Source organism: Luteimonas soli, assembly GCF_042648865.1.
Lineage (GTDB): Bacteria > Pseudomonadota > Gammaproteobacteria > Xanthomonadales > Xanthomonadaceae > Luteimonas > Luteimonas soli.
This window is the reverse complement of sequence record NZ_JBHRYA010000001.1, coordinates 63,140-118,605: the sequence shown is the minus strand read 5'-3', so window position 1 is coordinate 118,605 and position 55,466 is coordinate 63,140. Positions and strand designations below refer to the sequence as shown.

The 55,466-nt window shown below is 69.7% G+C and carries 53 protein-coding genes and 1 pseudogene (2 of these 54 running past the window's edge); 18 read left to right on the top strand and 36 right to left on the bottom strand.

Translation table 11 applies throughout. The annotated features are described in order from the left end of the window. From atpD to ACFONC_RS00480, 13 genes are all read right to left on the bottom strand, one after another. Positions 1-90, bottom strand: partial view of a F0F1 ATP synthase subunit beta gene (gene atpD / locus ACFONC_RS00540; RefSeq protein WP_386741574.1) — the start only. 1,335 nt of this gene lie to the left of the window's left edge; 90 of the gene's 1,425 nt are visible here — the first part of the coding sequence; the start codon lies at positions 88-90; its stop codon lies beyond the left edge, outside the window. A 144-nt stretch (positions 91-234) separates the two neighbouring features. Continuing rightward, complete coding sequence (gene atpG / locus ACFONC_RS00535; protein ID WP_386741572.1) at positions 235-1,098, bottom strand: F0F1 ATP synthase subunit gamma; 864 nt, start codon at positions 1,096-1,098, stop codon at positions 235-237. An 82-nt stretch (positions 1,099-1,180) separates the two neighbouring features. Next, positions 1,181-2,731, bottom strand: coding sequence for a F0F1 ATP synthase subunit alpha (gene atpA / locus ACFONC_RS00530; protein ID WP_386741570.1), 1,551 nt, complete (start codon positions 2,729-2,731; stop codon positions 1,181-1,183). A gap of 145 nt (positions 2,732-2,876) precedes the next feature. Then, positions 2,877-3,404, bottom strand: a complete 528-nt coding sequence (locus ACFONC_RS00525) for a F0F1 ATP synthase subunit delta (protein ID WP_386741568.1) — start codon at positions 3,402-3,404, stop codon at positions 2,877-2,879. 3 nt (positions 3,405-3,407) lie between these two features. Beyond that, positions 3,408-3,893, bottom strand: a complete 486-nt coding sequence (locus ACFONC_RS00520; protein ID WP_386741567.1) for a F0F1 ATP synthase subunit B — start codon at positions 3,891-3,893, stop codon at positions 3,408-3,410. A gap of 71 nt (positions 3,894-3,964) precedes the next feature. Next, positions 3,965-4,240, bottom strand: a complete 276-nt coding sequence (atpE, locus tag ACFONC_RS00515; RefSeq protein ID WP_386741565.1) for a F0F1 ATP synthase subunit C — start codon at positions 4,238-4,240, stop codon at positions 3,965-3,967. Between the two features lie 67 nt (positions 4,241-4,307). After that, positions 4,308-5,189 carry a F0F1 ATP synthase subunit A gene (gene atpB / locus ACFONC_RS00510; RefSeq protein ID WP_386741564.1) on the bottom strand — a complete coding sequence of 294 codons (882 nt, stop codon included), beginning with the start codon at positions 5,187-5,189 and terminating at the stop codon, positions 4,308-4,310. Positions 5,190-5,193: 4 nt separating this feature from the next. Next, on the bottom strand, positions 5,194-5,580 hold the full coding sequence (locus ACFONC_RS00505) for a hypothetical protein (RefSeq protein WP_386741563.1): 387 nt from the start codon (positions 5,578-5,580) through the stop codon (positions 5,194-5,196). 377 nt (positions 5,581-5,957) lie between these two features. Beyond that, positions 5,958-7,865, bottom strand: coding sequence for an N-acetylmuramoyl-L-alanine amidase (locus ACFONC_RS00500; RefSeq protein ID WP_386741562.1), 1,908 nt, complete (start codon positions 7,863-7,865; stop codon positions 5,958-5,960). Positions 7,866-8,502: 637 nt separating this feature from the next. Next, a complete protein-coding gene (gene lpdA, locus ACFONC_RS00495; protein ID WP_386741561.1) occupies positions 8,503-10,335 on the bottom strand; it encodes a dihydrolipoyl dehydrogenase in 1,833 nt (610 codons plus the stop codon). Positions 10,336-10,339: 4 nt separating this feature from the next. After that, on the bottom strand, positions 10,340-11,506 hold the full coding sequence (locus tag ACFONC_RS00490) for a mechanosensitive ion channel family protein (protein ID WP_386741560.1): 1,167 nt from the start codon (positions 11,504-11,506) through the stop codon (positions 10,340-10,342). A gap of 8 nt (positions 11,507-11,514) precedes the next feature. After that, positions 11,515-12,951: a dihydrolipoyllysine-residue acetyltransferase gene (locus ACFONC_RS00485; protein ID WP_386741559.1), complete on the bottom strand. Its 1,437-nt coding sequence runs from the start codon at positions 12,949-12,951 to the stop codon at positions 11,515-11,517. A 166-nt stretch (positions 12,952-13,117) separates the two neighbouring features. Beyond that, a complete protein-coding gene (locus ACFONC_RS00480; RefSeq protein WP_386741557.1) occupies positions 13,118-13,876 on the bottom strand; it encodes a DUF2884 family protein in 759 nt (252 codons plus the stop codon). A 256-nt stretch (positions 13,877-14,132) separates the two neighbouring features. Here ACFONC_RS00480 and ACFONC_RS00475 point away from each other — a divergent pair, with 256 nt between their 5' ends. Then, positions 14,133-14,774 carry an OmpW/AlkL family protein gene (locus ACFONC_RS00475; protein WP_386742183.1) on the top strand — a complete coding sequence of 214 codons (642 nt, stop codon included), beginning with the start codon at positions 14,133-14,135 and terminating at the stop codon, positions 14,772-14,774. Positions 14,775-14,882: 108 nt separating this feature from the next. On the opposite strand, the gene ACFONC_RS00470 is transcribed toward ACFONC_RS00475, so the two are convergent. Both ACFONC_RS00470 and ACFONC_RS00465 read right to left on the bottom strand, forming a co-directional pair. Next, positions 14,883-15,731, bottom strand: coding sequence for a hypothetical protein (locus tag ACFONC_RS00470; protein WP_386741556.1), 849 nt, complete (start codon positions 15,729-15,731; stop codon positions 14,883-14,885). Between the two features lie 68 nt (positions 15,732-15,799). Further along, positions 15,800-16,645 (bottom strand): DMT family transporter, encoded by an 846-nt coding sequence (locus ACFONC_RS00465; RefSeq protein ID WP_386742181.1) that lies wholly within the window; start codon positions 16,643-16,645, stop codon positions 15,800-15,802. A gap of 282 nt (positions 16,646-16,927) precedes the next feature. Between ACFONC_RS00465 and ACFONC_RS00460 the strand changes: the two genes are divergently transcribed. Further along, positions 16,928-17,410: a YajQ family cyclic di-GMP-binding protein gene (locus tag ACFONC_RS00460; protein ID WP_386741555.1), complete on the top strand. Its 483-nt coding sequence runs from the start codon at positions 16,928-16,930 to the stop codon at positions 17,408-17,410. Positions 17,411-17,499: 89 nt separating this feature from the next. Next, a complete protein-coding gene (locus ACFONC_RS00455) occupies positions 17,500-18,066 on the top strand; it encodes a DUF1415 domain-containing protein (protein WP_386741554.1) in 567 nt (188 codons plus the stop codon). 59 nt (positions 18,067-18,125) lie between these two features. On the opposite strand, the gene ACFONC_RS00450 is transcribed toward ACFONC_RS00455, so the two are convergent. Continuing rightward, positions 18,126-18,830, bottom strand: coding sequence for a pseudouridine synthase (locus tag ACFONC_RS00450; protein WP_386741553.1), 705 nt, complete (start codon positions 18,828-18,830; stop codon positions 18,126-18,128). Continuing rightward, the gene (locus ACFONC_RS00445; protein WP_386741552.1) at positions 18,827-19,891 is read right to left on the bottom strand and encodes a class I SAM-dependent methyltransferase; all 1,065 of its coding nucleotides are present in this window, start codon (positions 19,889-19,891) and stop codon (positions 18,827-18,829) included. Before ACFONC_RS00445 ends, ACFONC_RS00450 begins: the two co-directional genes overlap by 4 nt. A gap of 150 nt (positions 19,892-20,041) precedes the next feature. Between ACFONC_RS00445 and ACFONC_RS00440 the strand changes: the two genes are divergently transcribed. Beyond that, the gene (locus tag ACFONC_RS00440; protein ID WP_386741551.1) at positions 20,042-20,302 is read left to right on the top strand and encodes a hypothetical protein; all 261 of its coding nucleotides are present in this window, start codon (positions 20,042-20,044) and stop codon (positions 20,300-20,302) included. Between the two features lie 9 nt (positions 20,303-20,311). Here the strand turns inward: ACFONC_RS00440 and ACFONC_RS00435 are convergent, their stop codons facing one another. Together ACFONC_RS00435 and ACFONC_RS00430 are read right to left on the bottom strand one after the other, a co-directional pair. Then, positions 20,312-20,854: a hypothetical protein gene (locus ACFONC_RS00435; RefSeq protein ID WP_386741550.1), complete on the bottom strand. Its 543-nt coding sequence runs from the start codon at positions 20,852-20,854 to the stop codon at positions 20,312-20,314. After that, a complete protein-coding gene (locus tag ACFONC_RS00430) occupies positions 20,851-21,453 on the bottom strand; it encodes an RNA polymerase sigma factor (RefSeq protein WP_386741549.1) in 603 nt (200 codons plus the stop codon). The genes ACFONC_RS00435 and ACFONC_RS00430 overlap by 4 nt, the downstream gene beginning before the upstream one ends. Before the next feature lie 157 nt (positions 21,454-21,610). Between ACFONC_RS00430 and ACFONC_RS00425 the strand changes: the two genes are divergently transcribed. Then, entirely contained in the window at positions 21,611-21,937 is a 327-nt protein-coding gene (locus ACFONC_RS00425) for a DUF6249 domain-containing protein (protein ID WP_386741548.1), read from the top strand. Between the two features lie 139 nt (positions 21,938-22,076). Here ACFONC_RS00425 and ACFONC_RS00420 read toward each other — a convergent pair whose 3' ends face one another. Next, positions 22,077-24,605, bottom strand: a complete 2,529-nt coding sequence (locus tag ACFONC_RS00420; RefSeq protein ID WP_386741547.1) for an ABC transporter permease — start codon at positions 24,603-24,605, stop codon at positions 22,077-22,079. Then, entirely contained in the window at positions 24,602-25,303 is a 702-nt protein-coding gene (locus ACFONC_RS00415; RefSeq protein WP_386741546.1) for an ABC transporter ATP-binding protein, read from the bottom strand. Before ACFONC_RS00415 ends, ACFONC_RS00420 begins: the two co-directional genes overlap by 4 nt. A 285-nt stretch (positions 25,304-25,588) precedes the next feature. On the opposite strand from ACFONC_RS00415, the gene ACFONC_RS00410 reads away from it, so the two are divergent. After that, complete coding sequence (locus ACFONC_RS00410; protein WP_386741545.1) at positions 25,589-26,254, top strand: arylesterase; 666 nt, start codon at positions 25,589-25,591, stop codon at positions 26,252-26,254. 46 nt (positions 26,255-26,300) lie between these two features. Here ACFONC_RS00410 and ACFONC_RS00405 read toward each other — a convergent pair whose 3' ends face one another. After that, positions 26,301-26,966: a DsbA family oxidoreductase gene (locus tag ACFONC_RS00405; RefSeq protein ID WP_386741544.1), complete on the bottom strand. Its 666-nt coding sequence runs from the start codon at positions 26,964-26,966 to the stop codon at positions 26,301-26,303. Between the two features lie 187 nt (positions 26,967-27,153). On the opposite strand from ACFONC_RS00405, the gene ACFONC_RS00400 reads away from it, so the two are divergent. The 4 genes from ACFONC_RS00400 (at position 27,154) to ACFONC_RS00385 (ending at position 30,997) form a co-directional block, all read left to right on the top strand. After that, complete coding sequence (locus ACFONC_RS00400) at positions 27,154-29,046, top strand: sulfotransferase (RefSeq protein ID WP_386741543.1); 1,893 nt, start codon at positions 27,154-27,156, stop codon at positions 29,044-29,046. Positions 29,047-29,113: 67 nt separating this feature from the next. Beyond that, positions 29,114-29,704, top strand: a complete 591-nt coding sequence (locus tag ACFONC_RS00395) for a DUF3016 domain-containing protein (RefSeq protein ID WP_386741542.1) — start codon at positions 29,114-29,116, stop codon at positions 29,702-29,704. Positions 29,705-29,775: 71 nt separating this feature from the next. Continuing rightward, positions 29,776-30,672, top strand: coding sequence for a cation diffusion facilitator family transporter (locus ACFONC_RS00390; RefSeq protein ID WP_386741541.1), 897 nt, complete (start codon positions 29,776-29,778; stop codon positions 30,670-30,672). 40 nt (positions 30,673-30,712) lie between these two features. Further along, complete coding sequence (locus tag ACFONC_RS00385) at positions 30,713-30,997, top strand: DUF4031 domain-containing protein (RefSeq protein WP_386741540.1); 285 nt, start codon at positions 30,713-30,715, stop codon at positions 30,995-30,997. 99 nt (positions 30,998-31,096) lie between these two features. Here ACFONC_RS00385 and ACFONC_RS00380 read toward each other — a convergent pair whose 3' ends face one another. Further along, positions 31,097-31,231 carry a hypothetical protein gene (locus ACFONC_RS00380; RefSeq protein WP_386741539.1) on the bottom strand — a complete coding sequence of 45 codons (135 nt, stop codon included), beginning with the start codon at positions 31,229-31,231 and terminating at the stop codon, positions 31,097-31,099. A gap of 344 nt (positions 31,232-31,575) precedes the next feature. On the opposite strand from ACFONC_RS00380, the gene ACFONC_RS00375 reads away from it, so the two are divergent. Then, positions 31,576-31,836 carry a DUF3297 family protein gene (locus ACFONC_RS00375; protein ID WP_386741538.1) on the top strand — a complete coding sequence of 87 codons (261 nt, stop codon included), beginning with the start codon at positions 31,576-31,578 and terminating at the stop codon, positions 31,834-31,836. Here the strand turns inward: ACFONC_RS00375 and ACFONC_RS00370 are convergent. Further along, positions 31,826-32,587: an ABC transporter permease gene (locus tag ACFONC_RS00370; RefSeq protein ID WP_386741537.1), complete on the bottom strand. Its 762-nt coding sequence runs from the start codon at positions 32,585-32,587 to the stop codon at positions 31,826-31,828. The genes ACFONC_RS00375 and ACFONC_RS00370 overlap by 11 nt on opposite strands. A 149-nt stretch (positions 32,588-32,736) precedes the next feature. Then, positions 32,737-33,660: pseudogene (locus tag ACFONC_RS00365) on the bottom strand (ABC transporter ATP-binding protein); the annotation flags it as partial. Between the two features lie 284 nt (positions 33,661-33,944). Here ACFONC_RS00365 and ACFONC_RS00360 point away from each other — a divergent pair. Together ACFONC_RS00360 and ACFONC_RS00355 are read left to right on the top strand one after the other, a co-directional pair. Continuing rightward, positions 33,945-34,319, top strand: coding sequence for a YciI family protein (locus ACFONC_RS00360; RefSeq protein ID WP_386742179.1), 375 nt, complete (start codon positions 33,945-33,947; stop codon positions 34,317-34,319). Between the two features lie 194 nt (positions 34,320-34,513). Further along, complete coding sequence (locus ACFONC_RS00355) at positions 34,514-35,014, top strand: hypothetical protein (RefSeq protein ID WP_386741536.1); 501 nt, start codon at positions 34,514-34,516, stop codon at positions 35,012-35,014. Between the two features lie 120 nt (positions 35,015-35,134). Here the strand turns inward: ACFONC_RS00355 and ACFONC_RS00350 are convergent, their stop codons facing one another. Beyond that, complete coding sequence (locus tag ACFONC_RS00350; RefSeq protein ID WP_386741535.1) at positions 35,135-35,554, bottom strand: PepSY domain-containing protein; 420 nt, start codon at positions 35,552-35,554, stop codon at positions 35,135-35,137. Positions 35,555-35,806: 252 nt separating this feature from the next. Between ACFONC_RS00350 and ACFONC_RS00345 the strand changes: the two genes are divergently transcribed. From ACFONC_RS00345 to ACFONC_RS00325, 5 genes are all read left to right on the top strand, one after another. Further along, on the top strand, positions 35,807-36,748 hold the full coding sequence (locus ACFONC_RS00345; protein WP_386741534.1) for a DNA ligase: 942 nt from the start codon (positions 35,807-35,809) through the stop codon (positions 36,746-36,748). A gap of 151 nt (positions 36,749-36,899) precedes the next feature. Next, the gene (locus ACFONC_RS00340; protein WP_386741533.1) at positions 36,900-39,281 is read left to right on the top strand and encodes a winged helix-turn-helix domain-containing protein; all 2,382 of its coding nucleotides are present in this window, start codon (positions 36,900-36,902) and stop codon (positions 39,279-39,281) included. Positions 39,282-39,539: 258 nt separating this feature from the next. Next, complete coding sequence (locus ACFONC_RS00335) at positions 39,540-41,798, top strand: pre-peptidase C-terminal domain-containing protein (protein WP_386741532.1); 2,259 nt, start codon at positions 39,540-39,542, stop codon at positions 41,796-41,798. 451 nt (positions 41,799-42,249) lie between these two features. Next, complete coding sequence (locus tag ACFONC_RS00330; protein ID WP_386741531.1) at positions 42,250-43,926, top strand: M28 family metallopeptidase; 1,677 nt, start codon at positions 42,250-42,252, stop codon at positions 43,924-43,926. A 173-nt stretch (positions 43,927-44,099) separates the two neighbouring features. Further along, positions 44,100-45,734, top strand: coding sequence for an MFS transporter (locus ACFONC_RS00325; protein WP_386741530.1), 1,635 nt, complete (start codon positions 44,100-44,102; stop codon positions 45,732-45,734). Between the two features lie 108 nt (positions 45,735-45,842). Here the strand turns inward: ACFONC_RS00325 and ACFONC_RS00320 are convergent, their stop codons facing one another. From ACFONC_RS00320 to ACFONC_RS00275, 10 genes are all read right to left on the bottom strand, one after another. Beyond that, entirely contained in the window at positions 45,843-47,075 is a 1,233-nt protein-coding gene (locus tag ACFONC_RS00320; RefSeq protein ID WP_386741529.1) for an MFS transporter, read from the bottom strand. 210 nt (positions 47,076-47,285) lie between these two features. Continuing rightward, a complete protein-coding gene (locus ACFONC_RS00315; RefSeq protein ID WP_386741528.1) occupies positions 47,286-48,401 on the bottom strand; it encodes an alpha/beta fold hydrolase in 1,116 nt (371 codons plus the stop codon). A gap of 97 nt (positions 48,402-48,498) precedes the next feature. Continuing rightward, entirely contained in the window at positions 48,499-49,656 is a 1,158-nt protein-coding gene (locus ACFONC_RS00310) for an OmpA family protein (RefSeq protein ID WP_386741527.1), read from the bottom strand. Between the two features lie 300 nt (positions 49,657-49,956). Beyond that, complete coding sequence (hslU, locus tag ACFONC_RS00305) at positions 49,957-51,324, bottom strand: ATP-dependent protease ATPase subunit HslU (RefSeq protein ID WP_386742177.1); 1,368 nt, start codon at positions 51,322-51,324, stop codon at positions 49,957-49,959. A 140-nt stretch (positions 51,325-51,464) separates the two neighbouring features. Next, the gene (gene hslV / locus ACFONC_RS00300; protein WP_344759848.1) at positions 51,465-52,016 is read right to left on the bottom strand and encodes an ATP-dependent protease subunit HslV; all 552 of its coding nucleotides are present in this window, start codon (positions 52,014-52,016) and stop codon (positions 51,465-51,467) included. Positions 52,017-52,234: 218 nt separating this feature from the next. Next, positions 52,235-53,125 (bottom strand): tyrosine recombinase XerC, encoded by an 891-nt coding sequence (gene xerC / locus ACFONC_RS00295; protein WP_386741525.1) that lies wholly within the window; start codon positions 53,123-53,125, stop codon positions 52,235-52,237. Between the two features lie 304 nt (positions 53,126-53,429). Next, positions 53,430-54,104: a DUF484 family protein gene (locus tag ACFONC_RS00290; protein WP_386741523.1), complete on the bottom strand. Its 675-nt coding sequence runs from the start codon at positions 54,102-54,104 to the stop codon at positions 53,430-53,432. After that, complete coding sequence (gene dapF / locus ACFONC_RS00285) at positions 54,101-54,952, bottom strand: diaminopimelate epimerase (RefSeq protein ID WP_386741522.1); 852 nt, start codon at positions 54,950-54,952, stop codon at positions 54,101-54,103. Before dapF ends, ACFONC_RS00290 begins: the two co-directional genes overlap by 4 nt. A gap of 15 nt (positions 54,953-54,967) precedes the next feature. Beyond that, complete coding sequence (gene lptM, locus ACFONC_RS00280) at positions 54,968-55,237, bottom strand: LPS translocon maturation chaperone LptM (RefSeq protein ID WP_386741521.1); 270 nt, start codon at positions 55,235-55,237, stop codon at positions 54,968-54,970. 216 nt (positions 55,238-55,453) lie between these two features. After that, positions 55,454-55,466, bottom strand: the 3' end of a protein-coding gene (locus tag ACFONC_RS00275) for a YbaN family protein (RefSeq protein WP_386741520.1). Its footprint extends 386 nt past the window's final position; the window shows 13 of its 399 coding nt (coding positions 387-399); the start codon falls outside the window, past its right edge; its stop codon occupies positions 55,454-55,456.

The following is a 55,466-nucleotide window of genomic DNA, read 5'->3' as shown; positions in this document are numbered from 1 at the left end:
CGCGTCGTACACCTTCGGCACGTTGTCACGCGGGAACTCGACGTCGACGACGGCGCCGATGATCTGGACGATCTTGCCCTGGTTGCTCATTTTGTGTCGCTCCGATTACTTGTTTCGTTGCCGGATTTGTCACCGGCGTATCTGATTTCTTGTGATTGGTGATTCGTGATTCGAAAAGCGCGCTTCGCTGCCCCTGCCAATCACCAATCACGAATGACCAATCACGGCTTCCCGTTACACCGCGGCCGCGCCGCCCACGATCTCGGAAATTTCCTGGGTGATCGCCGCCTGCCGGGCCTTGTTGTAGACCAGGTTCAGCGTGTCGATCAGCTTGTTCGCGTTGTCGCTTGCCGCCTTCATCGCCACCATGCGCGCGGCGTGTTCGGAGGCGACGTTCTCCATCACTGCCTGGTACACCAGCGACTCGACATAACGGGTCAGGATGTGTTCGAGCACGGCCTGGGCGTCGGGTTCGTAGAGGTAGTCCCAGTCGTGGCGCGCGACCATGTCATCCGACGGCGGCAGCGGTAGCAGCTGGTCGAACGCCGCGCGCTGGGTCATCGTGTTGACGAAGTCGTTGTAGGCCAGGAACACTTTGTCGACCTTGCCGCCGTTGTAGGCGTCAAGCATCACCTTGACCACGCCGATCAGCTGGTCGACGCGCGGCTGGTCGCCCAGGTGGGTGACGGTGGCCAGCATCTCGACCTTGATCCGGCGGAAGAACACCGAGGCCTTCTGGCCGATGGTGACCACGTCGACCTCGACGCCCTTTTCCTGCCACTGGCGCATCTCGCCGAGCAGCTTGCGGAACAGGTTGTTGTTCAGGCCGCCGGCCAGGCCGCGGTCGGACGAGACGATGACGTAGCCGACGCGCTTGATCTGCTCGCGCTCGACCAGGTACGGGTGCTGGAACTCGGAATTCGCCTGCGCGATGTGCCCGATCACCTGCTTCATCGCGCGCGCATACGGGCGCGAGGCCTTCATCCGGTCCTGCGCCTTGCGGATCTTGGAAGCCGAGACCATCTCCAGCGCACGCGTCACCTTGCGGGTGTTCTGCACGCTCTTGATCTTGGTTTTGATTTCTCTGCCGCCGGCCATCTCTGCTTCCCGGTAGGGCGGGCCTTGACCCGCCGATTCGCTTCGTTTCTCGTGGTGGCGGGTCGAGACCCGCCCTACGGGATTACCAGCTTCCCGTTGTCTTGAAATCCTCGATGCCCTTGCGGAACGCGCCTTCGATGGCGTCGTTCCAGTCGCCGCTGTCGTTGACCTGCTTGATCAGGTCACCGGCGGTGTTGGCGAAGTGGGCGTGCAGGGCTTCTTCGAACGCGCCGATCTTCGCGACCGGGACGTCGTCCATGTAACCCTTGTCGACCGCGTAGATCGACAGCGCCTGCCCGGCCACCGACATCGGGGCGTACTGCTTCTGCTTCATCAGCTCGGTCACGCGCTGGCCGCGCTCGAGCTGCTTGCGGGTGGCTTCGTCCAGGTCCGAGGCGAACTGCGCGAACGCAGCCAGCTCGCGGTACTGGGCGAGCGCGATGCGGATGCCGCCCGAGAGCTTCTTCATGATCTTGGTCTGCGCCGAACCACCCACGCGCGAGACCGAGATGCCGGCGTTCACGGCCGGGCGGATGCCGGCGTTGAACAGGTCGGTCTCGAGGAAGATCTGGCCGTCGGTGATCGAGATCACGTTGGTCGGCACGAACGCGGACACGTCGCCGGCCTGGGTCTCGATGATCGGCAACGCGGTCAGCGAGCCGGTCTTGCCCTTCACTGCGCCGTTGGTGAACTTCTCGACGTAGTCCTCGTTGACGCGCGCGGCGCGCTCGAGCAGGCGGCTGTGCAGGTAGAACACGTCGCCCGGGAAGGCTTCGCGGCCCGGCGGGCGGCGCAGCAGCAGCGAGATCTGGCGGTAGGCCACGGCCTGCTTGGACAGGTCGTCGTAGATGATCAGCGCGTCTTCGCCGCGGTCGCGGTAGAACTCGCCCATGGTGCAGCCCGAGTACGGCGCGATGTACTGCATCGCGGCCGACTCGGAGGCGCTGGCGGCCACCACGATCGTGTGGTCCATGGCGCCGTGCTCCTCGAGCTTGCGCACGACGTTGGCGATCGAGCTGTTCTTCTGGCCGATCGCGACGTAGATGCACTTAACGCCGGTGCCCTTCTGGTTGATGATCGCGTCGATCGCCACCGCGGTCTTGCCGGTCTGGCGGTCGCCGATGATCAGCTCGCGCTGGCCGCGGCCGATCGGGATCATCGAGTCGATCGCCTTGTAGCCGGTCTGCACCGGCTGCGACACGCTCTTGCGCGCGATCACGCCCGGGGCGATGGTCTCCACCGGCGCGGTCTGCGCGGCATTGATCGGGCCCTTGCCGTCGATCGGCTCGCCCAGCGCGTTGACCACGCGGCCCAGCATCTCCGGGCCGGTCGGCACTTCGAGGATGCGGCCGGTGGTCTTGGCCACGTCGCCTTCGCGCAGGTGCTCGTAGTCGCCCAGCACCACGGCGCCGACCGAGTCGCGCTCCAGGTTCAGCGCCAGGGCGTAGGTCTCGTTGGGCAGTTCGATCATTTCGCCCTGCATCACGTCGGCCAGGCCGTAGATGCGCACGATGCCATCGGACACGCTGGTCACGGTGCCTTCGTTGCGCGACTCGGCGCCGAGCTTGACCTTCTCGATGCGGGTCTTGATCAGTTCGCTGATTTCGGACGGGTTGAGCGTGGTGGTTGCCATGTTCTCGTTTCCTGATTCGTGCGCCGCGGCTTGCGGCGTACGTTCTCGATTTCTATTTCGTGATTGGTGATTCGTGATTGGTGATTCGCGGAATCAAGCGCAACTGCTCTTTCGAATCACAAATCACGAATCACCAATCACGGCTTCACTGCGCCAGCGCGGCCTGCAGCCGCTCCAGCTTGCCCTTGAGCGAGCCGTCGATGACCACGTCGCCGGCGTCGATCACGGCGCCGCCGATCAGCGAGGCGTCGACCGCCGATTCCACGTCGACCTCGCGGCCGAAGCGTTTCTTCAGCGCGGCGCGGATGCCTTCGAGCTCGCTGGCAGGCAGCTCCGCGGCCGAGGTCACCCGCGCCTTGACCACGCGTTCGGCGTCGGCGCGCAGCTCTTCGTACAGGCCGGCGATCTCCGGCAGCAGCACGAGGCGGCGGTTGCCGGCCAGCAGCGCGAGGAAGTCGCGGAACAGCTGGTCCGCGTCTTCCGGCGCAAGCAGCACGACCGCGTCGGTGTCGGTCAGCGCCGGGTTGCCGAGCAGGCCGGCGACCTGCGGGTCAGCCGCCAGGCGCGCGGCGAGGCCGAGCGCGGCGGACCAGTCGGCGAACCTGCCGCCATCGCGCGCGATGGAGAACGCGGCGCGGGCGTAGGGACGGGCGAGGGTCAGGGCCTGGCTCATCGGTCAGGCCGCTTCCGACGACAGCTGGGCGGCGAGTTCGTCGAGCAGCGCCTTGTGGGCGTTGGCGTCGATCTCGCGGTGCAGCAGCTTCTCGGCGCCGGTCACCGCCAGCACGGACACCTGCTTGCGCAGGTCCTCGCGCGCACGGTTGGAGGCCGCTTCGATCTCGCTCCGGGCGAGCGCCTTCTGGCGCTGGCCTTCGGCGACCGCCTCGGCCTTGGCCGCGTCGATGATCTGGTTGGCGCGCTGGTGGGCCTGCTCGATGATCTCGTTGGCCTTGGCACGGGCCAGCTTCAACTCTTCGTTGACCTGGTCCTGCGCCTGGGCCAGCGCCTTCTGGCTGTTGTCGGCCGCGGCAAGGCCCTCGGCGATCTTCTGCTGGCGCTCCTCGATGGCCGCCATGATGTGCGGCCAGCCGAATTTCATCACCAGCCAGACGACCGCGAAGAAAGCGATGCCCTGAACGACCAGAGTGAGGTTGGGTAGCATGGTGCTGTGCTCCTGGTGCCGGCGGCGGGCCGCCGGCGATGCCTGAATCGCGTGCTTGTCGAGCGGGTCGATCAGCCGCCGAGGACGGCGAGCAGCGGGTTGGCGAACAGCAGCAGCAGGGCGATGGCGACGCCGATCATCGGCACGGCGTCGAGCAGGCCGGCGACGATGAACATCTTGGTCTGCAGCATCGGGGTCAGCTCCGGCTGGCGCGCCGCGCCTTCGATGAACTTGCCGCCGAGGATGGCGAAGCCGATGGCGGTGCCGAGGGCGCCGAGGCCGATCAGCAGGCCCGCCGCGATGACGGTGAACTTCAGGACTTCGGCGATGAGGACTGCGTTTTCCATGGTGTGCTCCGGTTGAATCGTTTGCTGTTGCGTAGGTGGATGGGAGGAACGAAAGGGGGTGCGCGGCCTAGTGGCTCTCGGCCGCCATGCTGAGGTAGACGATCGTCAGCATCATGAAGATGAAGGCCTGCAGGGTGATGATCAGGATGTGGAACGCGGTCCATGCGAAGCCCGCGATGAACTGCATCGTGCCCATCAGGTAGGTGCTGAAGTGGGCCAGCGACGCGTCGAGCGTCATCAGCGCGATCAGGACGAAGATCAGCTCGCCTGCGTACAGGTTGCCGAACAGTCGCAGGCTCAGGCTGAGCGGGCGTACGCCTTCCTCGATCAGGCGCAGCAGCACGTTGGCCGGCGCCAGCACGATCTTCATCGGCGTGCTTTCGGCGTGGAACGGCGCGGTGAAGATTTCCTTGGTGAACCCGCCCACGCCCTTGTGGCCGATGCCGAACACCTGGATCAGCAGGAACACGGCGATCGACAGGCCGAACGTGGTGTTGAGGTCGGCGGTGGGCACGGCGCGCAGGTAGGCGTGCGCAGGGTCGTGGCCGGCAGCGACGTAGCCGTTGGCCCAGGCCCACGGCAGGAAGTCGACCGGGATCAGGTCGATGAAGTTCATCAGGAACACGACGACGAAGATCGTCAGCGACAGCGGCGCGATCATCTTGCTGCGGCCGTGGAAGGTCTCGCGCACCAGGCCGTCGACGAAGCCGACGATGATCTCGACCAGGGTCTGGAACTTGCCCGGCACGCCGGCGGTGGCCTTGCGCGCGGACCGGATGAAGAAGAACAGGAACAGCAGCGACAGCACCGCGGTGAAGAACAGGGTGTCCACGTTCAGGGTCATGAACTGGCTGTCGCCCACGCTCACCTGCAGGTGGTGCAGGTGGTGGTTGATGTACTCGGTGGATCCGCCGGTTTCGGCGGCCGGGCCGTTGTTTTCAGCGATCACGCGTTCAACCCTTGCTGTGTGCGTCTTGCTTCAGGAAATTGAGTGCCAACAGGTAGGCCAGCAATCCCGCCACCAGCCCCGCCAGCATCGGCAACGGCGGCAGGCGCCAGACCGCCAACCCGGCCGCGAGTACCACGATCGCGACCAACCACTTGCCCATCGCAGCCAGCAGCAACCTGCCGAATGCGACCGGTGCCGGGACGATGCCGCCCAGCGCCACGACGGCGGAAAGCGCATTGCCCAGCACCAGTGCGAGCCCCCCCACCCCCACTGCCAGCGCTTCCCGCGCGTCCCGCGCGATGAAAGCCGCTGCCAGCAGCGCGACGACCAGTCCCTGGACCGCCACCGCGCGCAGCGCTGCCCGGCGACCGGCGGCGATGGGATCGTGCACGCGAATCACCTGTTCAGCTTGCGGGATTTGCCGCGGAGGGCCGCATGACCTGCCCTGATGCAATCCCTCCTGCGAAGCCGCGGAAGTATAGCCGGCCCTGATTTTCGCGGCAACCGCCGGAAGCCCTGATTTTACGGGGGTTTACGTCGGGGACGAACCGGGCGCGGGCATGCCTGCCCGCGGAACCTTTCGGCGCCGGGCGGGTCTGTCCTTGCAGGCCTGTTGTCCCATTCCTCGTCGGATCCGCTGCAGGCCCCCGGAGCCCCGGTTCTCTCCATGACCGGGGCTTCCTCTTTATGTGGCCCGCAACGGGCGTGGCGGCGGCCCGGGGACCTCCGCCACGCGATGGCGCCCGGCGCCGGCCGGGCGCCTTGCCGTCACTTGATCAGCTGCACGTTGTCGATGTAGGTGTTGACCGTGTAGCTGGTGTTGGCGTGGTACAGCCAGATCGCGTCGAGCTTGACCGTGCTGGCGGTGATCGCGCCGTTGCTGCCGCCGGTCCAGGCGTTCCACTGCGCGGCGTCGGACAGCTTCCACTCCACGTAGGTCCACTTGTTGGCAGCGAGCGTCTTCGAGATCGAGCGTTCGGTGCCGTCGCTGTCGTCGATGCCGACGCCCACCTTCATGCCGTTGCCCGCGGCGTAGACCCAGAAGCCGATGCGACCAGTGCGCGACAGGCCGGTATTGCTGCCCGGATTGCCGCTGCCCGACAGCAGCCGCACCGCCCACGCCGCCGTGCCCGCCTTGTCGACCAGCCTGACCTGCAACGAGCACGAGCCGTTGTGGCGGATGCTGCAGTTGCGCTTGGCGGTCGATGCGGTGGAGACGCCGGTGGTGCTGCCCGAGTACGTCGGGCTGGTCACGAAGTGGCCGACGCTGCTCTCGAAGCTGTCGAGCACGGTCGTGCCGCCGGACGAGGGATTGATCAGGCCGTAGTACTTCGACCAGTTCCAGTACTTGCCCGGGTCGGTATGCGAGTTGTCGGTCAGGTTCTGGTGGCCGAGGATGTCGTAGCTGGCGTCGCTCAGGTCGGCCGAGGTGTAGGTCTTCATGGCCCTGGTGCAGACGATGCCCGCGTAGCGCGCGCAGGCCTGGCGGGTGATCGCCGCCGACTTGTTGTACATCGCGCTGGTGTACCAGTCGGGGTTGCTGATGTAGCCCTCGTGCTCGATGCCGATCGAGTGCGGATTGTGCGAACGCACGTGCCAGGCCTTCTGGCTCTCGCGCACCATCTGCGTGACCTGGCCATCGGAACTGCGGATCAGGTAGTGCGCGCTGACCTGGGCGCTCGGGTTCTGGAACCAGGAGATCGAGCCGGCGTAGCTGCCCTGCATCGTGTGGATGGCGACTTCGCGCACCGCCGTGCCGCCGCGCGAAGACTGGTTCGGCGAGTACACCCAGCGCGCGCCGGGGAAGTCGACCGTGGCAAGGCTCGCGTTGCCGGGCTTGCCGACGAGGCCGGCATCCGCGCCGGCGGGCGACCGCGCGACCAGCTGCCCGGTGCGCGGATCGACCGCGAACGCTTCGGTCTCGACCACGCCGCGGTCCAGGTCCAGCCGCACAAGCGGTGCGTTCAGGCGGACCAGCATGTCCGCGGGGAACGCCCGCTCCCACTGCACTTCGCGTTCGGGCACGCGGATGCCGTTGTCGTCCACGCCGCGATCCATGCCGAGCAGCACGTCGAAGGCGAAACTGGCGCGGGCATATGCATCCACGGCACTGGCGGCGCCGGCCCTGTCGCCGAAGCCCGCGTAGTCCTGCAGCGCTTGCGCCAGCGCTTCGTCGTCGCGCGCGGAGCCACGCAGTTCGCGGTCGAGCAGCACCGCCGCGGCGAGGATGTTGGTCGCCGGATTGTGCTTGACCCGTTCGGACGTGGTTCCCAGCAGCGCGGCCGCTTCACCGACCTGGTCGGCGAAGCCCTCGCCGGCGTACAGGCCCATCACGCCCCAGGCGCGCGGCATGTCGCTGTGCGGCGGCTCGCCGTTGCGGTCGGGCCGCAACTGGTGCCAGCGGCTCTGGCTGTACGCCAGCGCTTCCAGCGTGCCCGCGGGAATGCGCGGATAGCGCGCATAGGCGGCGCGGAACATCGCCGGATAGTGCGAACGCTCGGCGCGCAGCAGTTTTTCCTGCGCCTGCAGGCTGCGCGCGAAGTCGCCGGTGGCACCCGCCTCGGCCAGCGCCCTGGCCTCGTCCACCGCCTGGCCCGGCTCCCCGTTCGCGACCGCCGCCATGCCGCTGCCCGATGCGCAGGCCAATGCCAGCGCCGTCAGTATCACGTGCTTCATGAAGTTCTCTCCCTGGATATCCCCTGTGCCGACTGGAATACCGGCATCCGGATTTTTCCGGCATCTGGGGCAAACCCCTGCCCGAGGGACGGGTATCACAGTTCGACGCGCACCTCGCGTCGCGCGGCCCGGCATCCGCATGTGCATGCTTCCGACGGCGGCAATCCAGGCAAAACGGTCTGTGTGCGGGCTTCGGAAGCAGCGTCGTCCCGACCGGGGGTGCTTCGGCGATTCATTGCCAGGGCTTCTTTATCGGCAACCGAAGATCAAAAGCCGTCGGGGGCGTAACCCCGACCTACGTGGCCTCAACCGAAGCGACGATGGCTACGTCAAGGTGAGCCGTGTCCTGGCGGCCGGGGGCCGCGACAAGCGCGCCACGGATGGCGCGCGCCCGAATCGGGACAGAGCCTGCCCCCGCGAAGGCGGGGGATGTCCCGCTGAGGGAAAAGCGGCTCCCGGCCGACAGGGCACGGCGACCTGCCGGAGCCTGCACTGTCGCCTTGGTCGTGCATCCCCGCGCACAGGCGAAGGACCTCTTTCTTTCCGGACCTGGAAAACGGCCGCAACAGATTCCTCGCTGCGCCCGGAATGACAGCCGCGCTCTTCCGTCAGGTGCCCACGGGAAGAGCGTCAGCAATCATTTCTTCTTCGGCACGTACAGGTCGGTGATGGTGCCGTCGTAGACTTCGGCGGCCATGCCGACCGATTCGCTCAGGGTCGGGTGCGGATGGATGGTGTGGCCGATGTCGGCGACCTCGCAGCCCATCTCGATCGCCAGCGCCGCCTCGGCGATCAGGTCGCCGGCATGCACGCCGACGATGCCGGCGCCGACGATGCGCTGGGTGGCCTCGTCGAACACCAGCTTGGTGAAGCCCTCGGTGCGGCCGATGCCGATCGCGCGACCCGACGCGGCCCACGGGAACTTGCCGACGCCGATCTTCAGGCCCTTTTCCTTCGCCTCGGTTTCGGTGACGCCGACCCAGGCGATCTCCGGATCGGTGTACGCCACCGACGGGATCACCCGCGCCACCCACTCACGCTTTTCGCCGGCAGCGACTTCCGCCGCCAGCTTGCCCTCGTGCGTGGCCTTGTGCGCCAGCATCGGCTGGCCGACGAGGTCGCCGATGGCGAAGATGTGCGGCACGTTGGTGCGCATCTGCGCGTCGACGTCGATGAAGCCACGCTCGGTCACGCGCACGCCGGCCTTGTCGGCATCGAGCTTGCCGCCGTTGGGCGCGCGGCCGACGGCGACCAGCACGCGGTCGAAGGTCTTCGTTTCCGGTTGGCTGTCGCCCTCGAAGGCGCAGGTGATGCCCTTCTTTTCCGCCTTCGCCTCGACCACCTTCGTCTTCAGGTGCACCGCGACGCCCTGCTTCTTCAGGCGGTCGGCGAGCGGCTTGACCAGGTCCTTGTCGGCGCCGGGCATCAGCTGCTCCATGAACTCGACCACCGTCACCTCGCTGCCCAGCGCGCGGTACACCGTGGCCATTTCCAGGCCGATGATGCCGCCGCCGACAACCAGCAGTTTCTTCGGCACATCGGCCAGCTCCAGCGCGTCGGTCGAATCCATCACCCGCGGGTCGTCCCAGGGGAAGAACGGCAGCTTCACCGCCTGCGAGCCGGCGGCGATGATGCACTTGTCGAACTTCAGCAGCTGCGTCTTGCCGTCGCCGCCCGTGAGTTCGAGTTCATTCGCCGAGACGAACTTCGCGCTGCCTGTCGCCACGCGCACCTTGCGCTGCTTGGCCATGCCGGACAGCCCCTTTGTCAGCTGGCCGACGACCTTTTCCTTGTAGCTGCGCAGCTTGTCGAGCGCGATCTTCGGCTTGCCGAAGTCGACGCCGTAGTCGGACGCATGCTGCGCCTCGTCGATCACCGCCGCCGCGTGCAGCAGCGCCTTGGATGGGATGCAGCCGACGTTGAGGCAAACGCCGCCGAGCGAGGCGTAGCGCTCGACCAGCACCGTGTCCAAGCCGAGGTCGGCGGCACGGAACGCGGCGGTGTAGCCGCCGGGGCCGGCGCCGAGGACGACGACGGCGCATTCGATGTCGGGCTTGCGGCCGGTGGCGGATGCGGCTTCCGGCGCAGGTGCTTCGCTCTTGCCGTCGCCCGCACCGGAGGCAGGCCTTGTTTCCGGAGCCGCGCTCTCACGCGGTGCGTTGCGCGCGCCACTCTCTCCCGCAGGCGGGAGAGGGGCTTCCTTCTTTCCGGCATCTGGCGCGCCCGCGGCGTCCTGCGTCTCGATCACCGCCACCACGCCGCCCTCCGACAGCGTGTCACCGACCTTGACCTTCAGCTCCTTCACCACGCCGGCCGCCGACGAAGGCACTTCCATCGTCGCCTTGTCCGACTCCAGCGTCACCAGGCCCTGGTCCTTCGCGATCGTGTCGCCGACCGCGACCAGCACTTCGATCACGGGGACGTCGTCGTAGCCGCCGATGTCGGGAACCTTGATTTCCTGAGTCGCCATGTCGTTACTCCTCGGGGGCCTGGCGGCCGCGCGTGGGGCCGGCCTTGGATGTGGGGGATTGGGCCGCTTCTTCCTCGGCCCGCCGTCGAATCGCCTCGTCTTCGGCGATGCGGCGCTGGGTGTCTTCGGTGGCGTCGTTGGCCGAACGCACCTGCGGCGCAGGCGCCTGCGTACCGGCCGCGGGGGGCGCCTGCTCGCGGTCGATGCCCGGCAGCAGCAGGCGCTCGGCCTGCTCGCCCTCCAGGCCGAACGCCGAACGCAGGCGCAGGTCGCGCTGCGGGCGCGCGATCTCGATGCCGTGCTCCCTGAGCGAGGTATCCAGCTCCCACAGGTACGCGGCCTGGATGGCGACGTTGCGCCGCGCCGCGGCGCCGGTCAGCCACACCACCAGCAGGAAATCCACGCCGTTCTCGCCATAGGCCACCAGCCACACTTGCGGCCGCTGCTCGCCCTCGGTGGCCAGGGTGAACGGCACGCGGGCGGCGGCTTCCAGCGCGGCCTGCTTGACCAGCTCCTTGTCGACGCCGAAAGCGACCCGGAACGGAACCCGGATGCGGCGGTTGACGCTGCGGTGGGTCCAGTTGACCACGCGGCCGTTGACGAACTCGGCGTTGGGCACCAGCACGCCGATGTTGTCGTTGGTGATGATGCGGGTGGCGCGGATGTTGATCGCATGCACCGTGCCGCGGGTGTCGGCGTCGAGCTCGACGAAGTCGCCGACCTTGAGCGAGCGGTCGAACAACAGCACCAGGCCAGCGATGAAATTGCCGAAGATCGCCTGCAGGCCGAAGCCCAGGCCCACGCCCAGGGCGCTGGCGAACAATGCGAACTTGCCCAGCGAGACGCCGGCGAAATCCAGCGCCAGCAGGATGCCGACCAGCAGCAGGATGTAGTGGATCACGCGCGACAGCGCATACAGCGCGGCCTGGTTCACGCCCTGGTGGCGGCTGCCGAAGCGGTGCAGCGCGCGCCGCACCAGCACCGACGCAAGCCAGGTGAGCGCGATCGCCAGCACCGCGGCGATCAGGCCGCCCACCGTCACGTCCAGCGCCGAACTGCGCAACAGCGGCAGGTCCAGCAGCGCGCCCACGTCGTCCCAGCCGCGGCCGGCCGCTTCGCGCAGGCGCTCGCCGGCGTCGGCGGACTGCGCAGGGGCGGCCGTTGCTTGCACCGGCCCGCCTACAGCAGCGCGCGCCGCATGTCGCCGAGCAGCTGCGCCAGGTACGCGGTGAAGCGCGCCGCGGCCGCGCCGTCGATGACGCGGTGGTCGTAGGACAACGACAGCGGCAGGATCAGCCGCGGCGCGAACTCCTTGCCGTTCCAGACAGGCTTCATCGCCGACCTGGAGACGCCAAGGATCGCCACTTCCGGGGCGTTGACGATTGGAGTGAACGACGTGCCGCCGATGCCACCGAGCGAACTGATCGAGAAGCACCCACCGCTCATCTCGGCCGGGCCAAGCTTGCCGTCGCGCGCCTTCTTCGCCAGCTCCGAACTTTCGCGTGCGATCTCCATCACGCCCTTCTGGTCGCAGTCGCGCACCACCGGCACCACCAGCCCGTTGGGCGTGTCGGCGGCGAAGCCGATGTGGAAGTATTTCTTCAGCGTCAGGTTCTCGCCACCGGCATCGAGCGAGGCGTTGAATTCCGGGAACTTCTGCAGCGCGGTCACGCTGGCCTTCATCAGGAAGGCGAGCATGGTGAGCTTGGTGCCACTACCGTCCCTGGACGCGCGCTCGTTTTCCTTGTTGAGCGCGACGCGCAGCGCCTCGAGCTCGGTGACGTCGGCATCGTCGTGCTGGGTGACGTGCGGGATCATCGCCCAGTTGCGCGCGAGGTTGGCGCCGGAGATCTTCTTGATCTTCGACAGCGGCTTGACCTCGACCTCGCCGAACCTGGAAAAATCCACCTTCGGCCACGGCAGCAGGTCCAGCCCGCCGCCGCCCGCGGCGACGGCGCCACCGCCGCCGGCCATCGCACCCTTGACGAACTGCTGCACGTCTTCCTTCGTGATCCGGCCGCCGCGGGCGCTGCCCTGCACGCGCGCCAGGTCGACGCCCAGCTCGCGCGCGAACAGGCGCACCGCCGGGCTGGCATAGGGCACCTTGTCCGGCATCAGGCCATCGGCGTCGAGGCGGCGCGCGGGCGTCGGCACAGCGTCGCCGGATTTGGCGACGTCGCCGCGGGTGATGTTGTCGCGCTGCCCGGCAACGTCCACCGGTTCCACTTCGGCGGCCGTTTCGGCGGTGCGGGTGGTGGACTGCGCTTCGGGCTGCGTCGCGCCTGGCTTCGCGGCGTCGGACTTCGCGGATTTCTGCTTCGAAGGCGCTTCGGGCTTCGCGGTTTCATCGGACGCCTTGGCAGGAGCCTCTTCGCCAGCGGCCTCGATCACCGCCACCACCCCGCCCTCGGACAGGCTGTCGCCCACCTTGACCTTGAGTTCCTTGACCACGCCGGCGAACGGCGACGGCACTTCCATCGTCGCCTTGTCCGACTCCAGCGTGACCAGCCCCTGGTCCTTGTCGACCGTGTCGCCGACCGACACCAGCACTTCGATCACCGGTACGTCGTCGTAGCCACCGATGTCGGGGACTCGTGCTTCCTTCAGATCGGCCATGCGACGCTCCGGGGTGCCAGGGAACGACCATTGTCGCCCGCCGCGCCGCCGCCGCCAACTCCGCGGCGCGCAAGGATCCCGGAAAAGTCGCGCCCTCCGTGGGGGCACGGAGGGCGCGATGCCCGCGCCGCAGGGGAGAAATCGGCGCGAACGGGGGGCGGGCGGCTCAGTCGGCGGTTGTCGCGCCGGCCCCGGTCTCGACCCGCAGCAGGTCCAACGGCTTGCCGTCGTGGCGGTAATCGAGCGCATCGTCGATGCGGTCGAGGGCCTGCATCCGGCTGCACAGCGTTTCGGCATTGCGCTCCAGCGCCTGGGCGCGCGGCTCGACCAACGCCTCGATGCGGGCATCGAGGTTGTCCATGCGCTCCAGGCGACTGCCGTCGCCGGACAGCGCTGCGCGCAGCGCACCTCCGACGATGTCGCCCATCAGCCGCGGCACCACGCCGGCGACGGCGTCGCCGATGCCCTTGCCCAGGTCGGTGCTGTTGAAGTGCGTGGCGCTGATCGAACGCGCCAGGCTGCGGTCGAGTTCGGCACGCGCCTGCGCCAGCTTTGCGTCCGTCGCGTCCGGATCGAGGCTGAATCCCCTGGCCACCTCGCCCAGCGCGGTGAAGGCGATGTCGGCCGCGTCCTGGCCGATCTTCGCCGCCAGCGGCATCATCGCCCGCGCCTCGCGCTCGTAGTCGGCCAGGCGCTGGCGATCGGCGGCACCGACCTGGACCCATTGGTCGTCGATGAACAGCCGCCCCTGGCGCATCAGCACGGTCCTCGGGGCGCCGTCCTCGCGGGTCAGGACCACGCTCTTCGACGTCAGCGCGAAGTCGTAGTCGCTGTGCACATCGCAATCGACCTTGACGTCGCTGCCGACGGCAGCGCCGGCGGACGCGAGCAGCAGCAAGGCACAACCAAGCGGCACGATCCGCATCGTCCTTCCCCGGAAATCCATGTTGCGTTCAGTTTCCCGCCGGGGCGCGGGCGCGGCGCGTGCCGGTGGGGGGAGTGACCTTCGTCATGCGCACGCGCGATCGCCCCGGCGCGCCGGATCGGCTGGCTTAATCGCGCGTCAAAGTTCCCTGAACGTTCGCGGCGCAAACAAGGGCGGTTCATGCACGCATCGCCAGGATGTCCGCGCCCCTCTCCCCGGGGCATAGAACACAAGAGGAGACTCCCCCATGTTGTCCATTCGCACACTGACTCTGGCCCTTGCCGCCACCGCTGCCACCGCAGCATTCGCGCCCGCCGCGTTCGCACAGGACGCTTCCGGCGACACCGCGTCCGGCAAGCGCTTCAGCGTGGTCGGTGGCTATTCGCTCACCGAGCCGACCCGCAACCCCGTCGTCGACGGCAACCTGACCAAGGCCGAGGGTGAAGGCACCCCGACCCTCAGCGCCGCCTGGAACATCACCGACAACATCGCGGTCGAAGCCTGGGGCGCGGACAAGGCGGGTTACCGCGTTTCCACCGGCGGCAACAAGACCGCCAGCATCGACGGGCAGGCGTATTCGCTCAGCGGCCAGTACCATTTCGGCGCCGCCGACAACATCGTGCGCCCGTTCGTTGGCCTCGGTTACCACGAGACCAACTACAGCAACGAGAAGGCCGCCGACGCCGGCGCGCTCGCCGGCAATCGCATCGGCGTCGAGACCGCCAAGGGCGCGGTGGCGACGGTTGGCGTGGACGTCAACATCAGCCCGACCTGGTTCGCCCGCGCCGACGCGCGCTACTTCGACGGCGATGGCGACATCAGCGTCAACGGCACCAAGGCCGGCACCACCGAGTTCAACCCGGTGATGGTGGGCGTGGGCATCGGCGCGCGGTTCTGACGCCGGCGTGTGTGCCCTGCGCCACGCGCGATGCCGCAAAACGACAGGGCGGGCCGTGACGGCCCGCCCTGTTTTCATTCGTGGGCCACGCCATTCCGGCGCGGCCGGTCAGTCGCCGACGATGCGCAACCCCAGCGTCAGCTGCGCCTGCGCCACATTTTCGGCGTGGCCGTGGACCTGCATGCTGATCGTGATCGGCTTCGCGAACACCTGCGCGGCCTGGGCCTCGGTGAGGCCGTAGGTCTCCACGAGCTGGCGACGGGTGAGGAACCCGGCGATGCAGGTGTTCGTGCCGCGCTGGAGTTCGAATCGCTGCTCGCCGCCCAGCACCACCGTCGACAGTTGCGCGCTGGAGCTCACGGACGTGAGCAGGCTGCCGTTGAACGGCCGGCCGGTGGTCGGATCCACCAGCCATGGGTCCAGCAGCACCTCGCTCTGGATCCGGAGTTTCGGCGAATAGAACAGCCCTGCGGTGACCGGCTCCGGGCCGGGATTCGCGTACTCGATCGACAGCATCGGCGACAGCCAGTGGCACAACAGCGAGTGCGCCGCGTTGCCTGGCAGCGTGATGGAGTCGCCGACATCCTGGAAGGAAAACTGCGTGAATGCCGAATCCGTCCGCTCGCAGTTCCCGTCCTCGTGCTGTGGGGCCGCGCAATCCCTGCTCAGGTAGACGTCGATCTGGGTCACCCCCAACCACTTCAGCGGCCGTCCGAACGATTCAACGTCGCCCACTTCCTCGCGAGTGGGCGACGGCGGAGTGGTGGGGAACGGGATCGGCACGCGCGGCGGCACCCACACCGAAGGAGGCGAACCTGACCGCGGCGAGGCGGCCGCGCTGGTCGACGATCCCGCGGCAGGCGCGCCCTGCAGCGAAGGCTGCGCAGCATAGGCGACCAGCGAGGCGAACGCCGCGGACAGCAGGCCGATGGCGAGGTAACGACGGGACTTGCGCATTGGATCGGAACTCCGGGTAGTTGACCCGGGAGGTATCGAGGAAACCGGCGCGCGACTGCCACCCGCCGTCAGGGTGGAGGCATTGCCTGCGCGCGGACACGCTCGCGCCGGATCAGGTACAGGCCGCTGGCGATGATGATCGCCGCGCCCAGCCAGGTGACGCCGTCGGGCAGCACCTGCCACAGGGCGAGGTCGAGCATCACGCCCCAGACCAGGGCGGTGTATTCGAGCGGCGCGATCATCGACGCCTCACCGCGGCGGAACGCCTCGGTCAGCAGCACCTGCGCCAGGGTGCCGACCACGCCAACGCCTGCGATCACCCACCAGTGCCGGCCCTGGATCGGCGTCCATTCGTGCCAGGACAGCGCGCCACCGCCGACCATCAGCATCACCATCAGCCAGAACACCATGGCCTGGGTGCTGTCGCGCTGTGCCAGCACGCGCACGGTGATCGCCGCGGCGGCGTAGCAGACAGCCGCCCCCAGCACCGCCAGGCCGCCCAGGGTCATCATCCCCTGCCCCGTCGGCCGCAGCACCACCAGCACGCCGACGAGCCCGACGAAGATCGCCGCCCAGCGCCGTGGCCCGACCTTCTCGCCCAGGATCGGCACCGCCATCGCCGTGACCAGCAGCGGCGCGACGAAGCTGATCGCATAGGCGGTGGTGAGTGGCAGCGTGCGCACGCCGTAGACGAAGCCGGCCATCAGCGCCACGCCGAGCACGCCGCGCAGCAGGTGCAGCGGCCAGTGCACGCGCAGCAGCCCGCGCGCGCCGACCGTGGCCAGCGACCACGCCAGCACCAGCGGCAGCGCGGCAGCACCGCGCAGGGTGGCGACCTGCAGCGCCGGATAGTGCGGCGAGAGGAGCTTGAGGCCGGTGTCCATGAGCGCGAACAGCGCCACCGCCGCGAGCATGTACAGCGCCGGCCCGGCGCGTCGACGCGCGGGTGCCGGGCCGACGGGCGGCGCCGGTTCGGAAACCGGAACGGGAGTGGGCTGCGGCATCGCGCGACGTTGCCTGCGCCGCGGACGCCGCGCAAGTGCGACCGGTCCACCGTGCCCCGGACCTGCGGCACCTGTCACGAAGCGATCGCGTTCAATGCGGATCCGCGCGCCTCGGAGGTTGGGTGCGCCGTGACCAGCCCGGGCCGCGCATGCGCTAACCTGCACTGCCCTTTCCCGACGCCTGCAACCGCCATGCCTTCTTTCGATATCGTCTCCGAAGTCGACACCCACGAGCTGACCAACGCCGTCGACCAGGCCAACCGCGAGCTGTCCACCCGTTTCGACTTCAAGGGCGTGGAGGCCAGCTTCGAACGCAACGAGAACATCATCAGCCAGTCGGCGCCGAGCGAGTTCCAGCTGCAGCAGATGACCGACATCCTGCGCGCGCGGCTGGCGGCGCGGAAGATCGACTCACGCTGCCTGGAGTTCGACGATGTCGAGACCAACCTTGCCGGCGCACGCCAGAAGGTCACCGTGCGCCAGGGCATCGAGCGCGAGCTGGCGAAGAAGATCCAGGGCGCGATCAAGGACGCCAAGCTCAAGGTCGACAGCCAGATCAACGGCGACAAGCTGCGCGTCACCGGCAAGAAACGCGACGACCTGCAGGCGGTCATGGCGCTGCTGCGCGGCAAGGAGTTCGAGTTGCCGCTGCAGTTCGACAATTTCCGGGACTGATCCCGCCACCTGTGCAGGAGCGGCGGAAGCCGCGCGCTCGCGGGCTCCGGCGAGGAAGAGCTCGCGGCTTCCGCCGCTCCTACGAAGGCATGCGTGAGGCCACTGCATTGCACGACCCCATCGCCGACACCCGCCGCTGGATCGACCGCGCCGTCATCGGCCTGAACCTGTGCCCGTTCGCCAAGGCCGTGGTCGCCAAGGGCCAGGTGCGCTACGTGCTCGCCGACGCCACCACGCCTGAAGCGCTGCTGGAAATCCTCGGCGAGGAGCTGTTGCACCTGCGCGACACGCCCGCATCGGTGGTCGACACCACCCTGATCGTGCATCCGCAGGTGCTGGCCGATTTCCTCGACTACAACGACTTCCTCGAAGATGCCGACGCGCTGGTTGAACAGCTCGGGCTGGACGGTGAGCTGCAGGTGGCAAGCTTCCACCCGCGGTACCAGTTCGCCGGCAGTGGCGAGGACGACATCGCCAACTTCACCAACCGCTCGCCCTGGCCGACGCTGCACCTGCTGCGCGAGGACAGCGTGGCGCGCGCGGTCGAGGCCTTCCCCGATCCAGACGCGATCGTCGAACGCAACATCTCGACCCTGGGAAAGCTCGGCCACGACGGCTGGCGGCGCCTTTTCCCGCGCAACGACCAATCCCCGTAGGTCGGGGCTACGCCCCCGACACCCCGCGAACAACAAGCCGTCGGGGGCGTAGCCCCGACCTACGGTGCGTCGAACAGGCGTTCGACATCGGCGGCGTCGAGCGCGCGCCATCGGCCTTCGGCCAGAGCACCGAGGTCGAGCCCACCGACGCGGCTGCGGTGCAGCGCTTCGACATGGTTGCCGACCGCGGCGAACATCCGCCGCACCTGGTGGTAGCGGCCTTCGTGCAGGGTCAGCCGCGCACGGGTCGGCGAGAGCACGTCCAGCTGCGCCGGCAGCAGCGGCGTCTTCTCCGATTCGAGCATCAGCGTGCCGTCGGCGAAGATCGTGGCCTCGTCGCCGCGCAACGGTTGCGCAAGCGTGGCCTCGTACACCTTCGGCAGCCTCGCTTTGGGCGAGATGATCCGGTGCAGCAGCGCGCCGTCGTCGGTCAGCAGCAGCAGGCCGCTGGTGTCGCGGTCCAGGCGCCCCACCGTCGAAAGCTGCGGCGAGCGCCGTGCGAAGCGCGGTGGCAGCAGGTCGTACACCAGGCGGCCGCGGTCCTTCGTCGAACACGTGTAACCGGTCGGTTTGTGCAGCATCAACACCAGGCCGGCCGGTGGGTCGAGCGGTTCACCGTCGATGCGCACGTCGGCGTACGCCGGCGCGTCGTCGATGTACAGCAGTTCGCCGGCCGCGTCGGTCACCCGGCCTTCGCGCACCATCGCGGTGACGTCGCGGCGGCTGCCGTAGCCGAGGTTGGCGAGCATCCGCAACAGCTTCATCGCGTGCCGTGCCCCGCGGCGTGCGCAGCCTTCACCGCCTCGACCACCTTGAAGCCGTCACGTTGCGCGACCAGGCGCGCGCTGCCGAAGCTGGCGTCGAGCACCGATTCGTAGGGCAGGTGGCGGTTGGCGACCAGCCACAGGCGGCCGCCGGGTTTGAGCGCCTCGGCGGCGACGGCGATGAAGCGACGGCCGATGTCCGGGCGCGCGGCGTTGCCCTGGGCGTGGAACGGCGGGTTGGTGACGATGGCGTCGAAGCGCTGCGCCAGTCCGGTGGTGACGTCGTGCCAATGGAACTCAAGTTCCGCACGCTGCGCGAACGGCGCGAGGTTCACCTGCGCCAGCTCCAGCGCGCGCGCCTCGGCTTCGAACAGGTCGAGCGCGGTGATGCCCGGACAGCGCCGCAACAATTCCATCGACAGATAGCCCCAGCCGGCGCCAAGGTCGGCGGCGTGGCCGCGCAGGTCAGCGGGCAGGTGCTCGGCCAGCAGCGCCGACGCGGCATCGATGCGGTCCCAGGCGAACACGCCGGGGCGGCTGGTGAAGCGGCCACCGGCGATCGGGCGCGACGCGTCCAGCGTGCGCCACTGCGCAGCGAGCGCGGCGTCGCCGCCCGTCGCGCCCGGCTGCGTCCAGAACACGCGGCACTTGTGCTTGGAGCGGGACACCAGCGGGCCGGCGATGCGGGCGAGGTCGGCTTCGTGCGATTTCGCACCGGCGTCGTTTGCGGCGCTGGCGACGACGATGCCGCCGGGCTGCAGGCGCGCCAGCGCTTCGGCGAACAGCGCGCGCGCCTCGTCGCGCTGGCGCGGGGGCAGCACCAGCACCAATGGGTACTTCGATTCATCCGGTTCGCGCACGTCGAACCCGGAGCGCTCCAGCGCCAGCGCATCGGGCCGGAAGCCCTGCTCGCACACCAGGCCGGGCAGCGGCCGTTCATGCAGCGGCCAGCCGTCGCGCGCGCGCAGGAACAGCGCGCCGTCGCGCGGCCACGCCAGCGTGCCGTCAGCAACGGGGAGCAGCAGCGCCTGCAGGGCGGGATCGGCTTGCGGTGCGGTCATGGTCTGGCGCGCGCGCCTCGGGAACAGGGCGCAATTCTAGTACCTGGCTTCGCCCGCAAGAACGCTGTCGGAATCCGAATGCCGGCTTCATCGGCAACGAACGTTCCGGCCGGCACGATGACCGCATCATTCGGGAACATGGAGACAGCGATGCGCGCACTTTTCGTCGGCGGCACCGTGGACAACAGCGAGCTGGACATCGACGGCAGCGAGGCGCCGCTGAACTACCCGCCTAGCACCGGCAGCGGCCAGCCGCGCTACCGGCTGCACCACGTCGGCAAGCAGGGCGACAGCGCGGTCTATGCGGTCTACGGCGCACCGGACCTGGCCGACACGGAGGTGCGCCGCATCAGCGAGGAGCGCGGCTACGCGCGCCGCTTCGGCGCCGGGAGCGTGGAGACGGTGGCCTGACAGCCGCGATCAGCCCGGCCGCGCAATGCCGTCATGGCCGGCCTGGCGCCGCAGCCAGCCAAGGGACCACGACAGGCCCAGGCATCCGGCCAGCAGCGCCAACCATTGCAGGCCCTGCACGCCCGCCAAGGCCTCCAACTGCGCCATCACGCGCGCGCCGTAGACCAGCGCTGCGGCCGCCGTACCCAGCGCGAACACGGCCACCAGCGCGCCTGTCAGTCGCCGTTCGAATGCGCTCGATCGTGGGAGCGGCTTCAGCCGCGAGCTTTTCGTAACGGCAGTCGCCGTCTGCAACTCGGCGATGCGCGCGACACGGGCGGCGAAATCCGGCGGCAATTCGACCGGCGGCGGGCGGCGCAGTGCGTCGGCGACATGCCGGTACGCAGCATCGCCGGCTTCCTGCGGGCTTGCGAGCGATCGTTCCCCCGCCGGGAAGAAATCGCGGCTGAAGCCGCTCCCGCGAGGGGCAGGGGGATTCGTCGCGGCGGCTCGCCGTGCGCGTTCCTGTGCTGCCCACTCGCGCGCGTCGCGGTCATTTCCGGGTGTGTTCATGCGATGGCTCCGATGCGCGGTTCCAGCAGCGCGCGCAGCTGTTTTCGGCTGCGGAACAGATGGCTCTTGATGGTGCCTTCTGCGATTCCGGTGATGCGTGAGATCTCCGGGATCGACAGCTCTTCCAGGTGGTACAGGGTCAGCAGCGTGCGCTGCAGCGGCGGCAGCGATTCGATCGCGGCGTGCAGGTAGCGATTGACCTGATCGTCCGCGACGGCCGCGTGCGCGTCGTGTGCGTCGGCCACCAGTTCAGCCAGCGCCATGCCGTCGCCGTCGACCGCCTCGGCCAGCGGGATGCGCCGGCGTTCGAGGTGGCGCAGGGCGATCGAGTAAGCGACCTGCGCGATCCACGACTTCAGCGGCGCGTCGAAGCGGTACTGGTGCAGATGGCGATGCACGCGCAGGAAAGCTTCCTGGCACAGCTCGCGCGTGTCCTCGCGGTGCCGGACCATGCGCTGGATCACGTGCCAGCACAGGCCCTGGTGGTCCCGCACCAGTTCCTCGAACGCGCCCGGCGCGCCGGCGAGCACGGCCGCGACCAGCGCGCGCTCGTGCGCCGCCGCGTTCGCGACCGGGTCGATGGATTGCGCTGCCTGCATGCCGATGGAGATACGTCGACCGCGGCGACGGTTGCAAGCGCCATCGGTACTGCCGCCCCACGGATGCCGCGTGCGCCGGCGTCTTCGCTGCAACCGCCTGCGGCATGGCCGTATCCAAGGTCCGTGCAAGCCCCGACCACGAATCCGGAACCCCGCCATGAATTTCGACATCCTGATCCCCATCACCCTGTTCGTCTGCGTCGCATACGCGATCAAGGCCGTCGTCGACGCCCGCGTGCGCCGGCAGATGGTCGAATCCAACAGCTCCGAGGCACTGGTGCAGTCGATCCTCGAGGGCGAGGAACTGCGCCGCCGCCACGGCTCGCTGCGCTGGGGCATCGTGCTGGTGGCGCTGGCAGCGGGTTTCGCCATCGTCCAGGGCAGCGGCTGGACCGAGCCCAATGCGGGTGCCTTCGCGGTGCTGCTCGCTGCCGTGGGACTGGGAAACCTGGCTTACTACGCCGTGAGCCGGCGTCTGAAGTAGCGCGGGTGTCGGGGGCGTAGCCCCGACCTACGGCCCGCGCGCGGATGGGCGCTACGCTCCGACATCCCGCGCATGGTCGCAATCAACGCCGCAGGCCGGGGCTACGCCCCCGACCCGATCGAAGTCCAGGCTCCGGCGGCTAATCGCCGACCTCGCGCAGCGTCACCGACGGCGGCGCGTCGACCACGCGGCGGGTGGCGAACAGGCCTGCCGCAAGCGACGCGACCATGCCCAGCGCGCCGCCGGTCGCGGCCATCGCCCAGTTCGGCTGCCACGGCAGGTCGAACACCTCGCGCGCGACCACGCCCGACAGCACCGAGGCCGCGATCGCCGCGACCAGGCCCGCAAGCAGGCCGATCGCCGCGAACTCCGAGGCCTGCGCCAGCCGCAGCTGGCCGCGGCTGCCGCCGAGCACGCGCATCACGCCGCCCTCCTGCAGGCGCTCGTCCTGGCTGGCGCCCACGGCCGCCAGCAGCACCAGCACGCCGGCGGCGAAGGCGAACCAGAACACCACCTGCACCACGGTCGAGACCTGGTCGCCGATGCTGCGCACCTGTTTAAGCACCGCGTCGATGTCGATCACCGACAGGTTCGGGAAGCGCTGCACCAGCTGCGCGGTGAAGCGCGGCTGCGACGGCGGCACACTGACCGCGGTGATGTAGCTGGCCGGATAGCCGTCCAGCGCGCCGGGCGAGGCGAGCACGAAGAAGTTCGGCCGGAAGCTTTCCCAGTCGATGCTGCGCAGGCTGGTGATGCGGCCTTCGAAACGCTGGCCGGCAATGTCGAACGTGATGCGGTCGCCCAGCTTCCAGCCCAGCGACTGCGCGAAGTTCTCCTCGATCGACAGCTCCGGCTGCGCGGGTACGGTCTTGCCCCAGAATTCGCCGGCGACGACCTTGTTGTCGTCGCGCAAGGCGTCGGCGAACGACAGGTTGAACTCGCGCTCGGCCCGGCGCCGTGCCTGGCGCGCATCGCCGCCCTCGGCCTCGACGCGCTCGGCCACGGCGTCGCCGCGCACCGGCTTGCCGTTGCGTTCGAGCAGGCGCGCGCGAACCATCGGCACCAGCGTCGGTGCATCGAGTCCTTGGGCAGCGATGAAGTCGCGCACCGGCTGCACCTGGTCGGACTGCACGTTGATGATGAAGCGGTTGGGCGCGTCCTGCGCCAGCGACAGCTGCCAGCGGTCGAGCAGGTCGGTGCGCACGAAGGTCAGCAGCAGCAGCGCCATCAGCCCGAGCCCGAGCGCGGTGACCTGCGCGATCGAGGTGCCGGCGCGGCGGCTGACGTTCGCCAGCCCGTAGCGCAGCGCGCCTCTCAGGCGCGAACGCAGCCGGCGCACCAGCGCGACCATCGCCCACGCCAGCAGCGCCAGCGCCGCGAACGCTGCGGCGATGCCGCCCAGCATCGCGCCGCCGAGCGTGGCCGAACCGGCCTTCCACCACACCAGCGCGGCGAGCCCGGCAAAGCCAGCCAGCAGCACCGTCCACGCGGCCGGCTCGGCGCGGTCGAGGTCACGGCGCAGCACGCGCAGCGCCGACACCCGCCGCAGCGCCAGCACCGGCGGCGCGGCGAAGGCCAGCAGCACGACCATCCCCACCGCCAGCCCCTGCAGCGCGGGCAGCCAGCCGGCGGGCGGGATCGAGAGCCCGAGCGCGCCTTCCAGCCACGCGCCCACCGCCCACTGCAACGCGAACGCGATCGCCACGCCCAGCGCGGATGCCATCAGTCCCAGCAGCAGCATCTCGCCGACATGGATGCCGACCAGCGTGCGCTGGCTCGCGCCCAGGCAGCGCATCACCGCCGCGCCCGACAGGTGGCGCTCGCCGTGGCGACGCGCGGCCATCGCGACGGCAACCGCGGCCAGCACCACCGACACCAGCGCGGCCAGGCCGAGGAAACGGCCGGCGCGGTCGAGCGCTGAGCGGATTTCCGGGCGCGCGTCGGCGATGGTTTCCAGCCGCTGGCCGCGGCCGAGCGATGCCTTTGCGACATCGGTGAAACGTTCGACCGCGGCGGCATCGCCGGCCACCACCAGCCGGTAGCGCACCCGGCTGCCTTCCTGCACCAGCCCGGTGCCCGGCAGGTCGGCGAGATTGAGGAACACCTTGGGCGCGACGTTGAAGTAGTCCATCGCCGCGTCCGGCTCCTGCACCACCAGCGCGGCGAGCGTGAGGCGCGACTGCCCGATCGACACCGCGTCGCCCAGGCGCGCGCCGAGCAGGTCGGCGCCGGCGCGACTCATCCACAGCGTGCCGGGCGCGGGAATGCCGCCGGCCTGGTGTTCGCCGCCGGCGTCGTCGATCGTGAAGCGGCCGCGCAGCGGGAAACCTTCGCCCAGCGCGCGCAGGTCGCCGAGGCGCAGATTGGCATCGGCGCCTTCGCCGACGCGGATCATGGAGTTGAACTCGATCGTCTCGGTGTGCGCCAGCCCGGGCGCATTCGCCGCCTCGCGCAGCGCACCTTCGATCGGCTGGTCGCCGCGCACCACCGCGTCGCCGCCGAGCAGGCGGTTGGCCTCGATCGCCAGCGCGCGCTCGGCGCGGTCGGTGACGAAGCCGATCGCGGTCACCGCAACCACCGCGAGCGCCAGCGCGGCGATGAGGATGCGGATGTCCCCCGACGCGAGGTCGCGGCGCAGCTGCCGCCAGGCCAGGCGCAACAGCTTCACGCGTCCACCAGCCTGCCGCCGTCGAGCCGCAGCACGCGGCCGCAGCGCGAAGCCAGGTGCTCGTCGTGCGTCACCAGCACCAGGGTGGTGCCGGCGTCGGCATTCATCGCGAACAGCAGTTCGATCACCGCCTCGCCGGTGTGGGTGTCGAGGTTGCCGGTGGGTTCGTCGGCCAGCAGCAGCGACGGCCCGGTGACGAAGGCGCGCGCCAGCGCCACACGCTGCTGCTCGCCGCCGGACAGCTGGCGCGGGTAGTGGCCGAGGCGTTCGGCCAGGCCCACCTTCGCCAGCGTTGCGCGCGCCGGGGCTTCGGCATCGGCGTCGCCGCGCAGCTCCAGCGGCAGCATCACGTTTTCCAATGCCGTGAGGGAGGGCAGCAGCTGGAAGCTCTGGAACACGAAGCCGACCTTGTCCGCACGCACCTTGGCACGGCCGTCCTCGTCGAGCGCCGACATTGGCGCACCGTCCAGCCGCACCTCGCCGCTGCTGGGCACGTCGAGCCCGGCCATCAGCGACAGCAGCGTGCTCTTGCCCGAACCCGAGGCACCGACGATGGCGACGCTGTCGCCGGCGGCGATGGAAAAGCCGATGCCGTCGAGGATGGTCAGTTCGCCCGACGGCAGCGGCACGCGCTTGCCCAGGCCGGTGACTTCGAGGGCGGCGCGGGTCCGGGTTTCGGGGGAAGCGGCGTCGGGCATGGGGGATCCGGAGTGAGTGAAGGACAAGGGGAAGCAGTCGCATCCATGCGCCGGCACGCATTGTGCCCCGGCGCGGCCTTGAAGCGGCCAAGGCCAGGTGCCATCACGGCCGCGATGCAATGCGGTCGTCGACTTTCACCAGCGAACGCGGCGCACGACAGGCGTCCATGTACGCTGTCATCCCGAGCGCAGCGAGGGATCTTTGCCCGGCCGGTGGAGGCATTCCCCGCCACGCCCGGAATGACAGCGTCATGCACGGCGCCATCGCCGATCAGGAGGCAATCGATGCGGTATTTCAATACGGTGCCGCGACTGCGGTTTCAATGGGCCATTGGTTTGCTCGCCCTGCTGCTGGCACTGCCGGCAAGCGCGCAGGATGTGCCCAGGCCCGTGCCCGGCACGCCGCCGACGGTGCTGGTGATGGGCGATTCGCTGTCCGCCGGCTACGGGCTGTCCGCCGAACAGGGCTGGGTCGCGCTGCTGGCGGACACGATCGAATCCGAAAAGCCCGATTGGCGCGTTGTCAACGCCAGCATCAGCGGCGAAACCACGGCCGGCGGCTCGGCGCGGATCGTGCGCGAGGTGCTGCGGGTCAGGCCGGCGCTGGTGGTGATCGAACTGGGCGCCAACGACGGCCTGCGCGGCCTGCCGCTGCGCGGGATGCGCCACAACCTGGCGCGCATGATCGGCGCCTCGCAGTACGTGGGCGCGAAGGTGCTGCTGGTCGGCATGCGCATCCCGCCCAACTACGGCGCCGACTACGCCGACGGCTTCGAGCAGGTCTACCGCGACCTGGCCGCGCATTTCGACGTCGCGCTGCTGCCGTTCCTGCTCGACCCCATCGCCGCCGACCGCGGCAACTTCCAGGACGACAACCTGCACCCGGTGGCCGAAGCGCAGCCGGCGCTGCGCGACCACGTGTGGAAAGCGCTGGCGCCGATGCTCGACTGAGCCCGCAGACCCGCGTGCTGCACGCAGCAGTGGGCACGGGCACGTCTCATCCCGCGCCCGACGCAAGCTGCCGCAGCGCGCGCTCGAACACGTCCACCGGCTGGCCGCCCTGCACCAGGTGCCGGTCGTTGAAGATGGCCGACGGCACCGCGGTGATGCCGCTGCCGGTGTAGTGGCGCTCGCGCTCGCGCACGGCGTCGGCGAACTCGTCCGACGCGAGGATTCGCCGCGCACGTGCTGCGTCCAGGCCGGCCGATCCGGCCAGCCGCGCCAGCACGTCGTGGTCGGACACGTTCTCGCCGTCGGTGAAGTACGCCCGCAGCAGCGCGTGCTTGAGCGCGCGCTGCGCCTGCAGTGACTCCAGTCCGGCCCAGTGCAGCAGCCGGTGGGCGTCGAAGGTGTTCCAGACGTGGCGGCGCCGATCCATGTCGAAGGTGAAGCCCAGCTCCGCGCCGCGCGCGCGGATCGCCTCGCCGTTGTCGCGCGCCTGTTGTTCGCTCATGCCGTACTTGGCGGTCAGGTGTTCGATCGCATCCTCGCCCTCCGCCGCCAGTGCCGGGTTGAGCTCGAACGGCTGGAAATGCAGCTCCACCCTGGCGTCGTCGCCGACGCGGGCGATCGCCTGTTCCAGCGCCTGCAGGCCGATCGCGCACCACGGGCAGGACACGTCGGAGACAAAATCGATGCGGATCGGCACGGTGGTTTCGCTCATGGTCTGGATCCTGTCGGGCAGGCCATGGAGATGCGCCCGAAATGCCCGGAATCAAGCCACACCAGGGCCGCGCGCCGCGCTCTGGCGGGCGCCGGCATCCGGACCACCGCCGGACGGGCGATTACGGTCGGTCGGTTAAGATCGCATCCGTCCGCACCCCCCTTGCCAACGTGAACCAGACCCCGCGATGAAACTGCAATTCCCGTTCATGCAGCTGCCGATCCAGTTCGACGCCGACGCGCTGGCGCGCGAGGTCCTGGCGCTCGACGAATCCTGCTGGCGCGCGCGCATGGGTGGCGTGGCGGGCAACAGCGCCCTGCCCCTGGTCACCACCGACGGCGCGGTCGAAAGCGACGAGCTCGGCGGCGACATGCGCCCGACGCCGTGGCTGCAGCAGTGTCCCTACGTCATGCAGGTGATGGACGTGCTCGGCGCGACCTGGGGCCGCTCGCGGCTGATGCGCCTTTCGGGCCGCTCGCAGCTGGCCGCGCACGTCGACACCAACTACTACTGGCAAGAGCGCATGCGCGTGCACGTGCCGATCGTGACCACGCCCGCGGTGCGTTTCCACTGCGGCGAGGCCGAGATCAACATGGGTGCCGGCGAGTGCTGGATCTTCGACACCTGGCGACGCCACGGCGTGGTCAACACCGGCGACGTCGATCGCATCCACCTGGTGATGGACACGGTGGGCGGCACCGGATTCTGGAAGCACGCGAGTGGCGCGCGCCCCGCAGGCGTGGCCGGCGTGCCCGAACAGCCCTGGAATCCGCGCGTGGTGCCCTTCAACCCCGACGCCGCCACCCCTGCACTGGATTTCGAATCCACCAACGTGCCGGTGGTGATGACGCCGTGGGAAGTGCGCGAGCACGTTTCCTTCCTGCTGCGCGAAGCGGTGCCCGATCCGCGCCTGGCGTCGATCCAGCGCGCGCTGTCGACCTTCACCCGGGACTGGCAGGCCGCCTGGGCCTGCCACGGCGAGGATCGCGCCGGATGGCCGCGCTACCGCGCACTGTTGCAGGCGCTGCACGCCGAACTGGTGGCGCTGGGCATCAACCAGATCGGGCTGCGCAACGAGGCCGGGCTGATGCACGCGCTGACCGCCTGCCTGTTCGAAGTGGCGCTGGCCGACGGCGCGAGCGGCCAGGACGAGGCGCGCCGCGACCACCACGGCGCGCTGCCGGCGGCACCGGCCACGCCGCGCGACGACGCCGGCGATGCCGACGCCGCGTTCGACCGCCCGGTGTTCATCGTCAGCCCGCCGCGCTCGGGTTCGACCCTGCTGTTCGAGACCCTGGCGACGGCACCCGGCGTGTTCACCATCGGTGACGAAAGCCACGGCCTGATCGAAGGCATCCCGGCGCTGGATCCTGCACGGCGCGATTTCGATTCCAACCGCCTGCTGGCGCGCGACGCCGACGACGAGGTCGTCGCGCAGCTGCGCCGGCGCTTCCTCGCCCAGCTGCGCGATCGCGAACGGCGCCCCCCCGCGCCGGCAACGCGGGTGCGGATGCTGGAGAAGACGCCGAAGAACGCGCTGCGCATCCCGCTGCTGCACAAGGTGTTTCCCGATGCGCGCTTCATCTACCTGCACCGCGACCCGCGCCAGGTGCTGGGCAGCATGCTCGACGGCTGGCAGTCCGGCGGGTTCCGCACGTATCCCGCGCTGCCCGGATGGCAGGGACCGGGGTGGTCGTTCCTGCTGGTTCCCGGCTGGCGCGAGCTGGTGGGCAAGCCGCTCGAGGACATCGTGGCCGCGCAGTGGGCGCGCACCAGCCAGGTCCTGCTCGACGACCTCGACACGCTGCCGGCCGATCGCTGGACGGGACTGGACTACGACCGCTTCCTGGCCGACCCGCAGGGCGAAACTGTCCGCCTCTGCCAGTGGGCGGGCTTCGGCTGGGACCGCGAACTGGGCGACACGTTGCCGCTGTCGCGCTACACCCTGACCGCGCCCGGCGCCAACAAGTGGCGCCGGCATGCCGCGCTCATCGAGCCCCGGCTCGCCGCGCTGCAGCCGCTGGTCGAACGCGCGCGCGCCGCGGCGGACCGCGAGACCGCCGACGCAGGGCCGGTTTAGCAGCGCCTCACAAAACAGCGGCCAGGCAGGACCACAATCGACCGGGTTCCCGACCGGAGGCGCATCCATGGAATTCCGCGCTTCACCGATTTCCCCCACCCCGGCAATCGCCCGCATCCTGGCCGGCGCGATGGCTTGCATGCTCGCCATCGGCGCGGCCTGGGCCAAACCCTCCGACGTCACCGACCCCGAAGCGCCGCGCAGCCTGCCCGCCGACGGCCCGGTCGACGTACGCTGGACCGATCCGGCGCAGTTCACCGAAATCCTGCGCAGCGGCAACCGCCGCGAAGCGCGCCGCGGCGACTGGGTACACGACCTGGCCGAATACCTGCGCAAGCGCGCCAGCGACCGGCTGCCCGACGGCCAGCGGCTCGATGTCACGATCACCGACATCAAGCGCGCGGGCAACTACGAGCCGGGGCGCGGCATCGGCGCCGACTCGATCCGCTTCATGCGCGACGTCTACCCGCCGCGCATCACCCTGGACTTCAAGCTCGTCGGCGCGGACGGCAGCGTGATCGCGCAGGGCACGCGCGAGCTGTCCGACATCGCCTACCTGCAGCGCGGCTCGCCGCTCAACGACAGCGACCAGCTGCGCTACGAGAAGCGCCTGATCGACGACTGGCTGCGCAAGGAATTCCGCGAACCCGCGGCCTGACGACCGCGCGCGGACGGGCGCGCGCAGCGCGGCTTCGCTAAAATGCCGCGATTCCCCCAGCCGCCAGGCCGATGCCGACCGGTCCCGAACTTCCATCGCCGCACGCCACGCTCTACCGGCTAGCCCTGGGCAGTATCGGCATCGGCGTGCTGGTGCTGGGGCTCAAGTTCCTGGCGTGGCGACTGACCGGCAGCGTCGCGCTGTACTCGGACGCGCTGGAAAGCATCATCAACGTCGCCACCGCGATCGCCGCGTTCGTCGCGGTGCGGGTCAGCGCGATGCCGGCCGACGACAACCACCCCTACGGCCACACCAAGGCCGAGTACCTGTCGGCGGTGATCGAGGGCGTGCTGATCATCCTCGCCGCGCTGGCGATCCTGCGCGAGTCGTGGCAGGGCTTCATCGCACCAAGGCCGATCGACGCGCCGGCGCTGGGCCTGGCGATCAGCGGCGCGGCCACGCTGGTCAACCTGGCCTGGGGCACGCTGCTGATCCGCCGCGGCCGTCGCCTGCGCTCGCCGGCGCTGGCCGCCGATGGCCACCACCTGATGACCGACGTGTGGACCTCGGTCGGGGTGATCGCCGGCGTGGCGGTGGTGGCGCTGACCGGCTGGATGCGGCTCGATGCGGTGATCGCCGCACTGGTGGCGCTCAACATCCTGTGGGCCGGCTGGAAGATCATGCACGACAGCGTCGCCGGGCTCATGGACACGTCGCTGCCGCCGGAAGAGGTCGCCCGCATCGAGGCGATCATCGCCGCCACCCGCGGCCCCACCAACGACATCCACGAACTGCGCACCCGCCACGCCGGGCGCCTGACCTTCATCGACTTCAGCCTGCGCGTGCCCGGCACGATGAGCGTGGACGATTCGCACGCGGTATGCGACGACCTCGAAGAGGCGCTGCGGCGCGAGTTCCCCGAGTCGTCGATCACCATCCACGTCGAACCGCGCGGGCATTCGCATTGAACGCGCCGCGCATTGGCGCCCATCCCGGACCGCACGCGCGATGACCGTGTACGTCGACGATGCGGTCACGCTCTGGCGCGGGCATCGCTGGGCGCACCTGATGGCCGACACGCTGGACGAACTGCACGACTTCGCCGCGCGCCTGGACATCCCGCGGCGGGCGTTCCAGGACAAGACCAGCGGCGCGCACTACGACGTCACCACGCAGCTGCGCGAGCGCGCGATCGCGCTGGGCGCCACGCCGATCTCGCGCCACCACGACCGCGCGCTGATGCGGCGGGTCATCGCCAACGCGCGCGCGCAGGGCCGCCGCGAAGCGCCGTAGGAGCGGCCCTTGGCCGCGCCCCCGCGTGCGTTGACCGATCCGCGAAGCGCGACTGCTCCGCCCAGGCCATCGCGCCCCAATCCGCGCCGGCCAGTGCCGTCAGACGAAACGGAAGATCGGATCGACGTGGCCGTCGACGTAGTGCAGGTCGCTGCCGTAGCCGCTGCTGTTGCCGTAGCCGATGCCGAAATCGCGCTGTCGATGCAGGTGTCGCGTCGGTTCCGCGCCCGGCATCGGCGGCGCCTGCGTGGGCTGTGCGGACGACGGGCCTGGTTCGGCATGGGGGGATCCGGAAGACGGCGGTTCCGGGAAGGGATGGCGCGCGTTCATGACTGCAACTCCGTGGGGGAAGGAGCGTGGCCAGCTTGCATCCGCCGCACGCGCGCGGCGCGTGCCAAGCGTCATCCAACCTTCGGCATGGCCGCGGGCGAAACGACGCCGGCGCCACGCTGAATGCACGCCACGGCGCACGCCGGAGCCGGCCGCAGCCCCGCCCCGGCGGCTGCCGCGCTGCCCGTGCAAGCCGTTGCGTTTATCCTTCCGGTTTCGCGGCGCGGCCGCCGCACGGAGACACGACGATGAGCGACACCCCTCCCGACCGCCTGTCCAGCGACCCGAACAGCCGCTTCCACGATGCCGCCGCGCTCGAACGCGGCATCGGCGTGCGCTTCAACGGCGAGGAAAAGACCAACGTCGAGGAATACTGCGTCAGCGAGGGCTGGGTTCGGCTGCCTTTCGGCAAGTCGCTCGACCGTCGCGGCAATCCGATGACGGTCAAGGTCAAGGGCACCGTGGAACCCTGGTTCAAGGACGCAGCGCCCGAACCGCCTACGCCTTGAGCTTCCAGCCGGTGCGGAAGATCCACCACACCGCCAGCAGGCACAGCGCGAGGAAACCGGCGATCGCCGCGACGCTGATCGCGACGTTCACGTCCGATACGCCGTAGAAGCTCCAGCGGAAGCCGCTGATCAGGTACACCACCGGGTTGAACAGGGTGATCTTCTGCCACACCGGCGGCAGCATGCTGATCGAATAGAACGCGCCGCCCAGGAACGTCAGCGGCGTGACTACCATCAGCGGGATCACCTGCAGCTTCTGGAAGTCGTCCGCCCACAGCCCGATGATGAAGCCGAACAGGCTGAAGCTCACCGCGGTCAGCACGAGGAAGGCGGCCATCCACAGCGGATGCTCGATCTCGTACGGCACGAATACCCGCGCCGTGACGAGGATCAGCAGGCCGATCAGCACCGACTTGGTGGTCGCCGCACCGACGTAGCCGATGATGACCTCGACGAACGACACCGGCGCCGACAGCAACTCGTAGATCGTGCCCGACCACTTGGGCATGTAGATGCCGAACGAGGCGTTGGAGATGCTCTCGTTGAGCAGCGACAGCATGATCAGGCCCGGGATGATGAAGGCGCCGTAGCCCACGCCGTCCACCTCGCCCATGCGCGAGCCGATCGCCGCGCCGAAGACCACGAAGTACAGCGCCGTCGACAGCACCGGCGAGGCGATCGACTGGGTGATGGTGCGGAAGGTGCGCGCCATCTCGAAACGGTAGATGGCGCGGATGGCGTACCAGTTCATGGCTTGCCTCCCGCGCCCTGCCCTTGCCTGTCTCCTTCCCCTTCAAGGGGAAGGCCGGGATGGGGATGGGTTTCGGCCGGGCTGGGCGGCAACCCATCCCCACCCAACCCTCCCCTTGAAGGGGAGGGCTTTCGGGTCGCAGCGTCGGGCCGGTTGCCGTGCACCAAGCCCACGAAGATTTCCTCCAGCGAACTCTCGCTGGAGTTGAGGTCCTTGAAGTCGATGCCGTGCACGGCCAGCCGGCGCAGCAGGTCGGCGATGCCGGTCTCCTCGGTCTGGGTGTCGAAGGTGTAGACCAGCGACTGGCGGTCTTCGGACAGTTCGAGCGGCAGTTCCGACAGTTCGTCGGGGATGCGTTCAAGCGGCGACTGCAGCGACAGGGTCAGCTGCTTCCTGCCGAGGCGGCGCATCAGCACGTCCTTGTCCTCGACCACCACCAGCTCGCCCTTGTTGATCACGCCGATGCGGTCGGCCATGTCCTGCGCCTCCTCGATGTAGTGCGTGGTCAGGATCACGGTCACGCCGCGCTCGCGCAGGCCGCGCACCATCTGCCACATGTCGTGGCGCAGCTCGACGTCGACGCCGGCGGTGGGTTCGTCCAGGAACAGGATGCTCGGCTCGTGCGACAGCGCCTTGGCGATCAGCACGCGCCGCTTCATGCCGCCCGACAGGGCCAGGATCTTGCTGTCGCGCTTGTCCCACAGCGACAGGTCGCGCAGGACCTTTTCCAGGTAGGCGTCGTCGCGCGGCTTGCCGTACAGGCCGCGCGAGAATCGCACCGTCGCCCACACGCTTTCGAATGCGTCGGTCGACAGTTCCTGCGGCACCAGCCCGATCTTCGCGCGCGCGGCGCGATAGTCGCGGACGATGTCGTGGCCGTCGGCGATCACGCGGCCGCTGCTGGGGGTGACGATCCCGCAGACGATGCTGATCAACGTGGTCTTGCCCGCGCCGTTGGGGCCGAGCAGGGCGAGGATTTCGCCGCGGCGGATGTCCAGGTCGATCGACTTGAGCGCCTGGAAACCCGAGGCATAGGTCTTGCCGAGTGCCTTGATCGAGATGATGGGCTGCATGCGGGGTCCGGAGGCGTGCGCCGGGCATGGGGTGCCGGGCATCGGGGTGGACAGCCTACGGGCAGGCGCGTCGCGGATAAACCGGCCGGCGGCGGAAAGATCGTCCCGCTTGCGGGCCAATCGCCTTGCAGCCCTTCGCTGCGCTCGCGCGCCCTCATCCGGCGCTTCGCGCCACCTTCCCCGTGGGCGAGAGAAAGGCTGTGGTGCTTCGCGGCATGATTTGGCACTTGACCATCGCCGGCGCGGCGATGAACCTGTCGCCCCTATCCGGAGGACGCCGGCGCATGCAGTTCCTGGCCCTGGTCTACGTCGACAACGAGATGCTCGAAGCCCTGCCCGCGGGCGAACCCGACGCGATGATGCGCACCTGCCTGCGCCACGCCGACGAACTGAAGGCCGGCGGCAAGCTGGTCGGTTACCAGCAGCTGGAGGACGCGAACACCGCGAAGTCCGTGCGCATCCGCGGCGGCCGTACCAGCGTGGTCGACGGGCCGTTCGCCGAGACCAAGGAGATCCTCGGCGGTTTCAACCTGATCGAGGCCGACGACATGGACGAGGCGGTGCGCATCGCCTCGGAGTTCCCGTGGGCGCGTACAGGCTGCATCGAGGTGCGCCCGGTGCGCGACGTGGACGCGGTGCGCCGGCGCGTCGGCGCCTGAACGACTCGCAACCGCACTGACGGCAACTGCCCGTACCCCGGCGTGCCCGGGCACCCGCTCACGCACGCGCAGCCTGAATGCCCTTCCCCCACGCGCCGCCGCGTGCGCTCCGCATCACGCGTCCTTTCCGCCGCCGAAGCTAGCCTTCGCAGGTGCTTATCCGCCCCCAGCCCATCGGGGCGAGGAGGAAGGACATGAAGACGCGACACGTGTTCGTGACCGACTCGGTCGACCATGCCACCGCCGCGATCGCCGCCGCCAGGCGCGCCGGCATCAAGGACGGCGACATCTCGCTCGTCGCCGACTCGTCGATCGAGATGCAGGAAATCCCCGACGACCTGCGCAACGCCGAGAACGACTTCATGCCTGCCGCCGTGCGCGGCGCGATGGCAGGCGGTTCGGTGGGCCTGGTCGGCGGGCTGATCGGCGTCGTGGTGCCCCCGATCGGCCTGACCATCGCCGGCGTGGCGGCAACGACGCTGGTCGGCGCTGCGGTCGGCAGCTGGGTGACGGCGCTGATCGGCTCGATGGTGCCCGACGAGGTGCACCGGCGCTTCGAATCGGAAATCCGTGCCGGACGCATCCTCATCGTCGTCGACGAGACGCCCGAAGCCATGGCCGGCGCGGAAGCCGCGCTGCGCGAAGCGGGCGCGGAGCAACTGCCCTACGAGGCGACCAGCGCGCTGCAGCGCTGAAGCCCGCCGTCGGCGCGGCAGCCGCCGGCCGAAGTCTTTCTGTTCGTGCAACGCAGCGCGGCAGGCCGAGGCCTGCCGCGTGCTTCCAGTTCAACCGCGCGGGCGCCCGCGCGACCTGGATCAGTCCTTTTCCTTGCCCATGACGGCGCCCGTGTCCGGGTCGATCTTCAGTTCCATGTCCTTGCCGGCCGGATCGTCGGCCTCGGCATTCCAGATCCCGTCCTCGTAGTCGACGTCGTGCACGTTGGTGTAGCCGGCGACCGCCAGCTTCGCGCGCACGTCGGCCTCGGACAGGTTGGCGACGAGTTCATCGGGGCGCACGGTGCCGGTCTCCGGATCGAGGCGCACGTCGACGCGGTTGCCGTCGGCGCTGCGCGCGTCGGCCTTCCACACGCCATCCTCGAACTTGACGTCGTTGACCTTGGTGTAGCCCTGGGTCTCGAGCTTCGCCCGCACCTGGGCCTCGGTCAGGCCGTCCTGGGCGAGTGCGTAGCCGGCTGCAAGCACCAGCGCGATCCCGAGCAGCGATGCGTGTTTCATGGTGTCGACTCCTGTGGGGGTGCGGGCAGTCTTCGCGACCGCTCGGGAACGGCCGATGAAGCGCCACCGCGCGCGGTCATCGCCCGTTGCAGGACGTGCACGGGGCATTAACCGCGACGATGAACGGTGGCCGCAGCCACCCACCTTCGCGGGGCATATCGCAATTCAGGGTTCTTCCCGGGAGACCTGCGGCATTTCCTGACCCGGACCCGCGGCAATCGACGACTGACGGCCCCTGACGAACGCGACAGCATGTCGTCGACACCGGCGCACGCCTTCGACGCTTCGCCGGACGCCTTCACTCCAGGGATGGAAATCATGGCTCCACGCTTCGCCCGCCTGCTGTTCCCGCTGCTCCTGCTGCTGCCCGCGTGCGCGATGCCGCTGCACGCGGCCCTGGCCTCGCCACCGCGGCTGATGCTCGCCACCGGTTACCAGGAGGGCGTCGACGCCTCGCGCTACTGGGTCAGCGAAAAACTCGACGGCGTGCGCGGGCGCTGGGACGGCCACGCGCTGTGGACGCGCGGCGGCCACCGCGTCCATGCGCCCGCCTGGTTCACCGAGGGCTGGCCGCCGACGCCCATGGATGGCGAACTGTGGCTGGGCCGCGGGCGCTTCGAGGATGCCAGCGGCACCGTGCGCGCCGGCGATGCGGACGACCCGGCGTGGCGCCAGATGCGCTTCATGGTGTTCGACCTGCCGGACGACCCGGGCACGTTCACCGAGCGCGTGCTGCACATGCGCAGCCTGCTCGACGCGGCCGGCATCGCCTGGCTGCGCCCGGTGGCACAGTACCGCGCGCGTGACGCGGACGAACTCGATGCGCTGCTGGACGTGGTCGTCGCCGCCGGTGGCGAAGGACTGATGCTGCAGCACCAGGACGCGCGCTACCGCGTCGGCCGCAGCGACGACCTGCTCAAGTACAAGCCCTACGACGACGCCGAGGCGCGCGTGGTCGGGCACACGCGCGGCAAGGGCAAGTACCGCGGGATGCTCGGCGCGCTGGTGGTCGAACGCCCGGACGGCCTGCGCTTCCGCATCGGCTCGGGCTTCAGCGACGCCCAGCGCGCCGCGCCGCCGCCGGTCGGCAGCGTTGTCACCTATCGCTACAACGGCCTGTCGAACAAGGGCGTGCCGCGCTTCGCCCGCTTCCTGCACGTACGCCACGAATTGCCGCCACCGGATCCGCGCTGAATGCGGGCGAGGCGGAAACGCGCGCGGCTGAAACCGCTCCCACGACAGCGGATGTGAACCCCGCCGGCCTCGTGGAAGCCGCCGCGGCTCCGTGCTTCGCGCCCGTGCCCGGGATACGCGATCATGCAGGCATCCCCCGTTCCCGATGTCCATGACGATCGCACGCTATCGCTTCGGCGACTACGTCCTCGACCTGCCCAAGCACGAGCTGCTCCATCGCGGCGCCGTCGTTGCACTGCCGGCACGCGTGTTCGAGTGCCTGGGTTGCCTGATCGAGCACCGCGATCGCGCGGTCAGCCGCGACGAACTGGTGCAGGCCGTGTTCGGCCGGCCCAATGTCTCCGATGCGCAGCTGGCGCAGGTGGTGCTGCGCAGCCGCCGCGCGGTCGGCGATGACGGCCAGGAGCAGCACACGATCCGCACCGTGCCGCGCTACGGGTTCCGCTGGCTGGCGCCGGTCACGGCCGAATCGGCGCCGGCAGCGCACGACGATGCGCCAGCGTCCACGGACGAGTCGTCGCCGCGGGTTGATGCGCGGGCCGGGAGCGCGGCTCCACTCGCGGCGCTGCCCGCAGCGCACCCACAGCCGGCCACCCGGCCCGGCATGGCGCGATGGCGAGGGTGGACCACCTCCGTCGTCCCGGTGCTGGTGGCCGTGCTGGCGCTGGCCTGCTTCCTGCAGCGTCCACCGGCTGCGAGCACGGTCGACGACGCCGGCGCCGCGGCGCGCCCTGCCGCGCAGCGCGCGATCATGGTGTTGCCGACCCGGGTGCAGGGCTCCGACGACGCCAGCTGGGTGCGCCTGGGCCTGATGGACTTCATCGGCGACCGCCTGCAGCGCAGCGGCCTGCCGGTGCTGCCCAGCGAAAACACGCTCGGCGTGCTGCACCAGCAGCCTGACGACGACCCACGGCACCTGCGGCGCGCGACGCGGGCCCGGTGGATCATCGACAGCCGCGCCATCCGCACCGGCGACGACTGGGAAGTACGACTGCGTGCCGGCGACGCGACCGGCGTCGGACATGTCGCCGACGCGCGCGATCGCGACCTGCTGGAGGCTGCGCGCCAGGCCACGGCGCGGCTCGCGGCGGTGCTCGGCGGCCACGCCATCGCCGGCGGCGACGACCCGCCCGCGCTGGCCGAGCGCCTGCAGCGCGCCCGCGCGGCGATGCTGGCCAACCGGATCGAGACCGCGCGCGAGATCCTGCTCGCAGCACCCGGGCTGCAGCGCGCGCAGCCGCGCCTGCGCTACCAGCTGGCGCGCGTGGACTTCCGCGCCGGCCAGTACGCGCGCGGGCTGGCCACGCTCGACACGGTGCTCGACGACACCGCCGCGCACGACGACCCGGTGTTCCGCGCTCGCGTGCTCAATGCCCGCGGCGCGATGCTGCTCCGCCTCGGCCGCACCGACGAGGCCGCGCGAACCTACGACGGCGCCATCGCCGCCATCGGCGACCGTGCCCGGCCCACCGAGCTGGGCGTCGCGCTCAGCGGCCGCGCGGTGGCGAACGCGATGCGCCAGCGCTTCGACCGCGCGCTGGCGGATTTCGGCTTGGCACGCATCCAGCTGGCCAGCGCCGGCGATGCGCTGGCCGTGGCGCGCGTGGACGCCAACCTCGGCGTGCTCGAAGTCGATCGCGGCCATCCGGCACAGGCGCTGCCGCACCTGGACCGCGCCGCGCGCGACTTCGAGGCGATGGGCGCGATCAACGAGCTGTCGACCTTCCGCAACATGCGCGTGATCGCCCTGCTGCAGCTGCTCCGTCACGACGAAGCCATGGCCGAGAGCGAACGGGCCTGGGCGCTGCTGCCGGAGCTGCGCGCGCCGACCCAGCGCGCGGACCTGGTCCTGACCCGTGTCCGCGCGCTGATCGAAGCCGGCCGCCTGCGCGAGGCCGGACAGTTGCTGGCGATGCCCGAAGCCGGGCAATCGCAGCCCGCCGAGCACGGGCGCCGCGAACTGCTGCTGGCCGAACTGGCCATCCGCCGCGGCGAACCGGCGCAAGCGGTGGCGATCGCCGACGCCGCGCTGCAGGCCTGGCCGGCGCAGGGCGACGCGCGCCGGCAGGCGTGGCTGCGGCTGCGCCGCGAACAGGCGGCGCTCGCCGCCGACTTGCCGCTTTCCGGCCCCGCGGACACCGCGTTGGGCGATACGCTGCCGGGCCTGCTGGTCCACGCCGTCGCCCGGCGCGCGCGCGGCGACGAGGCGGCCGCCGACGCCGGTTACCGCGCGGCCCTGGCGCTGGCCGAAGAGCGCGGCATCCCCGAGGAGATCGCCGAAGTGGTGGTCGCCCATGCAGGCTGGCTGCTCGAACGCGGCCAGGCGGACCGGGCCAGCGCGCTGATCGGCCGCGCCTCGCCTTGGGCGGACCAGGATTTCGACCTCGCCGCGCTGCAGGCCCGGCTGCTGCGCAGCCTCGGCCAGGGTCCGCAGGCCGAAGCCGCACGAACCCGGGCACGCGAACTGGCCGGTGAACGCGAACTGCCGGCCCCCCGGCCCGAAACCGCGACGCAGTTCGCACCCCTACGCTAGCCAACGCATCGATCCTTGTCGCACGGAGTCGGGGCCAGGCGCGGGTTCCGCCCCGGTCACGCGTCCGTCAAACGATCGTTACCCGGTTGGAATGACCCCCGTCGCCTGCCCATCCAGTTTCGACGGGCTGCCTGCGCGCCGCCGGGAGGCTGCTCCCGAATCCCCGTGTCGCCGTCCCGTTCCCCCGCGCGGGCGACGCCACCCCGACCGAAACCGTGACGCCCGTCGTCCGTCCTTCCTCTCAAGGAGACACGCACCATGGCAATCAAGCTGCTCGCCAGCGCCCTCGCCGCCGCCCTCGCCCTGGCCGCCCCCACCCACGCCCGGGCCGCCGACGACGCGCCGCTGTCACTCTCGCTGGTGCGCGGCGGCGCCATCGCCGCCGACCCGGTCGTCGCCGGCGACCGCGTCTACATCCCCACCGGCCGCGTGGTCGCGACCTGGGACTACAGCGACCCGACCGCCCCGATCCGCGTGGCCACCAGCGCCCCGGCCGACGGCGCGATCAACGGCCTCGCCCGCCACGGCGACTACCTGTATGCCAGCTGGCGCGGCTACGACGGCAGCGCCGGCGTGACCACCTGGTCGCTGGCCGATCCCGACCACCCGGAACTCGTCGACCAGAGCGAGGACTACCTCGACGCCGACAACAAGGTCATGCTCGGCCTGGCGGTCGCCAACGACCACCTGTACCTGTTCGACAACAACCACGGCGTGTTCGTCTCCGACCTGGCCGACCCGGCCGCACCGGAATTCGCCGCCACTCCGCTCACCAGCGCGGGCCAGTACACGAAGATCACCAGCAGCGGCAACACGATCTTCGCCACCGGCCGCAACTGGTTCGGCAACACCGTGCTCGATGTGTTCGACACCGGCACGCCGGAACTGCCGGTACTCGCGGCCAGCAACGCGGTCGGCGGGCTGGACAACTTCAGCCTCAGCGCGGAGCCGGGCTTCGTGATCGGCGCCGGCAACCAGCTCACCCTGTACGACCTGAACGCCAGCGGCCAGCTGTCCAAGCGCGGCTGGCTCGACATCCCGCCGGCCTTCATCGGCGTGCACGTCGGCGACTACGCCTACACCTTCGGCTACGGCCAAGGCCTGGACGTGTGGAACATCGCCAACATCGACGCGCCGGCCGAAGCCGGGCACTTCGACCTCGAAGTCTTCTCCGCGCGCCGCGCGGTGCAGGCCGGCAACACGCTGCTGATCCCCACCGAAACCGACCTGCTGCAGGCCGTCGACGCGTCCACGCCGCAGCAGCCGCAGCGCATCTCGACCTCGTGGCTGCCCGGCGGTGGCGCGGCCAAGGACATGGCGCTGCACGACGGCAGCGTGGTGCTGCTGCAGGCGAACTACGGCCTGACGGTCAACGACGCGCAGACGCTGGCGCCGAGCGCCCGCTTCGAAGCCGACCTGCCCAAGAGCCTGGAGCAGCGCAGCTTCGAGGAGATCTCAATGGCGGGCGACACCGCCTGGCTCGCGGCCTGGGGCTACGGCCTGATCGGCGTCGACCTGTCCGACCCGGCCGCGCCGGTGGAAACGGGCAGCGTGCAGTTCCCGTTCGCCGCGGTGCTCGACATCGCCGGCCAGTATGCCTACGTGGCCAAGTGGACCAACGGCGGCCTGTTCGGCGTCGTCGACATCTCCGACCCGGCCGCGCCGACGCTGGTCTGGCAGGGCGGGCTGTCGAACCAGCCCTACGCGCTCAAGGTCAACGGCAGCCACGCCTACATCGCCGAGAGCAACGAGTCCAACGACGCCAGCGGCGGCGGCCTGCGCGTGTACGACATCGCCGATCCGGCGGCACCGGTGGAAGTGTCGCACCTCAACGACGGCTGCGGTCACGGCTTCGACCTGGCGATCGACAGCGGCGTCTCGCTGCTGTACCTGGCCTGCGGCAGCGGCGTGCAGGTGATCGACATCGCCGACCCGGCGGCACCGGTGGTGGTCGGCCGCTACGACACCGGCGACGACGACTCGTACACCCACGTCGCCCAGCGCGGCGACCGCGCCTGGTTCGCCGACAGCGACGGCCTGCACGAACTCGACATCGCCGACCCGACCCAGCCCGTGCAGGTGAAGCTGACGCCGATGGGCCACCAGGGCGTGCAGCGCCTGTCCGCGCTGGACGACGGCCGCCTGTTCGCGCTCGGCGGCATCACCGGCGTGCACGTGTTCTCGCCCGGCGACGACACCGGTCCGGAGGCGACGCCGTTGGAGAACAAGGTGCCGGTGAGCGGACTGGCCGGCGGCGCGGGCGAGGCGTTGTTGTTCGCGATCGAAGTGCCGGAAGGCGCGGCGATGCTCAACATCCTGTCCTACGGCGGCAGCGGCGACGTCAGCCTGTACGCCAGCCGCGATGCGGAACCGGCACCCGGCGACGCCGACGCCCGCTCCGAGCGCCGCGGCAACAGCGAGACGATCCGCATCGCCAATCCGGCGGCCGGGACGTACTACATCAAGGTGGTCGGGGTGAAAGCCTTCGACCGGCTGACGCTGCAGGCGCGGTACTGATCCGCAGCCCGGGCAGGCAGCTTGCCTGCCCGGGCTGGCCGGCGGCTGGATTGCCGGGCGAAGAGCAAATCCCCCGTCCGGCTTCGCCGGCCCGCCCCCTTTTCCAAAGGGGGCTCGAAGAGCCGATGCAACCCCGCCATCCGGACTCACCGGCGCCCGAAAGCCCCCTGTTGGAAAGGAGGCTCGAAGAGCCGATGCAACCTCGCCATCCGGACGTCACCGGCGCCCGGAAGCCCCCTTTGAAAAAGGGGCTCGAAGAGCCGATGCAACCTCGCCATCCGGGCGTCACCGGCGTCCGAAAGCCCCCTTTGAAAAAGGGGGCGGCGTAGCGAAGCGAAGCGGGGGATTTGCTCTTGACTTCGACTCCGACGCCGGAGGGCCACGCCGCAACCTCGCGCACCCCGCTGCTACCATCGACGGTCGCCGCACCGGCTGTTTCCACGGGTACGCCATGACACGCTTCGCCGCCTCGCTGCTTTCCCTCTCGATCACGCTGGCGCTGTCGCCGGCAATCGCCGCCCCACCCGTCGACGCGCCGACGTTCGACCCGCAGCGCCTGTCGGAGATGGTCAAGACGCTTTCGGCCGACGATTTCGAAGGCCGCGGTCCGGCGACCGCCGGCGAGAAGAAGACCATCGACTACGTGACCGCACAGATGCAGGCCGCGAGCGTGCAGCCGGGCGGCGACGTGCAGGAAGACGGCACGCGCGCCTGGACCCAGGCGGTGCCGCTGCTGCGCTCGGACATCGCCGGCACGCCGGCACTGTCGGTGAACATCGACGGCACGCCACGCAGGCTCACGCAGGGCGAACAGATCGCCGTGCGCGCGGCGATGGACGGCTCGAAATCGGTCGAGATCACCGACGCGCCGATCGTCTTCGTCGGCTACGGCGTCACCGCGCCCGAGCGCGACTGGGATGACTTCAAGGGCATCGACCTCAAGGGCAAGATCGCGCTGGTGCTGGTCAACGATCCCGATTACGAAACCGGCGAAGGTGACTTCGGCGGCAAGGCCATGACCTACTACGGCCGCTGGACCTACAAGTACGAGGAAGCCGCGCGCCAGGGCGCGACCGGCATGCTGGTGATCCACGAAACCGAACCGGCCTCCTACGGCTGGGCCACGGTGAAGAACTCCAACACCAACACCATGTTCGACGTGGTGCGCGAGAACCCTTCCGACACCCATCCGCAGCTGGAAGGCTGGATCCAGCGCGACTTCGCGGTCGAACTGTTTAAGGACGCCGGGCTGGATTTCGAAACGCTGAAGAAGCAGGCGCAGACCCGCGACTTCAAGCCGGTGGAACTTGAAGGCGAAACGTTCTCGGCGAAGTACGACGTCGATTCGGAAGTCATCACCTCCTACAACATCGTCGGCCGCATCGAGGGCAGCGAGCGCCCCGACGAGACCGTGATCTACAGCGCGCACTGGGACCACCTTGGCGTCGGCGCGCCGGACGCCGAAGGCGACCGCATCTACAACGGCGCGGTCGACAATGCCACCGGCACCGCGGCGCTGGTCGCGATGGGCCGCGCCTTCGCGAACGCGGATACGAAGCCGGAACGTTCGATCGTGTTCCTCAACGTCACCGCCGAGGAGAAGGGCCTGCTCGGCACCGAGTATTACGCCTCCAGCCCGCTGTACCCGCTGGGCAAGACGGTCGCGGTGCTCAACATGGACGCGCTGGACCCGCACGGCCCGGCGCGCGATTTCAGCACTTCGGGCAGCGCGAAGCAGGACCTGCTGGATGAACTGGTCGCCACCGCGAAACGCTTCGACCTGCGCTTCACGCCCGACTCCAGCCCCGAGGCCGGCTACTTCTTCCGCTCCGACCACTTCCCGTTCGCCAAGCGCGGCGTGCCGGCGGTGTCGTTCGGCTCCGGCGAGGACATGGTCGACGGCGGCCTGCCCGCGGGCAAGGCGTTCGCCGACGAATACCGCGCCAACCGCTACCACCAGCCCGCCGACGAGTGGGAGGCGAGCTGGACGTTCGGCGGCATGGCGCGCGACCTGCGGCTGCTCTACACCGTGGGCAGCGAGCTGGCCAACTCCGATCGCTGGCCGAACTGGAGCCAGGACTCCGAGTTCCGCGCCGCGCGCGACGCGAGCGCGGACGCGCGCGAGTAGCCGCCCCCGCAACGCCTGCCCCTCCCCCTGCGAAGGCAGGGGGAGGCTGGGAGGGGGTGGTCACGGTTCGGGTTGATCCCGAAGGCACCCCTCCCCAACCCTCCCCTGCCCTCGCAGGGGAGGGAGCAAGAAGCTCGCGGCTTCCGCCACTCCTGCATTCCCCCTGAAACACCATGACGCCCGACAACCCCCGCGCCACCCCCGGCATCGCCTTCCATCACCCCCTCGCCTTCTGGGCCGGCTGCGCGCTGATCCTCGCCGGCGTGGCCTCGCACATGCCGATGTTCATGATGGGCCGGCACACGCACTGGCAGATGGTGGGCATGCCGATGGACGCGTGGATGCTGTGGGGCATGGCGATGATCCCGGCCGGCGTGGTGCTGGCCGGCTTCGGCCTGATGCCGCGGCTGGCGATGATGCGCGAGAGCCTGCACGGCGGCTCGCACCTCCACTTCCACGTCGCCGACGGCGTGCCGCTCAACCGCGAGCACTGGAAGCTGGTGGTCGTGCTGGTGGTCGCGCTGGCAGTGGACGTGATGAAGCCGGCCACGCTGGGCTTCGTGATGCCGGGGATGAGCGCGGAATATTCGATCAGCAAGCCGACGGCCAGCGTGCTGGCGCTGGTGGCGCTGATCGGCACCACGGTCGGCTCGATCGTGTGGGGACGGCTGGCCGACGTGTTCGGGCGCCGCGCCGGGATCCTGCTGTCGGCGCTGATGTTCATCGGCACCTCGATCTGCGGTGCGATGCCGACCTTCGAATGGAACCTGGTGATGTGCTTCCTGATGGGCGCGTCCGCCGGCGGCATGCTGCCGATCGCATTCACCCTGATGGCCGAGACCGTGCCTGCCGCTCACCGCGGCTGGCTGCTGGTGGCGCTGGGCGGAGTCGGCACGTCGGCCGGCTACCTGCTCGCCGCGGGCGCTGCGGCGACGCTCGAACCGCTGTTCTCCTGGCGCGTGCTGTGGCTGCTGAACATGCCCACCGGCCTGGTGATCCTGATCCTCAACCGCTACATCCCCGAGTCGCCTCGCTTCCTGTCCAACGCCGGGCTCGAGTCGCAGGCGCGCGCGGTGCTGCGCAAGTTTTCCGGCAGGGCGGCCGACGTCGAGCACGACGACAGCCGCCATCCCGGCGCCCCGGTGCTGGACGATCCACACGTGGTCAAGGGCATGCGCGCACTGCTGCGCGGACGCCATGCCAGCATCACCTGGGGGCTGGTGGTGTGCGGGGTGGCGTGGGGGCTGGTGAACTTCGGCTTCGTGCTGTGGCTGCCGGTGAACCTGGTGCAGTTCGGCGTCGACGACGCGGGCGTGAACCGGGTGCTGGCGCAGTCGGCGCTGCTGGCGCTGCCTGGGATCGCGGTGGTGGTGTGGATGTACTACCGCTGGAGCAGCGTGCGCACGCTGGTGGCGTTCATCGCGCTGACCACGACGTCGCTGCTGGCGTTCTTCGCCATCGGCGTGGCCGGGCTGCGCTCGGAGGCCGCCACCATCGCCGCCACCGTCGCGCTGCTGGTCAGCGTCAGCGGGGTGATCGCGACGATGATTCCGTACGCGGCCGAGATCTATCCCGTGCAGCTGCGCGGCACCGGCTCGGGCGTGATCGCGGCCAGCTCCAAGTTCGGCGGCATCCTCGGCGCGGCGTTCGGCGTGGCGGGGCTGTTCGAACACTTCGAACTGTCGGCGCTGCTGATCGCCCTGCCGATGGCGGCGTCGGCGGTGATGCTGCTGCGCAGCGGCATCGAAACGCGCGGGCAGGGCCTGGAGGACATCCAGGACGCGTTGGCCAGGCGCGAGCGGTTGTAAGAACGCGGAGTACGAGCGGCGGAAGCCGCGATCTTGGTCGTCTGCCTGAAAGGTCGCGACTTCGGCCGCTCCTGCGAGCAATCGGGCCGCGTGAATCCGCGCGCGGTATCAACCGGCAGCCACGCAGGCTTCCGCGCGGCGCACATCACGCCGCGCCCACGCGTACACCAGCAGGCCGGCGACCGCGGTGGCCGCGCCGACGTAGCCGGTGGACGTCCAGCCGAACCCCGAACTGATCGCCATGCCGCCCAGCCACGGGCCCAGCGCATTGGCGGCATTGAACGCGGAGTGGTTGGACGCCGCCGCCAGCGTCTGCGCGCCCGCCGCGACCGCCATCAGGTGCGCCTGCAGGATCGTCGCCAGCGCGCCCATCGTGCCGACCGCCACCACCATCAGCAGCAGCGACCACGCTGCGTGCGCGGCGAACGGGAACACCAGCAACACCACCACCGACCACGCCAGCACCACCGCCACCGAGCGGAACCGCAGCCGGTCGTACAGCCAGCCGCCACCGAGCGTGCCGATGATGCTGCCGACGCCGAACGCGACCAGCCCGAACGGGATCCACGATTCGGGCAAACCCGTCACCTGGGTCATGGTCGGCGCCAGGTAGCTGAAGACGCAGAACATGCCCGAGAACCCGATCGCGCCGATGCCCAGCGCCAGCCACACCGGCTTGCGGTTGAAGTCGCGCAGTTCGCGGATCGGATCCTGGTGCGGCTCGTCGGGATCGGGCGGCAGCGATCGCGCCACCAGCGCCACCGTCAGCAGCGCGATCAGCGCGACCAGGCCGAACGCGTGGCGCCATTCGAGCACCTGCCCGAGCCATGTCGCCAGCGGGTTGCCGACCAGCAGCGCGATCGACAGGCCCAGCATCACCAGCCCCACTGCCCGGCCGCGCTGTTCCGGCGGGCTGATCGACGCCGCCACCAGCGCCGCCACGCCGAAGTACGCGCCATGCGGCAGGCCGGCGATGAACCGGAACAGCAGCATGGCGTGGTAGTCCGGCGACAGCGCGCTGGCCAGGTTGCCCAGCGCGTAGAACCCCATCAGCGCCAGCAGCAGCGTGCGCCGCGGCAGGCGCGCGCCGAGGATCGCCAGCAGCGGCGCGCCGACCACGACGCCCAGCGCGTAGGCGCTGATCACGTGGCCGACCTGCGGCTCGTCGATGCCCAGCCCGCGCGCGATCTCGGGCATCAACCCCATGATCGCGAACTCGCTGGTGCCGATCGCGAAGCCGCCCATGCCCAGCGCGAACAGGACCAACCTGGCCACGCGCGGCGGCAGCTGGCGCGCGGCAGGGGCGTGACCGTTCGCGACCGGGGGATCGATGGGCGTCATCCGCGTATTGTGCATTGCAACACGCGCCCGGACCATGAAGCGTGGCCAACGGGGGTGGAACACTGTGGCGCGCGTGGGGCAATCGGTCGCGCTATCCCGCGCCGTAGCGTCGCGCGGCTCCCGTAGGAGCGGCGGAAGCCGCGAGCTCTCCGCTCCGGCGGGTTTCTTCCTCCTGAAAGCTCCCGGCTTCCGCCGCTCCTGCGAGGGCGGTCAGGGCTGCGTTGCTTCCGCCTCCACCGCCAGCGGCCGCACGGTTTCGAGCAGGCTCACCAGTAGCTTGCCCGGCTCCTCCCACGGAATCATGTGCGCGGAGCGTTCGAACCACACACCGCGCTTGTACGGCGCGTCCACCCGTTCCAGCCAGTCCGCGGTCGGCTGCGACGGCGTCGTGTAGTCGTGGCGCCCCATGAACATCACCACCGGGATCGGGAACTCGCGCACGCGCTTGTAATCGACCTCGAGGAACTCGGGCAGGATGCGCCCGAGGGTGAATACGTTGCCCGCGTCGATCGCCTTCACGTCCGCGGCGTCGTACTCGGGCGACAGCAGCGGCGCACCGAAGAAGTACTTCGCCGAACCGTCGCGATACGCGGTCATGCCGCCGTAGAACTGCGGCCACTTGCGCGCGATGATGATCCGCTCGCGGGTGATCGGCTGGTCGCCCGGGTACGGCGCGATCGACTCGAGTTCGGCCACCGCTTCCGCGTTGCCGTGCTCGCGCGCCTGCGCCAGCCCGTACTCGAAGCTGATCCGCTCGTTGTCGCGCACGTTGATGACCTGGCCGATGCCGACGTAGGCGTGGAACAGGTCCGGGCGTTCGAGCGCGGCGCCCATGCCGACCACCGTGCCCCAGCTGTGCGCCATCAGGATGAGCTTGTCCTTGCCCAGGCGCTTGCGCACGTGCTCGGCGACCTCGATCGCGTCATCGACGTAGCGCTCGATGTGCAGGGTATCGGCGACCGCGTCCGGATCGTTGGCAAGAAAGGTCTTGCCGGCGCCGCGCTGGTCGTAGTTGACGACGGTGAAGTATTCCTCGAGTGGCCGCTGGAACTCCCAGGCCGCCGGCATCAACGGCGACGCCGGCCCGCCGTGGACGAACAGGATCACGGGGTTGCCGCGGTCCTGCCCGCGGACGTTGATCCACTGGTCGATGCCGCCGATCCGCGCCTTGTAGGTCTCCTGGACACCGGTCGGGGCGACGATGCGCTGCAGGTCGCCGACGACGCCCCTGGCCTTGGCATACATGTCGTCGCCTGGCTTGTCCTGGGCGACAACCGGCGTGCTCAGCGCGGCGAGGAACGGCAGGAGGCAGGCGGCAATCTTCATGCGGGGAAAGTTTCCGTCGATGTCCGGCAAAGTTAGCAGTCGTCGACGGCAGCGGCAGTGCCATTCGTCCCGGCGCGCGTCGATTCGGAGGTTGCCGCTACAGCCGCACCAGCTCCACCCGGCGGTTCTGCGCGCGCCCTTCCGGCGTGGCGTTGTCGGCCACCGGCCTGTCCTGGCCGAAGCCCTGCGACTGCAGCCGCCCCGGCGCCACGCCCAGTGCAACCAGTGCGCTGGCCACGGCGCGGGCACGCTGCGCCGACAGCGTGTGGTTGTGGTCCGCATCACCGGTGTTGTCGGTGTGGCCCTCGATGGACAGCTCAAGCGAGGGGTTCGCCTCCATCAGCGTGCGGATCTCCGCAATCACCGGCTCCGCTTCGGGTCGCAGCGTTGCCTTGTCGACGTCGAAGTTGACGTGCAGCGCGACGCGGCCGTCGCGGTCGATCGCCTGCTTCATCGCTGCCGCGTCGAGGAAGCCAAGCGACTGCGTCATCGCCTCGCGCTCGACGACCACGACGTAGCCGTGCAGCGGGATCGAACCGGTGCTCACGTCGATCCAGTACTCGTGCGCGGGTGCCCGGATGAGATAGCTGTCATGGCGGTAGTCGGAGATCGCGGCGGCGCCGTGCATGTGCTTCTCGATCGACGCGCGCCCGCCTGCAGCGCCGGCGACACCGGGCGTGTACTGCGCCTTGTTCACCTTGACGCCGCCGAGCGCCTTGACCGCGTTCTCGTAGTTGCGATGGAACTCGAGCTCGCTGTACTTGCGCGCGTCACCGGCCAGATTGAACCTGTCGCGGAACACGCGACCTTCGACCAGTCGCGGCTGCGTTCCGGCGATGAAGTACTGCGCATCGAACGAAAGTTCGCGCTCGCCTTCGCGATAGCCGCTCACCAGCCCGTCGGGCGCCTTGAAGAACGGGAACGGCGGCAGGCTGGCGCTGGTCTGCGGCACGCTGGCGACGTTGAACGCAGCGGGCTCGTCGGGCTCGGCGACGGCGTCGGGGGAAACCTCGTCTGCGGCCGGCTCCCGTGCCGGCTCCGGCATCGGTGCGGCATCGGCCGCGGTGGCCGTGGACGCCGCAGCTGGAGCCGCGGACGCCGGCGCGGAGGCGGCGGCCTGCACGGATGCCGGCCCGGGCGCCCCGTCGTCCACGACAGGCGGCTCCGCCGATGGCGCCGCGCGCTCGGACGTGCAACCGGCAAGCGCCATCCCCAGCGCGCCCGCGAACAACCACGATCTCCGGTGATCCTTCATGTCCTTCCTCCAGGCTGGCAATGGCATTGCTCGGGCAAACGTCGCGGGTGCGGCGACCGGACCAGCCCGGGACCGCGGTGCGCGCAGCGCATCGGCACGGACGCGCGCCGCGCCGGCGGCACGGCCCCCGGCCCACCGCTGCTGCGATAGTCGACGTGCACCGAATCCGCCTCGAACGTCAGGCCGCGCAACAGCCTCGCAACCAGGCGCCTGATGGGCCGGCCACCGCGTCATCCTCGATCCGTCTCTACAGGCATACGCAGTGCCGGGCCGATTCATGCCACCCGGGGCCTGGCGTGATCAGAGGATGTAGCGGCTCAGGTCCTGGTCCTGCACCAGTTCGCCCAGGTGCTGGTCGACGTAGGCGCGGTCGATGGTGACGGTACCGCTGTTGTCGGGCGCCTCGAAGCTCAGGGTGTCGAGCAGGCGCTCGAGCACGGTGTGCAGGCGGCGGGCGCCGATGTTTTCCTGGCGTTCGTTGACCTGGGCAGCGATCTCGGCGAGGCGCTCGACGGCGTCGTCGGCGAACGACAGCGACACGCCCTCGGTCTTCATCAACTCGACGTACTGCTTGGTCAGCGCCGCCTTGGGCTCGGTGAGGATGCGCACGAAGTCTTCCTTGCTCAGCGCGCTCAGCTCTACCCGGATCGGGAAACGGCCCTGCATCTCCGGGATCAGGTCGCTGGGCTTGGCGAGGTGGAACGCGCCGGAGGCGATGAACAGGATGTGGTCGGTCTTCACCGAGCCGTACTTGGTGCTGACGGTGGAGCCTTCGACCAGCGGCAGCAGGTCGCGCTGCACGCCTTCGCGCGACACATCGGCGCCCATGCCTTCGCTGCGCTTGGCGACCTTGTCGATCTCGTCGATGAAGACGATGCCGTGCTGCTCGCAGGCTTCGATCGCGGCTTCGCGCACCTCGTCCTCGTTGACCAGCTTGCCGGCCTCTTCCTCGATCAGCAGCGGGCGCGCGGCCTTGATGCTCAGGCTGCGCTTGTGGGTCTTGCCGCCGCCGAGGTTGGAGAACATCTGCCGCAGCTGCTGGCCCATCTCTTCCATGCCGGGCGGGGTCATGATGTCGACGCCGACATTCGCGGACAGTTCGAGTTCGATCTCGCGCTCGTCGAGGTCGCCTGCGCGCAGCTGCCTGCGCAGCTTGATGCGGGTGTCGTTGGCCTTGTCGGAGTTGCCCTGCGCGGACGGCTCGGCGCCGATGTCCACGGTGGTGCTGGCGCCGAAGCCGAAGCCGGTCGACGGCACTTCGCGACGCGGCAGCAGGGCGTCGAGGATGCGGTCCTCGGCACGCTCTTCGGCCTGGGTGCGCACGCGCTGCTTGGCCTGCTCGCGATAGAGCTTGACCGCGGTGTCGGCGAGGTCGCGGATGATCTGCTCCACATCCTTGCCGACGTAGCCGACCTCGGTGAAGCGCGTGGCTTCCACCTTCACGAACGGCGCGTTGGCCAGCGTCGCCAGGCGGCGCGCGATCTCGGTCTTGCCGACGCCGGTGGGGCCGATCATCAGGATGTTCTTGGGCATTACCTCGTTGCGCAGCTCGTCGTCGAGCTGGGCGCGGCGCCAGCGGTTGCGCAGCGCGATCGCGACCGCGCGCTTGGCCTGCTGCTGGCCGACGATGTGGCGATCGAGCTCCTGCACGATCTCGCGCGGGGTCATGGTGGAGGAAGAGCCGTGATTGGTCATTGGCGATTCGGGATTGGTGATTGGTGATTGGTGATTCACGGGGTCGTGGATGGTGGACGATCGATTCGGCGACGCGAGGTGGTGGTTTGCTTCTACGAATCACCAATCACGAATCACAGCTCTTCGACCACGATGTTGCCGTTGGTGTAGATGCAGATGTCACCGGCGATCTTGAGCGCTTCGGTGGCGACGGCCTTCGCGTCCAGCTCGGTGTGCGCGAGCAGCGCGCGCGCGGCGGACAGGGCGAACGGGCCGCCGGAACCGATCGCGACCAGGCCGTCCTCCGGCTCGATCACGTCGCCGGTACCGCTCACGATCAGCGATGTGTCCTTGTCGGCCACGGCGAGCAGTGCTTCGAGCTTCCCGAAGCGACGCTCGGTGCGCCAGTCCTTGGCCAGTTCCACCGCGGCGCGGGTGAGCTGGCCGTGCTTCTCCAGCTTCGATTCGAACAGCTCGAACAGGGTGAACGCGTCGGCCGCGGCACCGGCGAAGCCGGCCAGCACCTGGCCGTCCTTGCCGAGCCGGCGCACCTTGCGCGCGTTGGCTTTCATTACCGTGTTTCCGAGCGTGACCTGTCCGTCGCCGGCAACGACGACGCGGTCGCCGCGGCGTACCGAGACGATGGTGGTGGCGTGGAACACGTTGGGATTCTGGCTGGGGTCCATGCGGCCTCCGGGGTCGAGTCAAGTGGATGGGGGCCGGAGGCGACGGACGCAACCCCCGTGGGAACGGCTTCAGCCGCGAGCTTTATGGAGCAAGGGCCAAGGTCGGGGAACCGGAGAGCATCTGGCCTTTGCCCCCTTTGAAAAGGGGGTATGGGGAATTTGCTCTTGACCCGACCTTCAAAAGCTCGCGGCTGAAGCCGCTCCCACGGGTAGACGGTTCAGTCGCCCTTCTTGCGCTTGGCGCGCGGGTGCGCGGCGTCATAGACCTTGGCCAGGTGCTGGAAATCCAGGTGGGTGTAGATCTGGGTGGTGGCGATGTCGGCGTGGCCGAGCAGTTCCTGCACGCCGCGCAGGTCGCCGGAGGATTCGAGCATGTGGCTGGCGAAGCTGTGCCGCAGCATGTGCGGGTGCACGTGCTTGAACATGCCCTGGCGCTGGGCCAGCTGGCGGATGCGGATCTGCACGGCGCGCTGCGAGATCGGCGCACCGCCGCGGCCGGGGAACACCGGCGCCTCGTTCGCTGCCTTCGTTTCGTCGCGCCAGGCTTCGAGCGCGGCGCGCGCGTGCGAACCGACCGGCACGCTGCGCTGCTTGTTGCCCTTGCCGAGCACGGTGACCAGTCCGTTGCCCAGGTCGAGGTCGCGCCAGCGCAGCGCGCACAGTTCGGACAGGCGCAGGCCGGAGGAGTAGAACAGTTCCAGCAGCGCGCGGTCGCGCAGGCCGAGCTTCACGTCGGTCGGCACTTCCACCAGCCGCGAGGCCTCGTCGGCGTCGAGCACCTGCGGCAGCCTGCGCGGCGCCTTCGGGGCCTTGATCGCGGCGACTGGATTGAGGGCGATGCGGCCGTTCTTCAGCAGCCACTGGTAGAAGCTGCGGCAGGCCGACAGCCGGCGCTGCAGGCTCTTCGGCGCAAGGCCGCGGCGATGCTCGGCGGCGACGAAAGCGCGCAGCTGTCCGGGCTGCAGGGTTTCGAGGTCGGCAATGCCCTGGCCTTGCGCCCATTCGGACAGCGCGGCGAGGTCGCGGCGATAGGCGTCGAGCGTGTGCGCGGACATGCGGCGCTCGACTTCGAGGTGGGCGAGGTAGTCGGTGGGGCTGGTGGCGGCCATGGCGTGACTACTCTACGCCGTCGTCGCGCGCTGCTCCCAACGTGGTGCGCGCCCGGCATCATCGCTTCGCCGTCGTGCGTCAGCACTGTGCGGCTCCCGGGCCCATTGTTCGCGCACTCCCACGTCGTCATTCCCGCGCAGGCGGGAATCCAGTGACTTCGGCACGGGCGATGCCAACGGTGATTGCGAAGGATCGGTCTGCAACTGGATTCCCGCCTGCGCGGGAATGACGATGTTGGGGCAAAGACGCTGGGTTCCCACTTGCGCGGGAATGACGGCTTGGAGTGACGCGCGACGCGATCGGCTATGTGTCGAACCTGCGCAGCGCCGTCGCGAACGCCTCGCCCATCATGCGCAGGAACAGCGTGCCCATGCCCGGGTAAAAACGGTTCGGGTCGCCGCTGCCCACGGCGACCAGGCCGACGCCTTCGAGCGGCAGCAGCGCGGTGGACTGCACTTCCTCCACGCGCGGGCCGTACAGCAGCGCCTGCTTGTCGGGATGCAGGCGGCCGCACAGCGGCTCACCGTCGGCGAGGCAATCGCGGAAGGGAGCCAGCACCGCGTCGTCGCGCGGGATCACCTGCAGCCAGTCGGCATCGTCCAGGCCGTCCACGGGCGCGAACAGCACGATCTGCACCAGGTCGCCGTTGAAGTCCTCGGCAAGCCTCGCAACCATCGCGCGCACGGTGGCCGCGGCGCTGTCCTGGCGCAGCAGGTTGAGCGTGAGCTGCTGGGTCTGCACGGCCAGGCGCTCGTTTTCCTGCGCGATGGCGTACAGGTCGTGCAGGCGCTGGGTCAGTTCGCGGTTCTTGTCGCGCAGCACCTCGAGCTGGTAGCTGGCCAGCGACGCGGCCGGGCCCTCTTCGCGCGGCACGACCATGCTGATCGCCAGGTCCGGGAACTGCTGCAGGAACTTCGGATGCAGCCGCAGCCAGGCGGCGACTTCGTGGGCACCGAGTTTTTCGGCGGTTTCGCTCATTGCAACCACTCCCCTTCGAATACGAATGCGGTCGGCCCGGACATCAGGATCTGCGCGCCGCCGCCGGGCCAGGTGATGCGCAGCTCGCCGCCGGGCAGCGCGACGGCGACGTCGCGGTCCACGCGACCGCGTCGCGCCAGCACCGCCACCGCCGCGCAGGCGCCGCTGCCGCAGGCCAGCGTCTCGCCGACGCCGCGCTCGAACACGCGCAGGCGGATGCGGTCGCGCGCGACGACCTGCGCGAAGCCGACGTTGGCCGACTCGGCGAACGCGGGCGACTGCTGCAGCGCGCGGCCATAGCGCGATACCGGGATGTCGTCGACGTCCGCGACCTCGATCACGGCGTGCGGGTTGCCGGTCGACACCGCGCCGAAGCGCAGCTTCAGGTCCTCGTCGAGCACGATGTCGTACTCGTCGCGCTCGGCGTCGAAGCCGCTGAGGCCGATCGCCGAGGGTTCGAACCGCGGCACGCCCATGGCGATGCGGTAGCGGCCGCCGCCCAGCGCTTCCACCGCGTGGGTGCCGGTGGGGCTGTCGAGTTCGAACGCGGTGCGGCCAGCCGCGCCATCGCGCACCAGCCAGGCCGCGACGCAGCGCGCGCCGTTGCCGCATTGCTGCGAGGGCGAGCCGTCGGCGTTCCAGATGCGGTAGGCGGCGATGGCATCGGCACTGGTGGGCGCTTCGACGGTGAGGATCTGGTCGCAGCCGACGCCGGCGTGGCGGTCGGCCAGCGCGCGGCACAGGTCGGGCGACGGCGGCGCGGCATCGGCGCGCAGGTCGAGGACGACAAAGTCGTTGCCAGCGCCGTGCATCTTGGTGAATCGCAGCGCGGGCGCCGCTGCGGGCATGCGAGCGACCATCGCTCAGCCGCCGTCGCCGTCGTCCTGCGGCAGCGGCTCGGGTTCGACCGGTGCGTCGGTGTCGTCGACCGGCTCGGCGGTGGCGTCGGCATCGTCCGCCGGGGTGGCATCGGTGCCGGTTTCATCCTCGACGGTGGCATCGGCGCCGTCCGCGGCCACCGGCGCTCCGGCATCCTCGGGCGCGTCGGGCAGGACCAGCGGTCCCTTGTTGCCGCAGCCGGCCAGGGCCAGGGCGGCGGCGATCGTGAGCAGGCTCAGGCGGATGGTCTTCATGGCCGCAGTGTAGCCGCGCCGCGGCGCTGCGCGAAGGTGGTGGACTGAACAGGCACAGGCAGGATCTCCGCGCCCCCGCGGGAGCGGCGAAAGCCGCGAGTGCCCTTGAAGGCCGGGAATCGGGAATTGGGAAAAACGTTTCGCTTTTGCCCCCTTTGGAAAAGGGGGTATGGGGGATTTGCTCTTGCCCTCAAAAGCTCGCGGCTTCCGCCGCCCCTACGGACGCCCA

What these genes read in the sequence shown, in the direction of transcription:
- ACFONC_RS00310 (WP_386741527.1), bottom strand. Translation starts at nt 49,656, where the DNA reads ATGAAGGATCACCGGAGATCGTGGTTGTTCGCGGGCGCGCTGGGGATG.
- ACFONC_RS00415 (WP_386741546.1), bottom strand. Translation starts at nt 25,303, where the DNA reads ATGCCCGACGCCGCTTCCCCCGAAACCCGGACCCGCGCCGCCCTCGAA.
- ACFONC_RS00430 (WP_386741549.1), bottom strand. Translation starts at nt 21,453, where the DNA reads ATGCAGGCAGCGCAATCCATCGACCCGGTCGCGAACGCGGCGGCGCAC.
- ACFONC_RS00380 (WP_386741539.1), bottom strand. Translation starts at nt 31,231, where the DNA reads ATGCCGGGCGCGGAACCGACGCGACACCTGCATCGACAGCGCGATTTC.
- ACFONC_RS00400 (WP_386741543.1), top strand. Translation starts at nt 27,154, where the DNA reads ATGAAACTGCAATTCCCGTTCATGCAGCTGCCGATCCAGTTCGACGCC.
- ACFONC_RS00480 (WP_386741557.1), bottom strand. Translation starts at nt 13,876, where the DNA reads ATGCGGATCGTGCCGCTTGGTTGTGCCTTGCTGCTGCTCGCGTCCGCC.
- ACFONC_RS00520 (WP_386741567.1), bottom strand. Translation starts at nt 3,893, where the DNA reads ATGCTACCCAACCTCACTCTGGTCGTTCAGGGCATCGCTTTCTTCGCG.
- ACFONC_RS00435 (WP_386741550.1), bottom strand. Translation starts at nt 20,854, where the DNA reads ATGAACACACCCGGAAATGACCGCGACGCGCGCGAGTGGGCAGCACAG.
- ACFONC_RS00470 (WP_386741556.1), bottom strand. Translation starts at nt 15,731, where the DNA reads ATGCGCAAGTCCCGTCGTTACCTCGCCATCGGCCTGCTGTCCGCGGCG.
- xerC (WP_386741525.1), bottom strand. Translation starts at nt 53,125, where the DNA reads ATGGCCGCCACCAGCCCCACCGACTACCTCGCCCACCTCGAAGTCGAG.
- atpE (WP_386741565.1), bottom strand. Translation starts at nt 4,240, where the DNA reads ATGGAAAACGCAGTCCTCATCGCCGAAGTCCTGAAGTTCACCGTCATC.
- ACFONC_RS00385 (WP_386741540.1), top strand. Translation starts at nt 30,713, where the DNA reads ATGACCGTGTACGTCGACGATGCGGTCACGCTCTGGCGCGGGCATCGC.
- ACFONC_RS00350 (WP_386741535.1), bottom strand. Translation starts at nt 35,554, where the DNA reads ATGAAACACGCATCGCTGCTCGGGATCGCGCTGGTGCTTGCAGCCGGC.
- ACFONC_RS00320 (WP_386741529.1), bottom strand. Translation starts at nt 47,075, where the DNA reads ATGACGCCCATCGATCCCCCGGTCGCGAACGGTCACGCCCCTGCCGCG.
- dapF (WP_386741522.1), bottom strand. Translation starts at nt 54,952, where the DNA reads ATGCCCGCAGCGGCGCCCGCGCTGCGATTCACCAAGATGCACGGCGCT.
- ACFONC_RS00440 (WP_386741551.1), top strand. Translation starts at nt 20,042, where the DNA reads ATGCGCGCACTTTTCGTCGGCGGCACCGTGGACAACAGCGAGCTGGAC.
- ACFONC_RS00445 (WP_386741552.1), bottom strand. Translation starts at nt 19,891, where the DNA reads ATGACCGCACCGCAAGCCGATCCCGCCCTGCAGGCGCTGCTGCTCCCC.
- ACFONC_RS00425 (WP_386741548.1), top strand. Translation starts at nt 21,611, where the DNA reads ATGAATTTCGACATCCTGATCCCCATCACCCTGTTCGTCTGCGTCGCA.
- ACFONC_RS00330 (WP_386741531.1), top strand. Translation starts at nt 42,250, where the DNA reads ATGACACGCTTCGCCGCCTCGCTGCTTTCCCTCTCGATCACGCTGGCG.
- lpdA (WP_386741561.1), bottom strand. Translation starts at nt 10,335, where the DNA reads ATGGCGACTCAGGAAATCAAGGTTCCCGACATCGGCGGCTACGACGAC.
- ACFONC_RS00395 (WP_386741542.1), top strand. Translation starts at nt 29,114, where the DNA reads ATGGAATTCCGCGCTTCACCGATTTCCCCCACCCCGGCAATCGCCCGC.
- ACFONC_RS00405 (WP_386741544.1), bottom strand. Translation starts at nt 26,966, where the DNA reads ATGAGCGAAACCACCGTGCCGATCCGCATCGATTTTGTCTCCGACGTG.
- ACFONC_RS00390 (WP_386741541.1), top strand. Translation starts at nt 29,776, where the DNA reads ATGCCGACCGGTCCCGAACTTCCATCGCCGCACGCCACGCTCTACCGG.
- hslU (WP_386742177.1), bottom strand. Translation starts at nt 51,324, where the DNA reads ATGACCCCGCGCGAGATCGTGCAGGAGCTCGATCGCCACATCGTCGGC.
- ACFONC_RS00465 (WP_386742181.1), bottom strand. Translation starts at nt 16,645, where the DNA reads ATGCTCGCGGCGGTGGCGCTGTTCGCGCTCATGGACACCGGCCTCAAG.
- ACFONC_RS00360 (WP_386742179.1), top strand. Translation starts at nt 33,945, where the DNA reads ATGCAGTTCCTGGCCCTGGTCTACGTCGACAACGAGATGCTCGAAGCC.
- ACFONC_RS00355 (WP_386741536.1), top strand. Translation starts at nt 34,514, where the DNA reads ATGAAGACGCGACACGTGTTCGTGACCGACTCGGTCGACCATGCCACC.
- lptM (WP_386741521.1), bottom strand. Translation starts at nt 55,237, where the DNA reads ATGAAGACCATCCGCCTGAGCCTGCTCACGATCGCCGCCGCCCTGGCC.
- ACFONC_RS00500 (WP_386741562.1), bottom strand. Translation starts at nt 7,865, where the DNA reads ATGAAGCACGTGATACTGACGGCGCTGGCATTGGCCTGCGCATCGGGC.
- ACFONC_RS00335 (WP_386741532.1), top strand. Translation starts at nt 39,540, where the DNA reads ATGGCAATCAAGCTGCTCGCCAGCGCCCTCGCCGCCGCCCTCGCCCTG.
- atpG (WP_386741572.1), bottom strand. Translation starts at nt 1,098, where the DNA reads ATGGCCGGCGGCAGAGAAATCAAAACCAAGATCAAGAGCGTGCAGAAC.
- ACFONC_RS00290 (WP_386741523.1), bottom strand. Translation starts at nt 54,104, where the DNA reads ATGAGCGAAACCGCCGAAAAACTCGGTGCCCACGAAGTCGCCGCCTGG.
- ACFONC_RS00410 (WP_386741545.1), top strand. Translation starts at nt 25,589, where the DNA reads ATGCGGTATTTCAATACGGTGCCGCGACTGCGGTTTCAATGGGCCATT.
- ACFONC_RS00315 (WP_386741528.1), bottom strand. Translation starts at nt 48,401, where the DNA reads ATGAAGATTGCCGCCTGCCTCCTGCCGTTCCTCGCCGCGCTGAGCACG.
- ACFONC_RS00370 (WP_386741537.1), bottom strand. Translation starts at nt 32,587, where the DNA reads ATGAACTGGTACGCCATCCGCGCCATCTACCGTTTCGAGATGGCGCGC.
- hslV (WP_344759848.1), bottom strand. Translation starts at nt 52,016, where the DNA reads ATGGACCCCAGCCAGAATCCCAACGTGTTCCACGCCACCACCATCGTC.
- ACFONC_RS00450 (WP_386741553.1), bottom strand. Translation starts at nt 18,830, where the DNA reads ATGAAGCTGTTGCGGATGCTCGCCAACCTCGGCTACGGCAGCCGCCGC.
- ACFONC_RS00340 (WP_386741533.1), top strand. Translation starts at nt 36,900, where the DNA reads ATGACGATCGCACGCTATCGCTTCGGCGACTACGTCCTCGACCTGCCC.
- ACFONC_RS00325 (WP_386741530.1), top strand. Translation starts at nt 44,100, where the DNA reads ATGACGCCCGACAACCCCCGCGCCACCCCCGGCATCGCCTTCCATCAC.
- ACFONC_RS00455 (WP_386741554.1), top strand. Translation starts at nt 17,500, where the DNA reads ATGCGTGAGGCCACTGCATTGCACGACCCCATCGCCGACACCCGCCGC.
- ACFONC_RS00525 (WP_386741568.1), bottom strand. Translation starts at nt 3,404, where the DNA reads ATGAGCCAGGCCCTGACCCTCGCCCGTCCCTACGCCCGCGCCGCGTTC.
- ACFONC_RS00485 (WP_386741559.1), bottom strand. Translation starts at nt 12,951, where the DNA reads ATGGCCGATCTGAAGGAAGCACGAGTCCCCGACATCGGTGGCTACGAC.
- ACFONC_RS00345 (WP_386741534.1), top strand. Translation starts at nt 35,807, where the DNA reads ATGTCGTCGACACCGGCGCACGCCTTCGACGCTTCGCCGGACGCCTTC.
- ACFONC_RS00375 (WP_386741538.1), top strand. Translation starts at nt 31,576, where the DNA reads ATGAGCGACACCCCTCCCGACCGCCTGTCCAGCGACCCGAACAGCCGC.
- atpA (WP_386741570.1), bottom strand. Translation starts at nt 2,731, where the DNA reads ATGGCAACCACCACGCTCAACCCGTCCGAAATCAGCGAACTGATCAAG.
- ACFONC_RS00460 (WP_386741555.1), top strand. Translation starts at nt 16,928, where the DNA reads ATGCCTTCTTTCGATATCGTCTCCGAAGTCGACACCCACGAGCTGACC.